The organism is Acinetobacter sp. KAM396 (assembly GCF_021602765.1).
GTDB lineage: Bacteria > Pseudomonadota > Gammaproteobacteria > Pseudomonadales > Moraxellaceae > Acinetobacter > Acinetobacter towneri_A.
The window spans coordinates 1-56,746 of record NZ_BPPH01000015.1 but is presented as its reverse complement, the minus strand read 5'-3'; the positions used below and the strand labels follow the sequence as shown (position 1 = coordinate 56,746).

Here is a 56,746-nt window from a genome sequence, read left to right as displayed (position 1 = left end):
CTTCATAATCTCTTAATGATCTTCTCGATGCTTCGTCAGCATCAAGCTAGGTCGGCTATATTACGCTTTATTTCTAAAGTGTCAACTGGTAATTTAAATTATTTTAAACTTAATTTCTAAAACTCAACCCAATCAATTTCAATCAAGTCATTGTTTTATCAGAAGTTTTAATCTGCATCACCGCCGATGGATGTGCATTATAGGTCAATTATTTTAACGTGCAACACTTTTTTCAAAAGAAATATATCGGGTGTTTATTTTATAAACCCAAAAACATATAACTAACTGTTTTATCTTATAAATTTATTTTAAGAAAAATCTACTTAATTTTTTAAAACACAAACCTCAAATATAACTCAATGTTTTATATATAATTATTCTTATAAAAAGCAAAAAGCAGAGCCGAAACCCTGCTTTTGGTTTAAATAAAGTTCAAATTAGAACTTCATACTAATACGCGCCCAATAGTTACGACCAATATTATTAAATTGCTGATCGGTTGGTAAACCTGTACCTGATGCACCCATTTTATTTAGATGCTCGGTATAAGTTTTATCCAATACGTTATCAATGCCCACAGATACATCAACACTTTTATTTAGGTTATAACTGCCGTTTAAAGATAGTACGCCAAAGCCACTGCTCTCCTTCACATCATAACCCACGATATTACCTTCACGTTCACTGATACGACTTTGACCATCCACCACACGTAATAATACGCCTAAAGTATATTTATCCTGAACATAGCGCAGGTTTAAACGCCCTTCCAAAGGTGAAATTTGTGGTAACGGCGTATTGTTTGTAGTGTTTTCACCCCACGCATACATAGCACTCACATCTGCCTGTAAGGCATCAGTAAATTGATAACCTATACCAACTTCTGCACCTGCAATGGTGGCATCTACATTTCGCGTTTCAGCTTTATTGTTTTCATTGTACTTGGTCAAGATAAAATCTTGAACCAAACCAACATAAGCCGATGCCCAAGAGCTGAATGCACCATGTTCATGTTGATAACCCAAATCAAGCTGAAGTGTTTTTTCAGTATCGATGCTCTTAAAGGTATTGTCACTACCATTACCTTTAACAGGGCTAAACAATTCCCAATAATCCGGCATACGCTCTACATAACCTAAACCGACATACGTTTTAGCATCATGGTGCGGATGTTGATTTTCCAAACGAATAAAACCGCTTGGTAAGGTTTCTTTACGTTGTTGAGCCGTTTGTACTGCGTCTACTTCGACCTGATCAACACGCACACCTGTAACTAACTTATTTTGATCGTTGAGTTGATAGCTCAACTCACCAAAACCACCATAAGATTGAAATTTCATATCTTTTAAGCTTGGCAAGGCATAATAAGCAATATTATTTTCAGTATCTGTCTTACGAATACTGTGTTCATTATTTTGGGTATCGATACCTGTAATAAACTGTAATTTATCCCACTCATGTGTCACAGCCATACGTGCATTTAATGTTTTACGCGTCACATTGGTTGCTGTTTCTTTAGGCATCATTTTGGTTGGCTTAAACTGGCGCAGACTATAGTTGTCCATCACGTGATCATTAAAGCTATAGTTCACCTGTGCTTCAATTTTCTTAATCACATCAGTAATATTTTTCTTTTCTACACGTAAACCTAAACTTTCGCGGTCAAATTCAGCACCGTCCATTGTACGGCCCGCATAAACCACTTCAGCATCACCACGACCACCTGTCAGTTCTAGCCAAGTGTTTTCATCGGGTGTCCAACCTAAAGCGACATCAGCATTCCAACGCTCCCAATCCGAAGGAACAGTTGTACCATTGCCATCTTTATAGCTATCAGCCACAGAACGGTTAGCATTTAAACGAATATATTTCTGCGCATCGCCCGCGGCTGCTTCAATATTATGATCCAAACGACCAAATGAACCCATCAAAACACTGGCTTGCCCACGATAGTTTTGACCTTTACCAAATTGTTCAGGCTTACGCTCAAACAATACCGTTGCTGCCGAACCCGTGTTGGCATATTGCACAGTTTGCGGGCCTTTAATCACGGTAATTTCATCAAAACTTTCTGGTGAAATATAAGAGGTTGGCGAGTCCATACGGCTAGGACATGCGCCCAAGTTTTCAGAACCATCGGTTAAAATTTTAATACGTGAACCAAACATGCCACGGAAGGTCATATCACCATTGGTACCTGCACCACTGTTCACTGCACTAAAACCGACAATACTTTGTAAATAATCTGCACCATCTGTGGCTGGAATAGGCTGAATAGGTTGTTTTGGATTGGCACGTACCACCAGACCGTTGGCATCATTACCCTGCTGTGCAGTCGCAACAATTGGGGCAAGACTGTGCGCATTGGCAGTCAAAACGGTTTGATCGGCAAACGTACTTGCTGAATAGCAGGCAACACAAACTGCAGCCGCAACAGGCTGTAATAAAAATTTAGGCTGAGCCATTTTATTTCTCACTTAAAGCATAAATACAGTTAGGGTCAAAATAGACCCAAAAAAATCTTGAATTTATGCAAAGTGAGGCGGGGCACGTCCTTGCGGAAGTAAAAAGAGTTGCTGAAGTGCAAACCAAACGTGTTGAAAACGTTTTTGGAATGCCAAAAGGCGCACTTGAATACGATCAAGCACTTCTTTCAGCTCTAATTCAGGTGGTAGGACTAAATTGCCATATACCGTACAGTACTGACATTGATGTGAAGCATCGTGATGATGATGTTCGTTTTGTATCGTATCTTGTTGATCTGTTTGTAGATGTGAGCTATGCACATCATGATCCACAGCAGCCATTGTTTTGTGTGGCAATAAAAGTGCACGCGTGATGGTTTCACAGACTGGGGCAATTTGGTATTGCTCAGGCAGCAAAGGCTGTAAAAATACAGCAATCTGTAAAAATACTGCGATAAATGAAAGCAGTAAACCACTACGCAACAATGAAAACATTTATCCTGAATTTGTGTGGCACAAGTATAACAAAGCCTAATCGAAATTGGCCGATTTTTGGGCTTTGGTCTTAAATTGTGCCTCAAGCCTTCTTGATTGGTCTACGTTTTAACGCTTAACCGCGACTTTTTCTTTCTGGCGCTGACGCACTATTTTTTCAACTTTTTCGCGGGCGCGCTGACGTTTGAGCGGCGATAAATAATCGACAAATAACTTGCCATTTAAGTGATCCATTTCATGTTGAATACAAACAGCGAGAAGTTCATCCGCTTCTAGCGTAAAGGATTGACCCTCAAGGTTAATCGCTTCAATTTTTACGCGTGACGGACGCTCAACTTTGTCGTATATTTGAGGCACTGACAAACACCCTTCTTCATACGGTTGGGTCTCTTCAGTCAATGGGGTAACTTTGGGGTTAATGAAGACCATGGGTTGATCTTTATTTTCAGATAAATCCATGACAATCAGCTGAATATGATGATCGACCTGCGTTGCAGCCAGACCAATTCCGGGTGCGGCATACATCGTTTCAAACATATCTGCAGCAAGCTGACGAATCTCGTCGGTGACTTCTTCGACTGGTTTTGCAATGGTACGCAGACGGGGATCCGGGAAACTTAAAATAGGTAATAAGGCCATGGGACATCCTCACTTATGCCATTGATCAAAAAACCGAATGAAGGAATGCTTCATCAAAAAAATGTGTGTAAGATCGTTATTATAACGCAACTACATACATAATTTTAGGAATTATGATAATGAAAAAGGTTTTGACAGACACATCCTCTTTTCGTGTCTTGGGGTTTAAAAAGCAAGTTTTAGCACTCGCAGTATGTCTCACAGTGGGACTTAGTGCGATCAGTGTGGCTGAAGCAGCACCTGCACGAAACATCAATCCGCCTGCCTTAAAAGCCAGCGCACCAAATGTGTATGTGGTAAAAAAAGGCGATACCTTATGGGATATTTCCAAAAAATTCCTGAACAATCCATTACGTTGGCCTGAAATTTGGGCAAGTAACCGTCACGTAAAAAATCCTCACTGGATTTTCCCGGGTGACCGTTTATTGATGTGTACCTATGAAGGTCGTCCAATTATTGGTAAAGATGAAGGCGATGGTTGTGAAGGTATTATCCGTCGTTATGCAGGCAAGAGCACCAATTTACAACCACAAATTCGAGTGGAATCTTTAAATAATACCATTCCTGTGATTCCACTTGACTATATCAAACACTGGTTAGAGCGCAGCAGCATTATTGCCGCAAATGCGTTACAAGGTACACCGTATATTTTAGGTACTTCTGATCAGCGTGTTTTAGCCGCTAAAGGTCAAAGTGTGTATGCACGTGGTGCAGGTCTGGAAGTAGGTCAACGCTACGGGGTATATCGTGAAGGTGAGCCGTACATGCTAATCGATGCCAATGGTCAAAAATTCAATGCAGGCATTGAGCTCACCCAAGTTGCTGCAGGGATTGCAGTACGTGGCGAAAATGACATCACCACACTTGAATTGACCGATACCTACAATGCCGAAGTGCGTCGTGGTGATCGTGTCTTACCAATTTATGACCCAATGTTGCCAACCCTGTTCTATCCAACGCATGCTGAAAATGTCAGCGCAGGTGGGCAAGTGCTACGCGTGATGGGCTCGATTGGTACCGCAGCAAAACACAGTGTTGTGGCGATTGATCGCGGTACATTACATGGCGTGCAATCTGGTTATGTCTTTAGCGTAACGCAAAAAGGCGAAGTGGTCACCGACCCGAAAACCAAAGAGCGTGTTCAGCTTCCAGGCGAACGCATTGGCAATATCATGGTCTTCAAGAGCTTTGACCACATTAGCTATGCATATGTCTTAGACAGCGAATTGCCTATTAAAGTCGGTGCTAGCCTACAAGCACCAAGCATGGACGACTAAAACGGTTTAAGATGGTGATGTTGAATTCATTCAGCCCACAGCAAATCAACTCCATTTTATTGTGGTATTTGGTTCAACATTCATTGTCCAGTTTTTCCAAACTCGTACAACATTATGGTTCCGTGGCTGCCGCAGTGCAGCCCGAACACCTCCTCACGTGGTCAGATGTGCGCATTCATGCCAACCATCTACAACGTGCCAAAGAATATCTTAGCCCTACAGGGCAACTCACCTTTGAACAATGTCTGAATCAACTACAACAGCAGTGCGATTTTGTATTAACTCTAGATGATGCTGATTATCCGAATCAGTTACACCCCTATGCCAATAAGCCACCCATTTTATTTGGACAAGGCAATGCACAGGCTTTGTTGCAAGCGCAAATTGCAATTGTCGGCAGTCGTAAAGCCAGCCCGCATGGCCGGCAAGTGGCTTATGATTTTGCTTATTATTTAAGTGAGCAAGGGTTCTTTATCAATAGCGGTTTGGCACAAGGTATTGATGAGGCCGCACATCAAGGTGCTTTGCAACATCAACGTACCATTGCAGTCATGGGCACAGGTTTGGACAGCACTTATCCAAGTGCACATCAAACCCTGCGCCAACAGATTGTGGAATGTGGTGGTGCCGTAATTACGGAGTTCTTACCGCAGACCAAACCCTTACAGCAACATTTTCCGCGACGTAACCGTATTGTCAGTGGACTCAGTTTAGGCGTGATTGTTGCTGAAGCCAGCTTAAATAGTGGCTCACTGATTACCGCAAAATTGGCAGCAGAGCAAGGTAAATTGATATTTGCCATTCCTGGACATATTTATAGTGAATTTCATCAAGGTTGCCATCAATTGATTCGTGAAGGTGCAATTTTAGTGGATCATCCTGAACAAGTAATTGAGGATTTAGCCCTACCCACCCAATGGCAATATCAACAAAACCAAATTGCGACAAACCCAGATCAGGTCACAGCAGTATCCACAGAAACAGAATCTCCTACACCACCAACAAAAGCAACGTTTCTAAGCACCACTACAAAAACAACCGATACAACCACACCGCACATTCCCGAGCATTTATTGACGCTGTATCAACAACTGGATTGGGTCGGACAAAGCATCGACTACTTGGCACAGCAACTAAATTTAGATATTGCCACACTCACCAGCGCATTAATGGAACTGGAACTCATGGGCTTCTGTTTACAACAATCAGGTTTATATCTGCGTTGTCGTCCCCACAAATAAGGTTCACAATAAGCGCCTATTTTCACGTTTCTGTTTAGGTAAAACTCCCATGATTACAACCTCTGTCACCGAAGCCGCTGCATGTCTACTACAAGGACAGGTACTGGCCTATCCTACAGAGGCCGTTTGGGGATTGGGATGTGATCCATATAATCAACAGGCATTTTTGGAAATTCTACGCCTGAAACAGCGCCCGATTGAAAAAGGTGTGATTTTGCTGGCAGGACATCTATCACAAGTGGAGCATTTGCTGCAGGATTTAACCCCAGAAATGCGAGATCGCGTGATTGCATCATGGACGAATACTCATCCTACAGATCGAGCGACCACTTGGTTATTACCCAGCACAGCCGCAATTCCAGAGTGGATTACAGGTCAACACCCCAAAGTGGCAGTGCGCGTAACCAATCATCCTTTATGTATGGCGCTATGCCATGCCTTTGATGGCTTTATTGTATCGACCAGTGCCAATCCTGCGGGACTGGACCCTGCACGCTCTTTGCAAGAAGCAACACAATATTTCCAACAACAATTGCACTACTTAAATGGTGATTTAGGTTTAAGCCAGCAACCCAGCCGTATTTTAGATGCAGAGACTGGGACAGTGATTCGCGCCTAGCTTTAGACAAATTTTAGATAAAAAAAAGCTCAACCATATAGGGATGGTTGAGCATAAAAAGGATGTGTATAAAAACACATCCAGAGGGTTTGAAAATCTTGCTGTTAATGATAACTCACTGATTATGAAAAACAGTAGGTCATTTCCAGTACGTGAATTATGGAGTATTTTAGTCGACTATACAAATAGATTTTTCCTATTAATCCAAGACAAATATTCGATGAAAGATTCATCTTTTTTTCTTAACAATTTAAATTATCTTACTATTTTTACAATTATTTTAGAAAAATTAAAAAAACTGTCATAATTCATAACGCTCAATACTGAATAAATTTTGAATAAAAGGTATTTTAAATATACCTTTAACTGACCAGTAAATAATCAATTAGCTCAACTTTTTGCTTGAATTTGTACACGTGTCTTCATTTGCGCCAACACAATCCCCGTTAAAATAATCAATCCACCGATACTGTGATAACTCCCCCACACTTCTGCCAACCAAAAATATGCAATAATGGCCGTAAAAACAGGCATCAAATTCATAAAAATACTGGTGCGATTGGGTCCTAAATATTGAACAGCTAACATCCATACCAAAGGCGCAATAATTGAAGGAAATATACCTGCATACAGCACACTTAAACCATTTTGACTATTTAAGTGATCTAAGCCGAACCATATAATAAATGGAAGATGATAAAGTAAGGTGAATATAATTTGCACATAAAGACTTAGCATGAGCGGCAATTTTAAATTCCATTTTTTTAAAAACACCCCATAAAAGGCGTAAAAAAATACCGCCAAAACCATGAGCATATCACCCGCATGCCCTGTCAGTTGACTGAGTTGACGTAAATCTCCTTGTGCAATTACATACAACAAGCCCAAAAATGAAATCATGCAGCCTAAAACAGCAAATCGTGTGGGAATCTCTTTTAAGATCAGCAACGAAACCAAGACCGTAAACATGGGAATAAATGCATTAATAATGCCCATATTAGTTGCAGTGGTGTAATTTGCTGCGGTATAGCTGAGACCTTGATACAGCACCAAACCAAATGCACTGAGCACTGCCAACTGTTTCAAATGGGGGCGAATCAACTCACGCTGCTGCCAAACTTTTGGCAATATCCATGGTGTCAAAATCAGAAAAGCAATCAACCAACGATAAAAACTGATACTGACGGGTGAAATATACGCTGCAACATAGCGCGTCACCGCAATATTTAACGACCAAATCAATACCGCAATCAATGGCAACAAAATTGCCCAAAATACGCCTTTATCTGATCGTATCATGTGTTCATCATCCTTGTTGTACCAAGCAGCATACCTGCTGTGAGACCTTATTCTATAACTGATTTGTGATGCAAAGTGCTAAAAAGCCCAGCGTCTATTTATGACACTTTTCTCTCAATTTATCCATCAATAAAACAAAATGCAGATACGAATGACATTTTTCTGCGCAATTTCACGGCTATACAGAACTTGGTCAATGCCGTAAATTTCTTTGCTTTAAAACTTGCTGTATCCAAAAATTACAGTTACAACAGTAGCGGTAAATACAAATTCTAGGAAGCAACTATGCGCACTTCAGTTTATGACATTGCAGTGAAGACCAATCAGGGTACGGAAACCACATTAAACCAGTATGCTGGAAAAGTGTTGTTGATCGTGAACGTGGCATCAAAATGTGGCTTGACTCCGCAATATGATGGCTTACAGCAACTCTACGCAGCAAAACAAGCACAAGGCTTAGAAATTTTAGCCTTTCCATCAAATGACTTCTTGGCACAAGAACCTGGCAGCGATGCAGAAATTCAAGAATTTTGCTCACTGAACTATCAGGTGAGTTTTCCATTGTTTGCCAAAATTCCAGTCGTGGGTGCAGAAAAGCATCCACTCTATACGGCTTTAACGCAAGCAATTCCTGAACGCATTGGTGAAGGCCCATGGTGGAAAGATTTGGTTGATTACGGCTTAACCCCAAATGAACCGCCTGAAGTGTTGTGGAACTTTGAAAAGTTTTTGGTGAATAAACAAGGTGAAGTTGTAGCGCGTTTTGCCCCAGATTTAACTGCAGATGACCCACGCATTGTAGAAGCAATTGAGGCTGAACTGGCTAAATGATTTTTTCATTCAGTATGTGAATACAGTTCATATAGTCTTTAAGTCCATAATAATTCAGCCCCCTTATCCTCTTGCGGAATATATTCCTCATCCTGAGCCATATATGGCGCAAGAGAAGGGACTATCCATGTCAATTCGACGCATGACTTATAATCATTTGTCATTTATAAAAGATGTTTAATACATAGCCATTTATTTAAAATTCACTATTTTTGATTTAGACAAAAATTAAGATTTGTTATCGGTTTGCAACAATCTGTTTTTTATTCATATTTTCGTTTTATATTCATTTTTATAGACTACCAAAATCAAATGAATATGAAAAATGTATCTTCGAAGACACTAGTTCCGTTTATGCTATTGAGTTCTGCCTTGCTACTCAGCGCCTGTGATCAAATGAACATGCCGCAAACACAAACAACAGACCAAGATGATTCCAGCACAAAATCTAATAGCACTGCAAACACAACCAATACCCCATTAAGCAGTGGCAATATGTTCTACATTGTGCGCGATGTTGCTGATCTACAGCTCAAAGCTGGTCAATATGTCGAACAACTGAATCAAACCAAGTCTGAGTTGCAAACCGCTGTAGATGCACAAGATCCACAACAATTACAGATTGCAGCGATTGAATTACAGCAGCAATTACAAGGCTTTAATCAAACACTAAGCAGCCTAGACTTAAAAACACAGGAAATTGATACCATCCGTCAAAATTTATTGACGGCTAATCAGCAAGTTTTGGCTTCGCCATTTTTAAATGGACAAGTCGATTTAAGCAAGGTGGACTTTAAAAAACTGGAACAGCAAATGGGAAATATTCAAGCTGAAATGCTAAAACTGGCGGGGATGATTTTACAAGGTGAGTCGAATCAGCCAACTGAAACCACCAATACAGCATCTTAAGCAAATATAAGGCTTCAATTCCAAACAACATAAAAAAAACCACCCTTTCGGGTGGTTTTTTCAATCTTAAACCAGCAATTACATTGCACGGTTTTTGATTTTGCGGATCGTTTCCAGCTGAGCAGCAGTTTCTGCAAGAGCAGCCAAAGCAGCAGCAGAGTCCAAATCGCTCTTTTGATTTGCTAGCAATTGTTCAGCGTGTTTACGCGCTTCAATAATTGCCGCTTCATCCAAGTTTTCTGCACGGACTGCTGTATCAGCAAGAACCGTAACAACATGCGGTTGAACTTCTAGAACACCACCAGATACAAAGATTAATTCTTCTGTACCGTTTTCCAAAATAACGCGGATCGCGCCAGGTTGGAGCAAAGTTACCAGCGGAGCGTGACCAGGCATAATACCTAACTCACCGCCAGCACCTTTAGCAATTAGCATAGTTACAGTGCCTGAGTACAAAGACTCTTGAACACTTACAACGTCACATTGCATAGTCGCCATGAGAATCTCCTAAATTAGGGAACTAATTAAAGTTTCTCAGCTTTAGCAATCACTTCGTCAATACCACCAACCATGTAGAACGCTTGTTCTGGGATGTGATCGTATTCACCAGCTAGAAGACCTTTAAAGCCACGAATCGTTTCTTTAAGCGGTACAAGTTTACCAGGAGCACCAGTAAACACTTCAGCTACGTGGAACGGTTGAGAGAAGAAACGTTGGATCTTACGTGCACGGTATACAGTAAGTTTGTCTTCTTCTGACAATTCGTCCATACCAAGAATTGCGATAATGTCTTTCAATTCTTTATAACGTTGAAGAACGTTTTGAACTGAACGAGCGATTTCGTAATGCTCAGTACCAACTACAAGTGGATCTAGCTGACGTGAAGTAGAGTCAAGTGGATCAATCGCAGGGTAAATACCTTGAGAAGCGATGTCACGGCTCAATACAACAGTTGCGTCCAAGTGAGCGAACGTAGTTGCAGGCGATGGATCTGTTAAGTCATCGGCAGGTACGTATACCGCTTGGATTGACGTAATAGAACCAGACTTAGTAGATGTAATACGTTCTTGAAGAACACCCATCTCTTCTGCAAGAGTCGGTTGGTAACCTACTGCAGATGGCATACGGCCTAGAAGTGCTGATACTTCAGTACCCGCTAGTGTATAACGATAGATGTTGTCGACGAACAATAGTACGTCACGGCCTTTACCGTTTTCGTCTTTTTGATCACGGAAGTACTCAGCCATAGTCAAACCAGTCAACGCTACGCGTAAACGGTTACCTGGTGGCTCGTTCATCTGACCGTAGACCATTGCTACTTTGTCAAGAACGTTAGAGTCTTTCATTTCGTGATAGAAGTCATTACCTTCACGAGTACGTTCACCAACACCAGCAAACACAGATAAACCTGAGTGAGCTTTAGCGATGTTGTTGATCAACTCCATCATGTTTACAGTTTTACCAACACCGGCACCACCGAACAGACCAACTTTACCACCTTTCGCGAACGGGCAAAGTAAGTCGATGACTTTAATACCAGTTTCTAGAAGGTCAGTAGAAGCCGCTTGTTCTGCATAAGAAGGCGCTTGACGGTGAATTGGTAAACGCTCTTCAGTCGCAACAGGACCAGCTTCGTCGATTGGGCGACCAAGAACGTCCATGATACGGCCAAGAGTCGCTGTACCTACTGGTACAGAGATCGGAGCGTTAGTGTTAGTTACGTTCAAACCACGCTTAAGGCCTTCAGTAGAACCCATTGCAATAGTACGAACTACGCCATCACCAAGTTGTTGCTGAACTTCTAAAGTAGTTTCAGTACCGTCAACTTGGAGAGCGTCATAGATCTTAGGAACGCTGTTACGTTCAAACTCGACGTCGATAACCGCGCCGATGATCTGAATGATACGACCGCTACTCATTGCTGTCTCCTCAATTCAAACTAATATATGTTAAACGGCAGCGGCACCACCAACGATCTCAGAAATTTCCTGAGTAATCGCGGCTTGACGCAGCTTGTTATAAATAAGTTGCAGGTTCTTGATCAATTCACCCGCATTATCAGTTGCAGCTTTCATTGCAACCATACGAGCAGACTGCTCACACGCGATGTTTTCGATCACACCTTGATACACCACAGACTCGATATAGCGAACCAACAAGCCATTTAAAAGCTCTTCAGCTTCAGGCTCGTAGATGTAGTCCCAACCGTATTGACGGTTAAGCGTCTTGTCTTCTTCAGCAGCTGCCAAAGGAACAAGCTGTTCGATCTTTTGGTTTTGAGTCATGGCGTTGACAAAGCCGTTAGAAACCAGATAAATACGATCTAATTCGCCTTTATCATAAGCGTCTAACATCACCTGTACAGAACCAGATAACTGTTCAAGACTTGGAGTGTCGCCCACTTGAGTGGTCGCACCAAGCACTTTACCGCCGTAGTTTTTAAAAAACGAAACCGCTTTTTGACCAATCAAAGCAAATTGAACTTCAATTGACTGCTCTTGTTGCTGTTGAACGTGTTTTACCACTTTCTTGAACAGGTTAATGTTCAAACCACCAGCAAGGCCACGATCTGAAGACACAATGATATAGCCAACGCGCTTAACAGGACGTTCAACCATATAACGGTGTTTATATTCAGGATTCGCTTGTACCAAATGAGCAATTACACGGTGCATATTTTCGGCATACGGACGGCCTTGAGCCATGCGCTCTTGCGCACGACGCATCTTAGAAGCTGCTACCATCTGCATCGCGCGAGTAATTTTCTGCGTGCTTTTGATACTAGCTACTTTGGCGCGAATTTCTTTTAAATTTGCCATACGCTTAACCTAGTATTCGAAAGCCCTTTCAGGCTTCCGAAGGTTGATTCCGTGAACCAAACCAACACCAATCTAGCAAGTTGCTAAATTAGTAAGTTTGAGTCGCTTTGAATTTTTCAATACCAGCTTTGAATTCAGCTTCGATATCTTTATCCCAAGCACCAGTCTCGTCAATTTTTTGCATTAACGCAGCGTGTTCTGAACGGAAGTAAGCAATTAACGCAGCGTCAAAGTCTACGATTTTTTTCACTTCTACGTCAGCCATGTAGCCTTCGTTAGATGCATAAACTGATACAGCTTGGTCAGCGATTGAGTATGGAGCATATTGTTTTTGCTTCATCAACTCAGTTACGCGTTGACCGTGTTCAAGCTGTTTACGAGTTGCTTCGTCAAGGTCAGAAGCGAACTGAGCAAACGCTGCCAATTCACGGTACTGTGCAAGTGCAGTACGGATACCACCAGACAATTTCTTGATGACTTTAGTCTGCGCAGAACCACCAACACGAGATACAGAGATACCCGCGTTCACAGCAGGACGAATACCCGCGTTGAACAATGATGTTTCAAGGAAGATCTGACCGTCAGTAATCGAAATTACGTTGGTTGGTACGAATGCAGATACGTCACCTGCTTGAGTTTCAATAATTGGCAATGCAGTTAATGAACCAGTTTGGCCTTTAACTTCACCGTTAGTGAATTTCTCAACGTAGTCAGCAGATACACGAGAAGCACGTTCAAGTAGACGTGAATGTAGATAGAATACGTCACCTGGATAAGCTTCACGACCTGGTGGACGACGAAGAAGCAATGAAATTTGACGGTAAGCAACAGCTTGTTTAGACAAGTCATCATAGATGATCAGAGCGTCTTCACCGCGGTCACGGAAGTATTCACCCATTGTACAGCCAGAGTATGGAGCCAAGAACAGCATTGCTGCTGGATCAGCTGCGGCTGCTGCTACAACAGTTGTATACGCCATAGCCCCAGTTTCTTCTAGCTTACGTACTACGTTTGCGATAGTTGATTGTTTTTGACCAACTGCAACGTAGATACATTTAATGCCAGAGTTTTTCTGAGCGATGATCGCGTCGATCGCCATAGCTGTTTTACCAGTCTGACGGTCACCAATGATCAACTCACGTTGACCACGGCCTACTGGGATCATTGTATCTACTGATTTATAACCAGTTTGTACAGGTTGATCCACTGATTGACGCCAAATTACGCCTGGTGCTACTTTTTCAACAGCATCAGAAAGTTTTGCATCAATAGGGCCTTTACCATCAATCGGGTTACCCAAAGCGTCTACGACACGGCCAAGAAGTTCAGGACCAACCGGAACTTCTAATACACGACCTGTACAACGAGCTTTTTGACCTTCTTGAAGGCTTAAGTAGTTACCTAAAACAACGACGCCCACTGAATCCTGTTCTAGGTTCAGTGCCATACCAAATAAGCCGCCGTCGAATTCGATCATTTCACCGTACATTGCATCAGCAAGGCCGTGAATGCGCACAATACCGTCGGATACCATAACAATGGTACCTTCGTTTTTAGCGGTCGCGCTGGTGTCCAGATCGCCGATACGCTGTTTAATGAGCGCACTGATCTCGGATGGATTCAGTTGTTGCATTGCGCTATACCTCAATCTTTTATTAGTTCAGTCTTCGCAATTAAGCTAAAAGACGTGTCCGCATTTTTTCAAGCTTGTTAAGCGCAGAATCATCTATCACTTGGTCGCCTGCACGAATAACTACACCCGCAATTAACGCTGGGTTCACTTCTACAGAAACATTTACTGCTGCAGCGAAACGTTTTTCTAACGCTTGAGCAAGAATTTGTTCTTGTACAGAAGTCAATGGGAATGCCGATTCAATCACAACATCCACAGTATTGTTATTCTGTGATTTGAGCTGTTCGTATTCTGCTTGAATTTCAGGAAGTAAAGCCAAACGGTTATTTTCAGCAAGCAATGTCAAAAAGTTTGACACTGCTGCAGTTTGGTCTTCACCTAAAACTTTGGCAAAAATACTCACCTGCTCAGCAGGCGTAAGCTCAGGGCGATTTAAGTAAGCTGAAAATGCTTCGTCTTGCACCGCAGCACTGAGCAAGTTAAGTGCTGTTGACCAAGTGTCAGTTGCACCTTGCTCAGAAGCGTAAGCAAATGCTGCTTTAGCGTATGGGCGTGCCAACGTCAAGAGTTCAGCCATAATCTGCCTCTCTCTTAAAGTTTAGCAGCCAGCTGAGTCAGCATGGCATTGTGAGCTTCTGCGTCAACTTGCTGGCTAAGAATTTTCTCTGCACCAGTTACTGCAAGCGCAGCTACTTGTTGACGTAATTCTTCGCGAGCAGAATTGATTTCTGTATCAACAGCTTCTTTCGCTTGTTGACGGATACGCTCACCTTCAGCAGATGCTTGGGTACGCGCTTCTTCTACCAATTGTGCTGCCCGACGATTCGCTTGTTCGATCAATTGAGCCGCTTGTGCTTTAGCTGCATCTAATTCAGCTTTCACTTGAGCTTGCGCATCGGCAAGGTCAGCTTTGGCTTTTTCAGCTGCATTTAAGCCGTCAGCAATACGACGCTGACGCTCACTAATCGCATTGATTAGTGGTGGCCATACAAACTTCATGCAGAATGCGACGAAAATCGCAAATGCAATCGCTTGGCCAAACAATGTGAGGTTGATATTCATTGCAAATTCCTCAAATAGTGAATTTCGGAATTAAGCTGATTAACCTACAAATGGATTAGCGAAGATGAAGAACAAGCCAATACCAACACCGATCATAGGCACAGCATCAAGAAGACCCGCGATTAAGAACATACGAGTTTGAAGTTGTGGAGCCAATTCTGGTTGACGAGCAACAGCTTCAAGGAAGCGACCGCCTAAAAGACCAAAACCAATCGCAGTACCTAAAGCACCGAAAGCGATCAAGATAGCAGATGCAATTGCAACTAGACCTAAAGTGAGTTCCATGATAATTCCTCAGAGGTTAGGTTTTATACCAAATTAAGTTAAAAAATTGTGTGCCCAACCATCGGTTGACAGTTAGGCAGTACCATTAATGCTTTTCGCTTGCCATACTCATGTACACGATTGTCAACATCATGAAAATGAATGCTTGTAGCGTAATAATCAAAATGTGGAAAATCGCCCAAGGCACAGACAATGCCCACTGGATCCAGAACGGTAATAACGCGATAAGAATGAAGATTAACTCACCCGCATACATGTTACCGAATAGTCGTAGAGCCAATGAAACTGGTCGCGCCAAGAAAGTAGTCAATTCCAACAATAAGTTGAATGGAATTAAAAGCACTTTAGCAACTGGATTACTTGGGTTAAATGGGTTAAGTGCTAACTCACCAACGAAGCCGCCAATTCCTTTTTCACGAATACTATAGAAAATAATTAAGAAGAATACAGAAATAGACATACCTAAGGTAATGTTTGGATCTGTAGTCGGAACAATTTTAAAGTAAACCTGATGAGGATCTACACCCAGCATAGAAGCAATCGCCTGTTGAGCTACATAAGGAATAAAGTCAACAGGGATTAAGTCCATCAAGTTCATGAGGAAAATCCACACGAAAATAGTTAATGCTAGGGGTGCAATTAATCGAGACTTCCCGTGGAAGGTATCACGTACACTAGAATCCACAAACTCGATAATCACTTCAATTGCTGACTGGAATTTGCTAGGTACGCCCGCATTTGCAGCTTTCGCCACGATCCAGAACAACAAACAGAAGATCAGACCAAGTCCAATAGACCAACCCATTGAATCCAAGTGAATAGCAGTGAACCCCATCTGTTGAGCTTCTTCAGCAGACTCAGCCAACTTCCATGAACCGTCTGGCATTTTGCCATAGGTCATATTGGTCAAGTGATGCTTGATATACTCGGTCGAAGTAAGGGCATGTTCTTCAGCAGCCATAAATCACACCTGGTCAATGTAAAAAACTAATAGAATAAACGAACATCGCGTGCTGCTTGATATCTCGCCTATTCCTGAAAAACTTTTCAATTTTTGCTGCGTTTAGACTCGTTTTTGTAATCGTGACACCCAAAATGGCGCAACCCACGACATGCTTTGAACGAGCATAAAACCACAAAACAATGCCACCGGGGATAACGGCTGTACATTGCTTAAAATTAAAATGAATCCTACGATCACGATTGCAAACTTACCGAGCATTCCTCTATACATGTTCGAAAGAACCTGTCTGGACGCTCGTGCACCTGCTGCTCGAAACGACTGCCATGAAAAATAACAACTTGCCAACCAACAAACACTCGCACCAAGTGCAGCGCTTAAGGCAGCCGTTGAGTCTTTCAAGACCCACGCTATCAGGGCTGAAACTGGAATCATAAATGCTTGTAAGAAGACCAAAGCTTTAGCTAATCGTCGGTCAATCAAGCGACTAGTTCGGCTCATTTTTTTATCCACTCACAGCATTAATGCTTGACAAGTTCAACTGATGATCGTTTTTTATCGCAGGCATTATAGAGTTAGCCCCCTGAACATGCAATCGTTTCCCGACCTTAGTCGTGATTTTTTGCATGTTAGTCTCGGAATTGTCATATTTCAATTTTGCTTAAAAAATGCATCATTTTCGTGCATTTAATACACAAGCCTTGGTTTGCTTGGCCAATTGCTGCCACGCTTGCACAAAATCATCTGCGCCGCGCATGCTTTCATCGACCTTTTGAAACACAATTGGATTCAATTTCATATACTGATTTTTACTGGCATGTCCTTCAGCAAGGAGGCACATTTTTGGATTTGGACGGTGATCGTTCAAATATTTGATTTGAGCAACCGTAGGGGCAATATGCGGATCATTGGTCAATGAACCTGCAAATTCTAAATTTAAGGCACGTTCTAAATATTGATAGGCATCGTGATAAGCCCAATATGGCTGTGCTGCGGTTTGAGTCTGAAATTGACTTGCACTTTTGAACAAGCTCTGCGCGAAGGCACGTGCGTTGTTCCAGTATGCATCGCGATGTTCAGGCATTTGCTGAGAACGCAGTGCGGCAATAAAAAAACCTATACGCACTGCATTATTTGGGTCTAGCCAGACATGGCTGTCTATTGTATGTTTTAATGCTGAACCACGTTCTGAACGCTGTGGCAAAGTTTTCATAATGCCCGTATCTAATAAAGCACTTGCTTTAGGATTTTGATGTAATACACGTTCTAGCGGCGCTTCATGCGCTTTACCCAACCAAATAATTAAACCCGCATCTTGGATCATTTTTCGATGTGCAGGCGTGAGCGATACATCATGCCCTGTTTGATCTGCCAGTAATAAAGTGGGTGTTTCGATATTTTTTGTGACTTTTTGGGCAATCAGATAGATAGGATGTGTAGACACCACCAAAGCCTGCGCCATGCTGACAGTACTGCACAACACCAATAAACAGAAACTAAATAAACGAAACATTGCGACATATCACGAAAAATCGATAAATGTTATAGTATAACAAATTTATAAAAATACCTATGTATAATCGAAACTGATTACGCTTCATGCTAAGATTTACTGTCGTTTTTCTTTTAAAGTTCAACTGGGGTGGCTATGAGCTTATGTTCGCACGAGCATCACAATGCATTGCATGGCGTTCACGACCATCACAATGTTCATCAACGTCTTGTCGAAGCTGAAAGTTTATGCGCGGCAACAGGTGCTCGCTTAACACCGCTACGTAAAGAAGTACTGGAACTCATTCTCAAGGCATCTGCACCAATGGGTGCTTATGATTTATTGGCGAAAATTAAAAGTGAGTCTGATCGTCCTGCAGCACCGCCAACAGTGTACCGTACTTTGGATTTTTTACTGGAAAAAGGACTCATTCACCGTTTGACTTCTATCAATGCCTATATTCCTTGTTGTCATCCACGCGAAGGACACCAAGCGGCGTTTTTGATCTGTACGGAATGTAAAGTCGTTAAAGAAGCTTCAGCGCAAGGTTTATTAGAGCAACTCGATCAATTGGCAGCCTCTGACCGCTTTAGCCCGCATCACAGTATTATTGAGATTTCTGGAAAATGTCAGCAGTGCAACAGCAAATAACCACTGCACCACTCATCGCCTTGCACAATATTCAGGTGCGAATAGATGAGCGCGATATTTTAAAAAATGTCAATTTTGAATTGCATGCAGGTGAAATTGTCACACTCATTGGTCCGAATGGCGCAGGAAAATCGACTTTAATTAAAGTCTTGCTTGGTATTGTCAAACCGAATGCAGGCAAGCTAGTAAATGCTCGCAAGCTGACCTTTTCTTATGTACCGCAAAAGTTTAATCCTTCTCACAGCTTGCCTTTAAGAGTGAAAGATTTACTGGCTTTAGAAAAATGCCCAGACGCAATTAAAGCAGAAATTATCCGCGATACTGGGATTGCCAAACTGCAAGATTCGAAAGTACAACAACTGTCTGGTGGTGAGCGACAGCGGGTTTTACTGGCACGTGCTTTATTGCGTCAACCCGATGTTTTGGTACTGGATGAGCCGATGCAAGGACTGGATATTCAGTCCGAAGCTGAACTGTATGACTATGTGCGCAACTTACCGCGCAAATATGGCTGTGCGGTGTTGATGGTGTCGCATGATTTGCAATGGGTCATGCAAGGCACGCACCGAGTGGTCTGTTTAAACAAACATATTTGCTGCAGCGGTTTGCCCGAGAATGTACAACAACATCCTGAATATCAAGCTATTTTTGGAACCAATCGGGTGTTTTATCAACATCACCATGAACACTGTGCACATGGAGATCATGCCGAGCCTTGTCAGCATGATTCACGTCCTCATATTCACCCTGAACCGGAAGCTTAACCCATGATGGATTGGCTACAATTGCTGTTACCTGCATGGATCATGGGCAGTTTGTTGGTATTTTTGACAGCCCCACTGGGCTGTTTAATGCTGTGGCGACGCATGTCCTTTTTTGCCGATACGATGGCACATGGTACGTTATTGGGTGTGGCAATTGCAGGCGCGTTAAGTTTACCTCTGTGGATGGGCGTGACATTCTTGGCATTATTATTGGTGGGTGTTTTGTGGATTTTACATGATCCACGGTTGCCGAATGATGCATTATTGGCGCTCTGCTCTGCGACCTTGCTCTGTTCAGGTTTGCTCTTTATTCAACATATTCCGAGTTTGCGTCCTGAGTTGCTGAGCTATTTATTTGGCGATTTACTCACCATTTCATGGGCAGATTTACCTGTATTTGCCCTAGTGATTATTGTTGCTTTAGCGGTGCTGTATAAATTTTGGCAGACACAAATTCAAATTGCAATTGACCCTGATATTGCGGTCAGTGAAGGCGTGAATGCCCAATGGCAACGCCTGATTTTTATGTTGTTGTTGGCATTATTTACGGTATTGGCTTTACGTGCAGTCGGCTCTTTATTGATGGGCGCTTTATTGGTGATTCCTGCTTTAACCGCACGTTTATTGGCACACTCACCAAAACAGATGGTGATTTGGGCATTTGTGATGGCGCAGATTGGGGTAACCGTCGGTTTATGGTCAAGTGCAGGTTTAAACATTTCAACAGGCTTGAGTATTGTGATGACGATGGCAGTGATTTTTGCTGTGATTTTTAGCATTCAAAAAGTCAGAAAGATGGCTTAAGCCAATGAGCTAAATGGATGCCATGCGATTGCATGGTTTTTGGATATATACCATTATTCCGATTAATACATTAGCATCAATCTTTGTAAATAATTTTTTGGGTAATAATATTCAAAGAGCTGCCTTTCAGCAGCCGTCAGCTTAGTTTTGAACAGCACAAATACTGACTATAAATAAACAAGTCATCACGTATGCCAAACTCGGATCAAAATAAACCACCAATGTATCAAACATTGGAGTAAACCCAAGAATTAAACCCGCTGAGCTTGCTTTCTTCAGTTGTGACATATTATCACTCCTTAAAAAACTGTTGCGGGTCTCTTGATGAGTTAGGTACGCAACGCTCAGACTATTGCTACTTAATTTCGTTTTAAAACCAGTTGCGATGGGTAAGTAGCAATCCTAACTGGCCAATAACCATTCTAGTTATCAATAACAATTATTTCAATTACTTACTTTATCACTGATGCACCAAACTTAACAAAAATGCAGCACCCGCAAATAAGGTCGCAAAAGTACGATTCATGACTTTTTGCTGCTTCGGTGATCTTAACAAACGTAAAACTTTTGCAGCCAAGCCCGTATAGCCCGCCATCACAATCAAATCAATACTGATCATAGTTGCTGCCATAATCAGATACTGAATCCATTGCGGTTTCGACAAATCTAAAAACTGTGGCAAAACTGCCAATAAAAACACAATCGCTTTTGGATTGCTCATGTTGACCAGAAAGCCGTACATCACCAGTTTTCCAGCAGATTTTCGCGTCAGCTCATGCTGAATTTCAATCGACTGTGCAGGCGCTGCCCATTGCAAATACGCCAAATATAACAAATATGCCACACCAAACCATTTCACAATTAGAAATGCCCAAGGCGTTGTCGCAAATAATACCCCTGCCCCTGCGGCTACAATCGCGATTTGCAATAATAAAGCGAGTTGTAGACCAATCGCATTCCAATACCCATGTCGAAAACCATAATTCAAACCACTCGACATAGATGCTATTGCACCTGCGCCAGGTGAAACACTAATCACCCAACAGGCCAACATAAACGCTATCCAAACTTGATAAGACATATATCGCCGCTTTTCACAAGACAGCGCATTATATGATATTTCACTTAATCTCATGACTAAAAAACGTGGAATAAAAATCGGGTTGAGGCTATTAAGCCTGCATACAATCAGGCACAATAACGTCAAATTTATTGAAAACAACAAATTTTCAGGAGCTATACATGACTGCCCAATCAGTAATTTTGCCACTACCTTCAGATCATGCTCGCTTTCTAGTGTTACGTTTAAAAGATTTAAGCATTACTGAGTTAAAAGAAAAATTGGCTGACTTGTTTAGCACACGGGATCGTTTGATTACCCAACATCCACATGCCCAAATTAAAACTGGCGTCGCTTTTGGTCCTGAACTGTGGGCACAACTCTATGAGCAATCTCCAGATGGTTTTAAACAATTACAACCGATTCAAGGGGCGTACCCAATGCCTGTCGTGCCTGCCGATGTGATTATTCATCTCGCGAGTGCCCGTTCAGATATTTGCTTTGCGCTCAGTCAGGCCTTTTTTGAGGGCATTCAAGACAAAATTGAAGTCTTGGATGAACGGGTCTGTTTCCGTTATTTTGATGGACGCGACATGACGGGATTTATTGATGGTACCGAAAACCCACAATTTCCAGATGATCGTGCCGAAGTTGCACTTTTAGGTGAAGATGCAGGCGTGTTTGCCGATGGTTCTTTTATTTTTGCACAGCGCTATTGCCACGATTTAGAAAAATGGAAAAAGCTCAAAGTCGATGCCCAAGAGCATGTGATTGGACGCACCAAACTTGAATCGATTGAATTAGACGAAGATGTACAACCTGAAAATTCGCACGTGTCACGTACAGTCGTTGAAGATGATGCAGGCGATGAAATGGAAATTTTGCGCCACTCTTTACCGTATGGTGATGGCAAGGGCGATCAGGGTTTATTCTTTATTGCCTATACCAAAGATTTGAGCATTATTGATGCCATGTTAGAACGTATGTTTGGTACTTCAGGTGATGGCATCCATGACCGTTTATTGCACTTTGTGACTGCCATGGATGGCGCATATTACTTTGCCCCAAGTGAGGAGCTACTAGAAGAAGTCTTAGAAGACTGATCTGTCATCAGTATGGAGTCGTATAATATCAGCGACTTCATACTATTTGCCTGTGTTTCACAAGCCTATCTATAAAAGCTGTTTCAGCAATATAATTTTTCAAATAAATAAGCCTCTACCTAAAATTTATCCTACATCATATTGGTCTTCATATAACCAAGCACTGATTCATTCGGGAAGTATTAACATTTGGTTCGATCCCGCTACGCATGAATATGCGCCATCAAAAGACAAATAAGGATGAAATCAAACCTTCACTAACGCACTCTCCAATGCTGCTTAATGATTTAATCCTTATTGGGGTCTGTCTTTACCTGTGCTCACTGGATTTGTAAAAAGTCTGCTTAAATTTTTGCGAATTAAATAGGACATCGCCAGATTACAGCATGCTTTGTAGAAGACAAAAGTATATTGATATTGCAATCAGCTACCCAAAAAGTAGCGATGGGCTGCATATACGCAAGGACTTTACAGGCTTAAAGTTTCTAGGTAAGGGAGAATGGAAACGCATGCCACATGGAAAGATACAAAGAGCTGCTCGCTAGAGCGAAATAAATGACTTCGCACAGTTAATCATACGAAGCAATTCTTCTCAGGTAGGACCCTATGGAAAATGGACAGGGTATCATCGGCGCACTTAGTTGAAACAAAGATACATTGTATCAAATACTTAGGAGATAATCTCAGTGCAAGGCATTATGATAGCGAACTCAATGAGATGTATGCAAATGTAACAGTCCTCAACAGATGTACGCAGTTAAGTCGAGCACTTACCTAGTAACACCTTAAATTGGGCTGAATTCGGGGTGCTTTGCCTTTCCAATCTTTGTGCACCCAAGCCAATACAGCAAAGAGTGAACTTTGCATGGTTATGCTCGTTGCTATTTTTATCGTGGCGCTATCTAACTTGGCAATTATCTAGAGCGTAAAATGAATAAAGCAATAAATGGAATTTGCATTTACCAGCTTGTTAAGCAGTGATTTTGATGATCCTCTCTCTAACTATTGATGATAAATCAACAAACATGACACATTACGTTACTCTGCAATAAAGACAATCTTTAACCACTATGCTACAACTGAGTTGTAACGTCAAAAAAGGGGATGTGAAGAAATTTATTGTTTTTTATCAAACTTTTTTTATTTTACTTGGTCATCTCTGCTTTCTACATAAAAGGGTCATCATTAAGTTTTAGCATAATAAAAGCATGCAAATGCCTTACATATATAACTGCTATTCGGGAGCGAACATGAATAACAGCCAAAATTATGTCAAACAAATTAAAAATGCTAAACGTGGAGGATACACGCCTACCATCGCCAAAGACATCAACAAACATAAGATTCAAAAAGCCATTCGCCTAATTGAACAATGGAGAACGCTCGCAAATGAACTTAAACCACAAATGCAACTGGATATGGCCTTTACCTTAGAGGAATGTGCACAAGATTTAGACCGCATCTTAAGAAGTAAATAATCGCTTTTTCACACTTTACTTCAAGTTATTTTCTTCCTTGAGCCCACTCGCTGGGCTCATTTCCTAAACCTTCTGTGTAATTTCCTCATTTGTAATATGCAAAACACTGCATATAAACTCTGCAAAAACGCTATGCCTTGCATTAAACGGTTACTTTTTGGCTTGCGCACAGGTAAAAATTCTGTAAAATTCTTTACACAACGCCGGCATAGCTCAGTTGGTAGAGCAACTGACTTGTAATCAGTAGGTCCACAGTTCGAATCCGTGTGCCGGCACCATATTCAACCTCATAAGTTTCTAATTTATGAGGTTTTTTGTTTATATACGTATATTTTATCTCACTCATTCTGCCCGAATAGCCAAAATTATTCAGGACATCGATCTATCTGCAAAACTTAAACCGCAATACAGGATTGTGATTTTTAGCTTGTAAAATGTATTTTATAATTGACTTTGTTGCATAAAATATTGATTTTTAAATTTTTATATAAATTTAAGTTAAAATAAATATAATTAATCATAGTGTTAGTTGTTTGTACAACAAATCCGTCCACAATTATAAAAAGTCACGATCATATTCTTTTTTGATGACAAAGCCGTGGCTTATGTCAGAGATCAATTGACTTTTGGCGCAAAAATTTTACTAAAGCAGTTTCGTGTGGTAGCTGAGATTTAAAACCAATCATAGAAACCCAAACACCGAAAACTTCATCATCTATCAGCCGATTACGATTGATTAAGATTTTTCCGCACTCACCTGAACATATTTAATCCAGCCATCTGTATAGAGCTTGGCACATAAACGTGCGGTCATAGCAATTTTAAACCAGTCTACATCTCGCCTTTGCACTCGATGCCTGAGATGCTGATTCACATAATCAGCAAAACCTGCTAGCACCTGGGCCGATAAATCTTCCACTTGAATCTGTTTAAATTCAAACTGTGCTAAGACTGCCCGAAGCTGACTTTCAGACATTAGATCTTTAAAATTGACATCGGCAGATTTTAATAAGGCACGATATTGCAGCTGTTTGAATACATGCGTTGGCGCTTGCTCTGCCCAAATTAAATAATGAAAGCCCATGCGTCCATTTGAATTCAAAACTGCACTCACCTGACTTAAAAAGGAATTCAAATGACTGTGATATGCCGCATCGATACAAAACACCACATCAAAACGGGGTTGTGGAAAAAGTGCTTGTAAATTTAAAAATGAAGCAGCGTGAATTTTAATATTTGAATTTAAATGTTGTCGAATCCACTGCACATGATGATCTTGTAGCTCAATAGCCTCAAGCTGTTGTACTTGATAGTGTTCTAACCAGTATTTAAGACTAGCACCTTGCCCACAGCCTAAATCCAACACAGCGTCTTTTGAATTTAAACGGACTGCTGCGGCCAAATGCGCGGCTAAATTTTGACATGCAGCAGGATAATCATATCCCACTGCATCTGACCAATAACCTAGATTGCTCCACGGCAACGCAGAATCATCTCCCAAATATGCCGCATGAATGGCATATTTATGTTTTGGAAAGTGCGAGCGTATCACCTGTTGCCATTTCATGCTGACTCAGTCTAATTCAGTAAAGATGAATAGACTTAATAACCTAATTGTGGCGCAACCTCAACTTGTGGTTTTAAATCAATAAACGGTAATGGCGCACCAAAAATTTCTGCAATATGCATGGCTGAGGTCACTGCAGATTCTAAAATAGGCAAACCATCACACGACCATGAACCACAGAAGAACACTTTACGATTGTCTTGATGATGCCGTTGCTGCAACTCTTTGTTTAATGCCACTGTCTTTGAATCCACTACAGCGCGGGTTAAAGTCACCGTTGAAATGATCTTTTTCGGATCAATTGGTGTGACTGGACGCCATGTTTGGAACACTGGAGATTTGCCGACCAACGTTGGTTCAATCGAGTTAAGCCATACCGTAAATTGCTGACGGGTAAATTTACGATCCATCATATAACTTAAAACTGACCAGTCTTTACGTTTTGGCGGCATCACCGTTTGATCGGTGTGAATCACCAAATCACCCTGCTCGAATTTGAATTGTTTAAGCAATTCAATATCTTCAGAAAATTGTTGATTATCTAAGAAGTCTTGAACTTTCGTGGTTGGCGTTGCAATTACCACACGGTCAAATGTTTGCGACTGACCTGCAGAATTTTCAACAACCACACCATCTTCTTTTTGATGAACGCGAGTGATCGCTGCACCACTTTCAATATTAATGCCTTCAATCAACTTATCAACCAATGCGGGCGTGCCACCTTGTAAACGCAATAACGCATCACCATCAGTTAATTGACGTAAAAACACCAATAATGGTTTTGCTGGCCATTCGCCAATGGTCTTAGGGTCACAAGTACAAATGGTGTAAAGCACTGGCATCACTGCACCATGCCAAAACACTTCTTCAATCTCGTTGCGATTGATAAATTCCGCAAGGGTGATGTCTTGGTTCTTGGATTTAAAAAATTTAGCAATAGCTGTTTTTAACTGCAACATGCCTTTCACTAAACGCCAGCCGTATTGCTGAATTCCTTTACGGTTGTTAATGATGGGAAAATTACCAATACGAGTACGACTTGTGGTCAACCAAGTTTCGGTACGATCTTCAAATAACCAACTGCACGCCATATAAGTACGCACAGGATAAGTTTTAATGCCTAAATGTGTGGCCAAGCTGAGGGTGTTTTTCCACAAATGTGGATTCATGACCCGTAACGGCGCATCAATTAAACCATCTTCAAATTCGATGCTATGACTGTCCATTCCACGACCAGGCAGCGCCTCAAAAATTGTAATGTTATGCCCTGCATCTTTAAGAATTCTTGCGGTAGCCAGTCCAGCCATACCACTACCGATCACTGCGATATCCAAACCGATCATCCATCTTTTTACATACTTTATGAAATTATGAACCATGCCTAAGGAAAATGAGCTATTAAAAACTACCAGATTGAGTACTTTTCACAGAGAAACAACACAAAGAGTATTGGCAATATGATTACATTTTCTAACAATCAGAAGATGTTTAAATAAGCCTTAGAATTTATTCATATTATTTCTTTAATTCCATAAATAGTTTTCTAAACCATATAGATAAATTAACCATTTTTATAATTTTCGTTTTACAAATAAATCTCTAAACGCTATGATAGTAGGCACATAATTAATAACTAAATCACAGATAATTATCATAAAGAATATGATCAATCCGCTAAAACTAGAAATTTGACAGCGCCAAAATAACAAAAGCCTCTGTCGGAACATCGACATGAGGCTTTTTTTTGGCTAAGATTTTTTAAAACTTAACCCGCTTGATGTTGAACGGGAATTTCACCGAACTTACCTTGATTAAAATCTTCAAAAGCTTGAATGATTTCCTGCTTGGTATTCATGACAAATGGACCATAGCCTTAAATAGGTTCATTTAGTGGCTTGCCTGTCAGCACTAAAAATTGCGTATCTTGCAGTGCTTCAAGCTGAATTAACGCATCGCCATCTTGAGCAAACAAGACCACTGAATGATCTTGCACAAGCTGACTGCCATTGACCCGCACTTCACCCGCCAACACCACCAATAAAGTGTTGTGGTCTACAGGTATATGCAGCGATTGGGCCTGTGCAGCTTTCAGTTGCCCATCCCAAACATTAACAGGGCTAAAGGTGCGAGCAGGTCCAGATTGCTCGGCGTACTGACCTGCAATAATGCGTAAATGCCCCGCCTGATTTTCAAACTCAATTTTCGGAATATCTTGAGATTCAATGGCTTGATAGCGTGGTGTCGTCATTTTATCTGCGGCAGGCAAATTGACCCAAAGCTGTACCATTTCAAACAATCCGCCTTGTGCTGCATAGTCTTTGGAATGAAACTCCTCATGCACCACACCTGCACCTGCTGTCATCCACTGCACATCACCTGTTTTGATGGTGCCACCACCGCCTGCCGAATCTTTATGCGTCACTTCGCCTTGATAGGCAATCGTCACCGTTTCAAAACCACGGTGTGGATGTGAACCCACACCATGCTGTGCCGTAGTTGCATCAAAATGATACGGCGCTGCATAATCCAAAAGTAAAAATGGACTGATCGCCTGACCTAAACGGTCATAAGAAAATAGATTTTTAACGGGAAAGCCATCGCCTACCCAATGCATGTTTTGGTTGCGATATAAACCGATTATTTTTTTCATGTGTTACACCTATTGCTAGGAGAATAGATATTTTAATCTTAATCGTTCGTCACACCCCAACCTAGTGCAAATTTGGCATACAGCATTGCAAGAATAGAATACTCGTGCCGAAACTGAGGCTATACATGCTCAAACAAATTATGGGCATAAAAAATCCAGAAACAAAGTTCTGGATTTTAAAATTGAGTGTGATGATTCGATTAGATTTTACCGACCAAATCAATAGATGGTGCTAGGGTTGCATCGCCTTCTTTCCACTTGGCAGGGCAAACTTCGCCAGGATGTGCATGCACATATTGCGCTGCTTTTACTTTACGCAACAGCTCTTGAGCATCACGACCAATACCGCCTGCATTAATTTCTACAATCTGGATTTTCCCTTCAGGGTCAATCACGAATGTACCACGATCTGCCAAACCTTCTGCTTCAATCAGCACTTCAAAGTTTTTAGCCAAGGTCCAAGTTGGGTCGCCAATCATTGGATATTGAATTTTTTTGATTTCTTCTGAAGTGTCGTGCCACGCTTTATGGGTAAAATGCGTGTCTGTAGAAACTGAGTAAATTTCCACACCCATTTTTTGGAATTCAGCATATTGATCGGCTAAATCTGCAAGTTCAGTTGGGCACACAAAAGTGAAATCTGCAGGGTAGAAAAACACCACTGACCATTTGCCAATAAAGTCTTGATCAGATACTTCAATAAATTGACCATTGTGGTAAGCGGTTGCGTTAAATGCTTTGACTTGGGTATTGATTAAACTCATGGATAATTCCTCATTTCATTTCAGGGATTGCTTATCTTGTGTAGTTAGAATACGAAAAACCAATGAATCGGTAAAACAGTGTTTTTTTATAAAAATAATCGGATTTATGAATTAATAATCCTATCATAGTTTGAAATTTAATCGAGAAAATAGATATTTGCTGTATATCTGCATAAAAAACCCTTTGTCGAAACAAAGGGTTTGGAGGATGATTTACCGTTTTAACTTAAGTTAGAACGGCAAATCATCATCTAAATCTGCTGGTGCAGTTGCAGGCGCAGCTTGTGGCTTCGGTGCAAAACCACTCGGGTTATTGTTGGCATAGCCGCCACCCTGATTTTGGTTAAAACCACCTTGATTTTGATTCGCATAACCTGTGGCTGGAGCTTGGTTATTGTTAAAACGTGGTTGAGCAAACCCACCATCTTGCTGGTCAGATTGTCCACGGTTCGAAGAATCGAGCATTTGCATTTGATCACCACGAATTTCAGTGGTGTAACGCTCTTGACCGTTTTGATCGGTCCACTGACGTGTACGCAATGAACCTTCAATATATACTTTAGAACCTTTGCGTAAATATTGCTGCGCAATCTCGCCTAAACGGTTATGTAAAACAATGCGATGCCACTCTGTTTGCTCTTTACGCTCACCTGTATTTTTGTCTGTCCAGACATCACTGGTTGCGATAGAAAATTGAGTGAGAGACCCCCCATTTGGGAAAGTTTTTGTTTCAGGATCACGACCTAAAGTACCCACTAAAATGACTTTATTTACACCACGCATTAGATGTTTTCTTCCTATTTGTTTCTATTATTTACTTTATAAGAGTTATGCTTAAATGGCTACCTCTTTCCCAAACAAGTGCGTTAATTGTTGTCGCGCAGCATCATCAATATGCTGTTTATCAACCTTTACATACGCCACTTGTTGGTCAGACATCACCACGACCTCTTCAATACCACGAATTGCCAATAACTGAGAAGTCCATTCATCTGTTTCTCTATTCTCAGGCAAGCGCAACACCAAAGACGAAAGATAGCGCGGCTGCGCCAATCCAAAACTAACAAGCAGCCAAATTATAGCAATCGCAGTCAAAATACTCCAACCCATTGCGGTGTGGTTGAGCATCAACAATTGCCCACCAATCATCCCACCAAAAAATGCTCCCAAAAACTGACTGCTCGCATTCACACCCATCGCGGTGGCTTTAGATTGAATTGGTGCAGCCTTTGACAACCACGAAGGTAATAACGCTTCCATAACGTTAAAAGCAATAAAGAATAAACCCAAACCCAATAAAAGGATGTACTTCGATTCAAACCCAAAAATCAGCACCAACAGACCTAAAATAATACCTGCAATTGCAGTCAGGAAAATGCCACGCATTTTGCGATATTTTTCTGCCAAAACAATGCTTGGAAATGCTACGAACAGACTGACCAACAACAATGGCAAATACACCCAACCATGATGCTGCAAAGGAATATCGGCAAATTGGATTAATTGCGAAGGCACATAAATAAACATGGCAGTAAGTAATAAATGTAGGGTAAATACCGATACATGCAGGCGGTTTAAATCGCCCATTTTCAGGACCTGCTTTAACTGAGTGATATAGCCTTGCTGAAAATTACGATGATGACGCGTGACTTTAGGCACCAATAACAGCATGAGAATTGCTGCTAGTCCCATTACTGTAGTCACCCAAAACAGCCCTGAAATACCAACTAGACCTGTCAGCCACGGTCCTAAACTAAAGGCCACCACAAAGGACATACCGATACTCATACCCATCACCGCCATGGCTTTCATGCGGTTTTCTTCACGGGTCACATCGGCTAATAATGCCATCACCACAGCAGATACCGCACCACCACCTGCAATGGCACGTCCAATAATCACGCCATAAATGGTGTCGGACATGGCTGCAATTGCACCGCCTAAAGCAAACAGCAATAAGCCCAAAACCACCAATGGCTTACGGCTATAACGGTCTGCAATCAAGCTAAATGGAATTTGCAAAATGGCTTGGGTAAGTCCATAAACACCAACGGCGAGACCAATGAGTGCAGGAGTTGCGTATTGATATGACTGCCCTACCACTGAAAATACAGGAATAATCATGAACAGACCCAACATGCGCAATGCAAAAATACTGCTTAAAGCAAAGGTCGAGCGGCGTTCTAAGGCATTCATCATATCAACCGACTAAAACTAAATAATTTTGAATTTGCAGATATCCTACAACATTCAGCTTAAGGATGCTGATTTTTCCAGATGTTTATTCCCCCAAGCTTTCGATTTCAATAAAAAGGGCGCAACGCTGTGCACCCCAATTTGCATTTTATACGGTCTTCGTCACTGTATTATTCTATGATTTCGCAACAATATAGTAACGGACATCAGCATAGCCTTAACCCGCTTTTGCCTGACGTTTTTTAAATTGAATAGACGCAATCACCGCCCAAACAATAAAGGCAACACCAATTAAACCTGTCACCACTTCTGGCACATGCAAGCCTGTACCGCTGGCAATCATAATAAAGGCCAACGCACCAATCGCATAGTGCGCACCGTGTTCAAGGTAAATATAAGCATCCAACGTGCCTTTTTCGACCAAATAAATCGTCATCGAACGCACGAAAATTGCACCAATCGCCAAGCCTAACATGATGATCACCACGTCAGAGGTGATTGCAAATGCACCAATGACACCATCAAAACTGAACGAGGCATCTAGCACTTCTAGATATAAAAATCCGCCAATACCTGCTTTCACCACGCCTGTCGGTACGCCATTTTCGTCATGACGCACAGCATTGCCCTGTTCATCGACCTCTGGTTCACCGCCCAGCATGTGACTCAGCACTTGTACGCCAATATAAATCACGATGCCCCAAATACCCGCCATCGTCACCACAAGGCGCTTATCTTCCACCACATTGGCCGCCATGATTAACAAAGTCACTAAGGCCAAAAATACCGACATGGCAGGCACGCTTGCCAGATTGCTCAAACGACGCTCAAACCATCTAAACCAGTGCGTGTCTTTTTCATCATCCAAGAAAAAGTTTAGGAAAACCATCAACAAGAATGCGCCACCAAAAGCAGCAATTTCAGGGTGATGTGCCATCAGTTTAGCCGAATATTGCTTCGGATCATTCAATGCCAGTTGCACCACTTCCATCATGCCCATATCGGCAGTGACCGCCACAATGACCACAGGGAAAATTAAACGCATACCAAAAACTGCAATGATAATCCCCACGGTTAAAAACAGCATTTTCCAGAAATGATCCCAACCGCGCAGCACTGACGCATTCACCACCGCGTTATCAAACGACAACGACACTTCCATAATCGCCAAAATTGCGGTAATGGTTAGTGCGGTAAGCATGGTTTGCACACCTGCTTCTGGGCCATGGGTATAGCCCCAGTATGCAGATAGCGCAAGACACACAATCGAAAATACGATTGAGAAACCAAAATGTTTCATCATGAGAAACGACCTATCACTATATTTTGATCTGAACTTTTCATCTGCCGAATCTGTACCATCAACGCAAAGTACAGTTTTGATTAAGCTTTAACAGATACAAAAATTCTGAAAGTTGAATTGCCCGAGTTTTAAATCGGATAAAAACTGAGAATGTAAAATTTTATGTTGCAATTATGACGCTTTTTTCTCAACTTCGGCAAAATTCTTCGTATGATTTTTGGTTTCCCGATCAGATACAGCGACAACCGTACTTTCCGTTCCCAAACTGCTATAGTGAAATGCAACGACATATAGGAATTTAGGATGCGCTTTTCTCAAGATGCTTGGCAACGTAACCTTGCCCTTTATCACAAGACGCTCGCGTTACCGTTTAATCAGGAATTGGCTCAAGGCACCTTGAGTAAAGCTGCCTTTGCGCATTATGTGATTCAAGATTCACATTACTTAATTGCCTACGGGCGCGCGCTGGCCGTCTGTGCAGCCAAAGCTTTTGATACAGATGATATTATTCAGTTCGCAGATGCCGCCAAAATTGCAATTGTGGTGGAACGTACCTTACATGACAGCTTTATGCAGGAGTTTGATATTTCCAAACAGGAATTTGAAAACACTCCGCTGACTCTTGCCTGCCATCATTACACCTCTTATTTAGTCGCAACCGCATGGTCAGAAAGCTATCCTGTGGTATTGGCATCACTACTGCCATGTTTCTGGATTTATGCCGAAGTTGGTAAAGATATCGTCAATAATTCTGCACCGAATAATCCGTATCAGGCATGGGTCGATACCTATTCAGGCGAGGAGTTCCACACTGCAGTCAATAATGTGATTCAAACCATTGACCGTGTTGCTGCGCGCTGTGATGCCGACACCCTTGAAAAAATGCACCACGCTTACACCAAAGCCGCAGAACTGGAATGGTTATTTTGGGATAGTGCCTACCATCAACGTCAGTGGCCAGGTTTAGATCAAGCTTAACTGCCGCCCTCACACACTGTATGGCGATCACTCCATACAGTGCGACAAGCCATGACCGATAAAGCATGAAAAATAACACTTGAACAATTTTCATGCGCTATCATATATAGGTTTTTCATTTGCAAAATATCGAGAAGTTTTTATGAGCCAAAGTCATATCCGTATTCGAGGTGCACGTACCCATAACCTAAAAAACGTGAACCTTGATATTCCACGCGATAAATTTGTGGTAATTACGGGTTTATCTGGTTCAGGAAAATCTTCACTGGCATTTGATACCCTCTATGCCGAAGGGCAACGTCGTTATGTCGAATCTCTTTCTGCCTACGCACGCCAGTTTTTATCGCAAATGGAAAAACCCGAAGTCGATTCAATTGAAGGTCTAAGCCCTGCAATTGCTATTGAACAAAAGTCGACCAGTCATAACCCGCGTTCAACCGTGGGGACCATTACCGAAATTTACGACTATTTGCGTTTACTGTATGCACGTGTTGGTACACCGTACTGCCCTGAACATGATTTACCGATGGTCGCGCAAACCGTTTCAGAAATGGTCGATGCTGTAAAAGCACTAGAAGAAGGCACTGCCTTAATGCTCCTCGCGCCAGTAATTCGTGAGCGTAAAGGCGAATATGTGCATCTGTTTGAGCAACTACAAAGTCAGGGTTTTGTACGCGCCCGAGTGGATGGCGAAGTCATGGACATTGACCCACCGCCTGAACTCGACAAAAAGAAAAAACATACCATTGAAGTGGTGGTAGACCGTTTTAAAGTCCGAGATGATTTGGGCAACCGTATTGCCGAAAGCTTTGAAACCGCACTGCGTTTGGGTGGGGATTTAGCCATTTTATCGTGGATGAATGCGGAACAACCTGATCGTATTTTTTCAGCCAAGCACTCTTGCCCACAGTGTGACCGTGCCGTAGCAGAACTTGAACCACGCCTGTTCTCATTTAACAATCCTTTTGGCGCTTGTCCAACGTGTGATGGTTTGGGGACACGTAGCCATTTCAGTGCGGAAAAACTCATTCCAAACCCTGAACTGTCGATTAGTCAGGGCGCTATTCGCGGCTGGGACAGACAGCGTCCGTATTATTACAGCATGCTAGAAAAAGTCGCGGCACATTATGAACTGTCACTCGACACGGCATGGAATCAGCTCGACAGCGCGACCCAAAAGAAATTTCTGTACGGCACTGGCAAAGACAAAATAGACCTGAGCTATACCGATGAACGTGGACGTCACCATAAACGTGTGATTGCGTTTGAAGGTGTGTTGCCACATTTAGAACGTCGGTACCGTGAAACCGAAAGTAATTATGTGCGTGATGATTTGGCGCAGTATTTATCTAATGCTGCCTGTGATGCCTGCGGTGGCTCACGCTTAAATGAAATTTCCCGTAACGTTCGCGTGAAAGACAAAACCATTGCCCAAATCACCCAAATGTCGATTGGCGATGCCGAAGACTACTATCAAGACTTAAATCTTGAAGGCGCCAAAGGTGAAGTCGCGGAAAAAATCTTTAAAGAAATTCGTGAACGCTTACATTTTCTAGTGTCGGTAGGTTTGAATTATTTGAGTCTGTCACGCTCTGCCGAAACTCTTTCGGGCGGTGAAGCACAGCGTATCCGCTTGGCATCTCAAATTGGTGCAGGGCTTATGGGCGTAATGTATGTGCTAGATGAACCTTCAATTGGCTTGCACCAACGTGACAATGACCGCCTGTTAGAAACCCTAATTCGCTTACGTGACTTGGGTAACACGGTGTTGGTGGTAGAACATGATGAAGATGCAATTCGAGCTGCCGACCATATTATTGATATTGGCCCAGGTGCAGGTGTGCATGGTGGACATATTATTGCCGAAGGTACCTATGCAGAACTGGCCGAACATGCAGACTCCCTAACAGGGCAGTATTTATCAGGCAAATTAAAAATTGAAGTGCCGAAAACGCGCACCCAACCGCCACATCCCGAACAACAAATTAAGCTAATGGGCGCAGCAGGACACAATCTAAAAAAAGTGGATCTCACTTTGCCTTTAGGCGTGATGACTTGTGTCACAGGCGTGTCGGGTTCAGGAAAATCCACCTTAATTAACCGCACTTTATTGCCTTTGGCTGCAACTCAATTAAATGGTGCCACCACCTTAAACGCAGAAAAATTCGACTCGATTGATGGTCTACAATATTTAGATAAAGTTGTGGATATTGACCAAAGCCCAATTGGGCGAACGCCACGCTCGAACCCTGCGACCTATACAGGCTTGTTCACTCCAATTCGTGAACTGTTTGCGCAAACCCCTGAAGCCAAAGCACGTGGGTATGCAGCAGGTCGCTTCTCCTTTAACGTCAAAGGGGGACGCTGCGAGGCGTGTGAGGGCGATGGTATGATTAAAGTTGCCATGCACTTCTTGCCAGATATGTATGTGCCTTGCGATGCCTGTCATGGTAAACGCTATAACCGTGAAACTTTGGAAGTCAGTTATAAAGGTCGCAATATTTCTGATGTGTTGGAAATGACCGTTGAAGATGCCATGCATTTTTTTGATGCCATTCCTGTGATTCATCGTCGTTTGGAAACCTTAAATCAGGTGGGCTTGGGTTATATTCGCCTTGGACAATCTGCCACGACGTTATCTGGTGGAGAAGCACAGCGCGTGAAACTTGCGCGTGAACTGGCCAAGCGAGATACAGGCAAAACCTTGTATGTACTGGATGAGCCGACCACTGGTTTGCATTTCCATGACATTGCCAAATTGCTCGATATCTTGCATGAGCTACGCAATAAGGGTAATACCATTGTGGTGATTGAACACAATCTAGATGTGATTAAAACTGCAGACTGGATTGTCGATTTAGGTCCTGAAGGCGGTGCAGGCGGTGGACAAATCATTGCCGAAGGCACACCTGAAACTGTCGCAAAATCTAAAGTTTCGCACACGGCAAAATTCTTAAAACCAATGCTGAAAGGCTAAAATAGATGATTGCAGTTTTTGGCTCATTCAAATTTGAACCCATATTCAGCGTAAGGTTGCGCTGAATCTTTCAAGCGAGGCTTTTTTCATTTCGGAAATACCAGAAAGCCTGTGATTGTGACTTAGTCACCAGCAACAGCATTGCGCCCAAGTGCTTTGGCTCTAAATAAATGTTTATCGGCCTTTTTGAACAAGCTACTCCATGATACAGCACCCACCGCCACGCCCGCACTGACTGATATTTGAATATAATCATTTAGTTCTGGAATAAAAAATTCCTGATTCACAATATGACAGCGCAATTTATCTGCCAAATGTAGCGCCTCAGTGAATTCTATTTGCTCAATCAAAACCAAAAACTCATCGCCACCATAACGCACCACCAAGTCTGAAGCACGGACATGCGCCTTGAGCGTATCGGCAATACATTTTATAGCTTGGTCACCCACCACATGCCCGTAGGTATCGTTAATATGCTTGAATTTATCCACATCCAAAATAATCAGACCAGTTTTGGTCAATTTTTCAGGTCGATGTTCCAAATATTTGATGTATTCTTCAAGTGCCAAACGGTTGGAAACACCCGTTAAAACATCGGTATTGGCAATATTACGCAGCTGAAATTCTAAAATATCACGTTGCTCTAGGCGTTGTTTTAGTTTTTGAATGGCCTCCAAAAGTGTTACTTTGTCTGGATTTTGCGTACCATGAGCTTCATGATCATAAGCTGCCAAGCGCAAAATTTGGTTGCGTGCCTGAATTAAAGGAATAAATACCTTCGAACGCGCATAGACCATGGTAAAAATAGCAGCCATCAAAGAAATTAATGCGACCACCAAAGTTAAAACAAGTTTTTGCTGCGCTTTGATATAATCTTTTTTAGCTAAGTTCAAACTATAATCTAACAAGTAATTTTGTAAGTCGACCACGGTGCTAAATTTATTCACCATAACTTCGGTCAATTGTGTGCCTGTCAAAGAATAAGCTTCATCCTGTAAGCTCTGCTCCATCAGCTGCTTTACGATTGGAATCCCATGATCTAAAAACTCAGTCTTTAAGCGATGATGTAAAGCTGTATATTCAGGCACTTTATGTGCTTCAGGCAAAATCGTATGCACCAAGTCCCATAAATGATAAGCTTGACGCTGGTTTTGTAAGGAGTTAGCTAAGTTTTCCGCGGGAATTTTTTCACCAAAAGTGATGGCAGCCATAATATTCGATGCGACTCGCCCAGCTTGATCACGCAATTCCGATAAAATAAAAATCACACTATAATAAGTTGATGCACTCGAATCTTTGCCCACAGAATCTAGCATCACATGCTTCAATACATACTGAGAACTATCCCAAGCAGCAAACATTTTCTGAATCGCATGATCCAATTGAGCTGAACTGCGAGAAGACTGAGGAGTTGCAGCATAAGCATCTACCGCATCACGTCCCTCTTTTAACGAAGATTTTAATTGAAGTGACAAATGCTGCGCATGCGGAATAAAACCCTTGCTTTTGAGTAGTTGAGTAGTTTCTTCGATTTGCTGATCAACATTAGCCCGATAGCGTTTTAATTCTTCAATATATTCTGCTCTTTTCTCGGGCGTACTCGACATGACTTGATTGGCTGGCGCACGCTCACGTGAAATATTATTGGTCAGCTCAGCTACATTACGCAAAACAGAAACTTCGATTAAAGCTCGCTCAGCTCTTTTATAACTTTGATAACTATTCACAATTGAAGGAACAGAAATAAAAAGTAATGACACGATAATAATGATCATCGAAATGCACAATCGCTGACTGATATGTTCTGAGCGCAACTTCATCATCATGCTAAGTTTCACCTACGTCATTATTACTGTGCAAAATCGTGAACTTGATCACCAAATCGGCGCCTATATTACATGAATACCCCTTAAAATACTTACCAAAAAGATAATTAATTCAGTTAGATTTTAGTTTAAACGGCAAATATGGCAGCTAAATTGGGCTAATATTTCAGACCTGTCTGACTCGATCAGCTCACTCAAGAAAACTTCCAAGCGCATACCCATGAGCCATTTGCTTAAAACGACAAATACAAAATAATGGTTCAACATGCAAAAAATATTTTACAGATGCAACATTTAGGTGCATAATGCACCTCATTAGGGCGAATTTAGTTTTTACTCAGCAGAAAACTAAATTTACCCGCATATTTGGCGCAAAATCCCAGTTTTTGAAAGAAAACTGGGATTTTTTTATGGGGTTTAATTTTTTACACAGATATATTGCACTGTATTGGTGCGGTAATAAAATGACACTGCTTTTTTAGTTGCAAAAAAAACCCAACCTTGGGGAAAGTTGGGCAGATAAAACGAAACATTTATGGAGAATTAGATCATACTACGAGATCAAGCAAGCTCAAGATTTGAAAGATAAATTACGAGATAAGTTACATAATTTTCAAACCTGACTTGAGTAGTAGGTCTTCATGCTGCAATTATGAAATAAATCACAGTTATTGTAAAGCTTAGCTAACTAGTCTGATTTATTTTTATACAAATATTAAAATTTAATGTGACTAAACTCACATTAATTCAAATATTCCACTCAAATTCAGTCTAAACAAGCCTTCTTTATTGCTTGTTTTTTACCCAAATATCATGATTTCACCCTAAAACAGGTGAATTTTTCCGTTATTCTTCACATTCCAAGAATTATTATTAAAGATAATTTCAATAAAACTGATCGATTAATCCAATTAATGCTTTGCTTATTATTTCTACTTTTGTTGCAAAAACGAACATATCGACTTGTTATCCATACAGTTTTTAGGTTGACAGCAAAAATTTTATTTGAATATTTTTTAAACAACAAAGTCAATTGGACTTAATTCTTAAATAAAGTCCTTTTAGTTCATTGACTTAATAATTTGTTACACTAAAATGATCAATGTTTCATCCATTTTTAACAAAACTGGTAACTATCATGAAAAAACTCGGTTTAGCCACTGCATTATTATTAGCCATGACCGGTGCTCAAGCGTACCAATTCGAAGTTCAAGGTCAATCTGAATACATCGACAATACAGTAAATGATAAGAATTTCACTGGCGCTGTTCAAGGTACTTACTACTTCAAAAATGTTGATGCGACTAAAGGTCCATTGGCTGAAGCTGCGTTCTTAAACCAAGCTTCTAACTTCTCTTTAGCATACAACTATGGTGAATACGATGTAGATGCTGTAGATGAAGATTTCGTATCTCATGTTTATGGTGCTAAAGCTGAAGCGTATGTACCAACTAAGCTTGTACCTGTTTATGCAAGTGCAGCATATAGCCATACAATTAATGACAGCAAAAATAACCTTAAATCTGATGACCAAGGTGACCGTTATGCTTTAGAACTTGGTGCAGTAGTAGCGCCTAACTTCTTGGTTGCTGTAGGTTATACAAGCGTTGCCGATCAATATTCTTTAGATGCTTTCAATATCCTTGCTAATGGTGTTGCTAAAGCAGCGCTTGAGTCAGACACAATCGATCAAGACCAAGACGCAATCACTGCACGTACAAAATATGTAGGCGCAATTGACGGCACCAATATGGCTGTTGGTTTTGAAGCAGGTCTTGTATATGGTGAAGATACTATGTACAACTTAAAAACTGATCTTTACTTAACACCAGCACTTAGCGTGGGTGCTTCTTATGCAGAAACAAGTGCTAATACTGATGTCGATTCTGCTTGGGGCGCGAACGTAAACTACTTCATCACTCCTGCAGTTGCTGTAGGTGCTAGCTATGTAAATGCGAATGCTGTTGGTGTAGCTCGTGACACTCAAACTGTTGGTGTAAACGCTAAATTCCGTTTCTAATTTCACATTAGATACTGAGGTTAAAAAAGACGCTCATCTGAGCGTCTTTTTTTATGCCTGAAATATTTCATGAAAAAATTGAACTGCTATTTCACTCAGATGAATCATCATGGTGATGATGCGGTAAGTGGCGAATGTATTGCAATGCGATTAAACGTGACACGATCAATGCCAAATACATCACGCCACAGAACATTTGCAACATGGCAATCACCCGTGCTTCTGGGCTGATCGGTATAAGATCAGATAAGCCTGTCGCAGACTGCAAACTAAAACTCAGAAACAGCAAGTCTAGCCAGCTTTGCATGCCTATAACATTTGGATTCTGAAAACTCTGTGGAATCAATATCTGGCAAATGCTATATAAAAAGGCAAATCCCCAAGCAATTAAAGTAAAGACTGCTGCCGCAGCAAACAACTCATCTTTGGTTAAATAGCGATCATGAAACATATAGCGCAATAAACCATAAGCAGCACTAAAATATGCAGCCGCTTCGCAGGCATGACTCAGTACCAATACCAGCGGATGCCGCACCCCCAATAAAATCAATACTGAAAAAAATAGTGCAGCATATACAAAACTTAGTCCCAGCACACTCAGCATAGGAGTCTGACGAATAACTTTAGCAATCAATAACAAGACCAGTACGCCGACCATCCATGTTATGACTTTATAGGGCATGTTGTGCTGTGAAAAGAGTGAAAGTAGCAAAATCACAAACTGCAAAAACAACAGCCATGCCGAAGGCAAGACCTGAAACCTTTTCCAGACATTGTCTAATATGTACATATATCTGCTGCCTATTCTTTTTATATTGCATCCAACATAGCAGCTTATTTAGTCATGTAATGCAATCACTCTGTATCAAAATTGCATATCTCAATAACCGTATCCATAAATACTCAAAATATTTATCGGCATGCTTACCCAAGCCAACAGGCAGACATAAAAAAAGTCCCATGACTGGGACTTTTTTTTGGGGTGTTTCAGACCTTAGTGGTCAGATGCACCTGAGATACCAATACCAGTTTGTGAGCGTACGAACTGTGCATCGAATGCTTTACGTTCAGCTTGTGCTTGCGCAGAGTTGTCAGTGATAGAGAACAACCAGCAGCAGAAGAATGAAAGTGGCATTGCAAAGATCGCAGGACCATTGAATGGATTGATTGGTGTGTCAGAAATTTGCAGCGTATCTACCCAAACTGCTTTAGACAATACAATCAAGGTGACTGCTGAAACTAAGCCTGCTACCCCACCAATCACTGCACCGCGAGTCGTTAAGCCTTTCCAGTACATAGACAATACAAGTACTGGGAAGTTTGCACATGCTGCTACAGAGAATGCTAAACCGACCATAAACGCAACGTTTTGTTTCTCGAAAAGAATACCCAAGATCATTGCGAAGATAGCTAAGCCTAAAGTTGCAATTTTAGACATGCGAAGTTCAGATTCAGGAGTCGTTTGACCTTTCTTGAATACGTTAGCATACAAGTCGTGAGAGATTGCTGAAGCACCAGACAATGTCAAACCAGCTACAACCGCAAGAATTGTTGCGAATGCTACCGCTGAAATGAAGCCCATGAACAAGTCACCGCCAACTGCGTCAGACAAGTGCACCGCAGCCATGTTGTTACCACCAACAAGTTCTAACTTGCCAGTCACTGCCATTTTCGCAACATCAAGGAATTGTGGGTTGTTTGATACATAAAGGATCGCACCAAAACCAATGATGAAGGTTAATAAGTAGAAGTAACCAATGAAACCTGTTGCTACAACTACTGATTTACGTGCTTCTTTCGCGTCTTTTACTGTGAAGAAACGCATCAAGATATGTGGTAAACCTGCAGTACCGAACATTAACGCAAGACCAAGTGAGATTGCATCAATTGGGTTAGACGCTAAATTACCAGGACCCATAATGTTTGCAGCATCTGCCAAGCTCAAGTCATGTACTTTAGAGAATACTTGGATCGATTGCTCGAACATGTTAGTGAAACTGAAGCCCACACCTTTCATTACCATGAAGGCCATGAAAGTTGCACCTGAAAGTAACATCACCGCTTTGATGATCTGTACCCAAGTTGTTGCCAACATACCACCGAACATTACGTAAGCCATCATGAGTAGACCCACGATTACTACCGCAAGGTTGTAGTTCAAACCAAAGAGTAGTTTGATTAACTGGCCCGCACCTACCATCTGTGCAATCAGATAGAACGCAACCACAACAAGTGAACTGAATGCTGCAAGGGTACGTACCGGCTTTTCAGCTAGACGGAACGATACCACGTCAGAAAGGTTATATTTACCTAAGTTACGTAAACGTTCAGCAATCAAGAACAATACAATTGGCCAGCCCACCATGAAGCCCAGTGAATATAGCAAGCCATCAAAGCCTGACATAAACACCATTGCGGAAATACCGAGGAACGATGCTGCTGACATATAGTCACCTGCAATCGCTAGACCATTTTGGAAACCAGAAATACCACCGCCTGCGGTATAGAAGTCCTTAGTGCTCGTAGTTTGCTTCGCTGCCCATTTAGTAATGAACAAAGTTGCGCCAACGAAAATCAAGAACATAATAATTGCTGGCCAGTTGGTTGGCTGCTGTTCTGCTGCACCTAAATCTGGTCCTGCAAATGCCATACCTGACATTAATACAGTAGACGCAGCCAGTGCTTTCAATGAATTCCATTTCATCTTAGTGCGGTCCTTTCTCATGTGTAATTGCTTCAACTTCACGCATCGCTTCTTCATTCAATTGGTCAAGTTTGCTATTCGCAATTGATGCGTAAACCGCACATAAAATGAAAGATAAAACGATAATGCCCAGACCCAGTGGAATACCCCAAGTCGTCACACCGCCAGAAATTGAACTCAATAAAAATTCTTTGTTATAGCCCACTAAAAGCATAAAACCTACGTACACAAACAACATGATTGCTGTTAATGTCCAGCTTAGGTTACTTTTTCTGCGAACCATTTCTTTGAATTTTGGGTTTTGTAGAATACGATCTACTTGTACCTCATCCATAACCTGCTCCTTAAAGCGCCCTGCCTTAGGCGCAAATTTTTAATTCGAATTATTTCGAACTTAAAATTAACAATGTTGAGCCTCATTTGCAATTTAGACTTTGGTCGCTAAAAAAATGATCAACCTCATCGCAAAGGCTATGGAATAGGCTATCATAGCCCTATTGTCGATACTTTTAAGGCATCATGAACAGCTGGCTCATTATGGGGGTTTTAGCCCTCTATATCGCATTACTTTTTATTTGTGCTTTCTATGGGGAAAAACATGCCAGTCGTTTAAGCTCACGTGGGCGCATGCTCATGTTCAGCTTAACTTTAGGGGTGTATTGTTCATCATGGACTTTTTATGGCGCAACGGGCGCAGCCGTTCGTGAAGGGATCATTTTTTTACCAATTTATTTAGGACCATTACTGTTTGTCGCTGTTGGTTATGATATTTGGCGACGTTTAGGTCGCGTACGACAACACCACGCCATTTCATCTATTGCTGACTTTGTTGCCGCACGTTATGGGAAAAGTGGACCTCTGGCATCACTGGTCACAATTTTGGCAGTGATTGCAATTATTCCTTATTTGGCTCTGCAATTACGTGCAATTGCGCTTAGTGCCGCAGTGATTTTGGATCAAAGCAATAATGTCGAAAGTACCACCAATGCGGTGTTATTCCTCACAGGTTTATTGGCTATTTTAGCGATGCTATTTGGTACCCGACAAATTGCCAATACCGAACAACACGGCGGCTTAATGCTCGCGGTTGCCTTTGAATCCTTTGTTAAATTATTTGCCCTGCTTGCTGTGGCTTTCTTCTTTATATTTGAAGCCCCCGACAATATTCACCAAATTGCCAACGATGTCTCTATTACCTTTCATGAAGTGCAGCTGTTTGGGGTGCCTGAAACCTTCTGGGTTCAAACCTTATTGGCGGCCTTAGCAATAATTTGTTTGCCGCGTCAGTTTCACGTTGCTGTGGTCGAACTGCGCGATGAAAAACATATTCGAGGTGCGCGTCGTTGGTTTGCCGTTTATCTGATTTTAACCACCATTGCGATTGTTCCCATTGCCAGTTGGGCTTTGCATGCAGCTCCGCAATATTTAGCCATCCCCGATGTGGCGGTATTGTCTTTACCACTTAGCTATAACCAGGACTGGCTGACGCTGTTAGCGTTCTTAGGGGGATTCTCGGCCTCGACAGGCATGCTGTTGGTATCTTCGGTAGCACTGTCAATCATGTTGAGTAATGATCTGATCATGCCTGCCTTGTGGCGCATGGGCATTTTTTCACGCCATGACAAGCGTTTGCCTTTGGTGTTGAAAGTCACCCGACGCATTTGTATTTTAGCGGTGATGCTGCTTGGCTTCCTGTTCTTCAATTTCTTTAACGATATTGATCAGCTTTCTGTGTTTGGCTTGTTGGCCTTTAGTGCAGTGGCGCAATTCTCCCCTGCCCTGATTGGGGGGTTATATTGGCGTGGTGGCAGTAAACAGGGCGTTTATGCAGGCTTAATTGTTGGTTTTGCGATGTGGGCCTATACCCTGCTACTTCCGACTATTTTACGCAGCCTGCCAAGTCAGTTCAGCGAGTTTACCCGTGAGTTTTTATTGCTTGGGCCTTTGGGCATCAACTGGTTACGCCCTGAATCCTTGCTTGGCTTTGAATCTTTTGCACCGCTCACACACGGGGTCGTTTGGGCGCTCGGTTTAAATATATTGTTATACATTTGGGTGTCACGTATTTTTCGCCCAAGTGTGGCAGAACAAATTCAGGCCGAAAGTTTCTTTTATTATGAGACCAAACCTTTGCCAACTCAGAACATGAGTAATGAGGTCAGCTATTCACATCAGGATGTGGCACGTTTAAAAGTAGGCGATTTAATCACACTTGCAAAACGCATTACAGGCGAATCTCCAGCCCGACAAGCCTTTGAGCAGTTTAGTCAGCAAAATAATGTGGTGCTGAATGAAAACGCAAACGCCAATGGCATGTGGTGGCGTTTTACCGAACAATATTTGGCAGGTACTATTGGTGCAGCATCTGCGCGTACCTTACTCACCACCGCCATGGTCAATAATGGACTCGCTTTAGGGCAAGTTGCGAACATTCTTGACCAAGCCTCGCAATGGCAACGCTTTAACCAAAACCTAATCATGACCATGATCGACCACATGACCCAAGGCGTGAGTGTGGTCGATGAAAATATGTGTTTGGTGGCATGGAATAATCAATACCTTAAATTATTTGATTATCCTAAAGATATTGTCTACGTCGGTTGCCCAATTGCCGACTTGATTCGCTATAACGCAGAACGGGGTGAATGTGGCCCGGGCTCGATTGAAGAACACGTGCGTAAGCGTATTCACTGGATGAAACTGGGCAGCGCACATGAATTTGAACGCATTCGTAAAGATGGTCGTGTGATTCAAATGCGTGGTAATCCAATTGAAGGCGGTGGTTTCGTGACCACCTTTGCCGATATTACCTCCTTCCGTGAAACCGAAGCGGTACTTGAAGCACGGGTGCAGGATCGTACCCAACAATTGGCCGATGCCTTGTCCGAACAACAATTGGCTCGTGAACAAGCCGACAAAGCCAATATGTCCAAAAGCCGGTTTATTGCCGCTGCCAGTCATGACTTATTACAGCCGATGCATGCGGCACGCTTGTTCAGCACGGCTTTAGAACAAAGCATTCAGTCTGATGAAGACCGGAAAACCTTACAGCAACTGGATCGTGCCTTGCATGGTGCAGAAAGTATGATTTCGGCCTTGCTGGATATTGCCCGTTTGGAAGGCGGCACGATTCAGCCGAAACGTCAGGCTTATCCATTACATGACTTACTGAGTGATTTAAGCCTGCAATTTAAATCTATTGCGGCACAACGTGGCATTGAATTTCGTGTGCATGATGTACCGTTCTGGATTGACACTGACCCGCAATGGATTCGTCGTATTATTCAAAACTTTGTCAGCAATGCGCTGCGCTATACCGCCAAAGGGCGTGTGGTGGTTGGGGTATTACGCTCTGCAGAACAACTACAACATATTCGGATTGGGGTGTGGGATACAGGTCCAGGTATTGCCGAAGAACAACGTATTAAACTGTTTCAGGAATTTGAGCGTTGTGGACATACTTCACCTTGGGGTGAGCAAGGTCTAGGTCTTGGATTGGCGATTGTGCATCGCATGACCCGTTTATTGAACTACCCTGTGCATGTCTATTCAGAATTGGGCAAAGGCTCATGCTTTATGATTGAAGTGCCGATTGTCGAAGCACCAAAAGTGGTGGCGGCACCTGTGCAAGTGGTGCCATTGAAATCCAAAGCCTATAAAATTTTATGTTTAGACAATGATGAAACCATTTTGGAAGGCATGGCGACTCTACTGAGTAAATGGGGCTATCATGTATTTAAAGCCACCGAACCTGAACAAGCAATTGAGTTGATTCAACGTGAGCATATTCAAGTTTGGTTAATCGATCAGCACTTAAATGACGATAAAATCGGTTTGGATTTCATTTTGGAACATCGTCAGGCTGATGTTCCTGTGGCGTTAATTACAGCAGACTCTGATCCAGAGTTACCTCAGCGTTTAAAAGACCTCAATATCATCCTGCTGAAAAAACCGTTAAAACCAGCATCACTGCGCTCTTGGTTATCGGGTCTGAAAATTTCAGCCACTTGATTCAGCTATCTGGCTTTGGTTAATTTTGGCGTTCATCTCTCAGAGATAAAGCTGCGATGAGCGCACTGACCTAGTTACATTTTCTGGTTTGGTTACATTTAGCAGTCTGATGACAAGACTTCACTTTACAGAGCGAAATATAGGTACAGTGAAAATCCAACACATGTGCTGTGAATATTGACAGTAATTGGCCTGATCCAGCACATCAATTGACCAAAGCTTTCAAAAACACTCGGTTCTGACTCGATACAATTCACATTAAATATCATGATCAGATTCACTATGGCAAAGCCTTACGAAGTTGTAAGCAAATACACCCAAACTTGCTTACAAATTTTTTAATTGAGGATTTTATAAAGGCTTTTCCAAGCAAACTCGCTCTTATTAGACTTTAGTCTTATACATCCATTGATGATCTGCGCGCATAACTAAGTACAAGAAATGATCAGCGCGTTTATCTCCAAACCACATCCAAATAAAATGCTCGCCCCATCAGCGTTGATCGACCTATTTTCACGTTTTAGGAAGAATCTCATGAATACCGTGAACCCTCAACAGCAGCTTGCAGAACAAACACAGCAACTCCATCGTCAATATGGCGTGAATACGATTTTGCCCGAAATTCATTGGAATCGTCTGTTTCAAAACAGCAAGCTCCAAGCTCCCCACCTACAAGCATTGAATACCATGTATCAAACCGCAGTGCCCTTAGCCCTGCAAGTCTTTGAGGAACTCAATTTTGATGTGTTTCGTCCTGCCGCATATCAACCACAAGGTTTAGGTCTGTTTGACAAGCTTGCAGCACAAGAGCAGCCATTACTGGATGTTTTGGAACAAGAAGCGCAAGGCTTGGATCAAAGCACGCGCCAACATATTTGGAGTATGTTATTACGTGGTGGTGCAGTATTGGTCTTTAAAGCATGGTTAGGCAAAGTCAAAACAGATGAAGTACAACTCGATACAGCTCAATTTGATGAATTGTCCGATTTACTGTTCATTAAAACCTCACCTTTTGAATTGGCAGAACGCTTAAAGGTCGATGCGCATGCACCCACTGAACATATTTTTCTGCTGTATGGCAATGACGTATATTTAGACCGTTTTAACAGTCTTGAAACCGCAGCCTTATTTGTCGATTTAGGTGTGTATGACGCTGCATTTTTAAGCCTGAGAGATGACCACGTTGCGAAATACCTGATTAGACAAGGCTATGTCAGTGAGCAACAAATTGATGAGTTGCAATGTGCCTTAAATCCTTTGAATTGTGCCGATCTAAATCCAAAGCAGAACTATATTGCTTAGGCTCAGTTGAGGATTCAAATTCCAAGTGATCACATCACCAACACCTTTTCAAATAAAAACAAGGCGTGCAATTGGCACGCCTTGTTTTCTTTGATTAACAATACCACTAGATTTTTGCTTAAAACGTCACACGCTTATAATCACGATATTCAGGCTTCCAGAAATTCGCTTCAATTGCCTGTTGTAAAGCTTCGTCATCTAACACAGGTGCGACGCCTGCATCCATTGCAGCTTTTGCCACCTTAAAAGCAATAAACTTAGAAACTTGCTGAATTTCATTTAAATCTGGCAACAAATCTGCATTCGGGTCTTTCAACAATGGCGAACAATCTGCCAAAGCATTACTTGATGCAATGAGCATGCTATCAGTCACCCGCGTTGCACCTGCAGCAATCACGCCTAAACCAATGCCCGGGAAAATATAAGAGTTATTGCACTGCGAAATATTATAAATTTTGCCCTGATAATTCACTGGCTCAAATGGACTGCCTGTGGCAATCAGTGCCTTACCTTCCGTCCATTCCAAAATATCGGCAGGAAACGCTTCGACTTGTGAGGTTGGATTCGAAAGTGGCAATACAATTGGACGCTCGCAGTTGGCGGCCAAAGCTTGAATGATCTCTTGAGTAAATAAACCCGGTTGCCCAGACACGCCAATCAACACGGTTGGTTTAGCATGCTGAATCACATCCAATAATGAAATAATGCCTTCTGCATTGCCCCAACCTGTGACACGTTCCGTGCTTTGTGCCAGTTTGCTTTGGAAGTCGAGTAAGTTCGGCTGATTATCGGTAAACAAGCCATAACGGTCTACCATAAATATGCGAGCGCGCGCTTCAGCATCGCTTAGACCTTCGACCACCATTTGCGCCACAATTTGCTCGGCAATACCACAACCTGCCGAACCTGCGCCCAAAAAGGCAATGGTTTGATCTTTCAATTGTTTGCCTGCAGCCCGTGATGCTGCAATTAAACTGCCCACAGAAACTGCTGCCGTACCCTGAATATCATCATTAAAACAGCAAATTTGATCACGATATTTGTTTAATAACGGCATGGCATTTTTCTGAGCAAAATCTTCAAATTGAATTAAAGCCTTTGGCCAGCGACGTTTCACCGCATCAAGCACTTGATCAACAAATTGATAATATTCCTCACCATTGATACGCGGCTGATTCCAGCCCATATAAATTGGGTCATTCAGCAATTGTGGGTTATTGGTACCAACATCGAGGGTAATGGGCAAGGTATAGGCAGGGCTAATACCTCCACAAGCGGTATATAAAGACAGTTTCCCAATTGGAATGCCCATGCCACCAATGCCCTGATCACCTAGACCTAAAATACGCTCTCCATCAGTAATCACAATCACTTTGACATTCTTTTTATTGATGTTTTGCACAATATCGTCAATGTGGGCGCGGTCAGGGTACGAAATAAAAATACCACGATGACGGCGATAAATATCGGAAAAACGCTGACATGCCTCACCCACCGTTGGGGTATAAATAATCGGCATCATCTCACTCAAATGCTGCTCGATTAAGTGATAAAACAGGGTTTCATTGGTGTCTTGAATATTGCGTAAATAAATATGTTTGTTGATGGCATCACTAAAAGCACAATATTGCTGATAAGAACGCTGGGTTTGCTCTTCAATATTTTCAATTACATGCGGAATTAAACCATGCAGGTTAAAACGAGTACGTTCTTCTTCAGAAAATGCAGAACCTTTGTTTAATAAAGGCAGTTCTAAAAGGCTGTTGCCCGCATAGGGAATATATAAAGGACGTTTTTGCTGCAGATTTGCGGTTGTCATTGTTCATCTCATTCTAATCAGTTGCGAATGGCGCATGGATTGAGATACGCCATCAGACATCTGACTAGCTTAGCCCCTTTTGCAGCAAAGGGGGCATTTAGAAGTTTGATAGCCAAATCTGAATGATTTTTATTTCTGATAACCGTATATTTTTGAGTGCTACGCTCTTTGAATCAACCTAAACAGAGAACAATACAATCACGATTATTTCGGTGGCTGTAAAGCTGACATATCTACAATCAGGCTAGCGAATTTACGTACCATTGGCAAAACAAACAGCACCACTGGAAAAGCAAAGGCCCAAGAAATCATCCAGTTATTGAACCAGAGTGCAAAAAAACCATCAATCCAGCCTAAATTACGAATCATATTGATGAATGAAATGATGCCACTCATCAAACACGATAAAAAGAAAGGAATCACCACGGTGGCCCATTTCATAGGTAACTTGGGTACATTGCCAAAAATCATTGCACGTTGTTTCATGGCATCGCCTTTTGACTGACGTTATTGGCAGATACTATGCCATGAATTGCTTAGAGAAAGGATGATTTTTCAGGCAATGTATTGCTTTAGATCCACCCACCGCAAAATTCGATAAAGCATACAATTGCATTCCCCTAAAGCCCCTGAAATTTGCTATATTTAGCGTTTTTCTGCACATCTATTTTTCGAATCAATATGAATACGGCAATACAAGCAGCGCTCGAGCATGCAGTGCAATCCCTTCAAGCTGAAGGTGTACTCCCATCTGACTGGAACAATACGAGTAACTTAACCCGTACCAAAGACCGCAGCCACGGCGATTTCGCATCGAATATTGCCATGATTGCCTCTAAAGCTGCGGGTATGAAGCCGCGCGATTTAGCCGAAAAAATTCTTGCTGCTCTGCCTGAAGTGGCAGATATCAGCAAAGCAGAAATTGCAGGACCAGGTTTTATTAACTTCTTTTTAAATGCCGATCAACGTTTTAGCGTTTTAGATCAAATTCAAGCACAACAACAAAATTTTGGTCGCAGCCAAATCAATGCGCAAAAAAGGATTCAGGTCGAATTCGTTTCTGCCAACCCAACTTCAAGCCTACACGTAGGACATGGTCGTGGTGCAGCTTATGGTATGACCGTTGCCAACTTACTTGAGGCCACAGGTGCCAAAGTTGAGCGTGAATACTATGTCAACGACGCAGGCCGTCAAATGGATATTTTGGCGACTTCGACTTATTTACGTTATTTGGAACTGGCTGGACAAACTCTGGTTTTCCCGAAAAATGCGTACCAAGGTGACTATGTCAAAGACATTGCACAAAGCATTTTAAAACAAGATGGTGAACGCCACGTTCGCCCTGTTGCAGATGTATATCACAATGTACCTGAAGATGTGCAATATGCGGCAGAACTCGATGCCGATGGCAACAAAGTGGTGCTATCGGGCGATAAAGAAAAACACATTGATGGTTTGATCTTCAATTCGCAAAACCTTTTGGGCAATGACTATCGCGTATTCCACCAAGCGGCCTTGAACGCCATTTTGGCCGACATTAAAGATGACTTGGGCGAGTTTGGCGTGACCTTTAACCAATGGTTTAGTGAAGCATCATTGACTGAAAAAATTGATGAAGCCCTACAAACCCTAGATCAACGTGGTTATCTGTACGAACAAGACGGCAATATCTGGTTTAAATCAACTGAATTTGGCGATGAAAAAGACCGCGTAGTGAAACGCCGTAATGGTCAAACCACTTACTTTGCTTCAGACATTGCTTATCACCTAAATAAATTACAACGTGGCTATACGGACCTAATTGATATCTGGGGTTCAGATCACCACGGTTATATTTCACGTGTAAAAGCGGCGATTGATGCGCTCGGCTATGATTCGAAAAAACTCACCGTGCTGTTGGTGCAGTTTGTGAGCCTATGGCGTGGCGGTGAAATGGTGCAAATGTCATCTCGCTCGGGTCAATACGTGACCTTACGCGACTTGCGTAAAGAAGTTGGTAACGATGCTGCGCGTTTCTATTATGTGATGCGTAAATCTGAACAACATATTGACTTTGACCTAGACTTAGCTGTTTCGCAAAGTAAAGACAATGCGGTGTACTACATTCAATATGCACATGCGCGTATTTGTCGTATGCTCGAAAAAGCGGCGGCATTACAGCTCAATTTTGATGCTGCCGAGGCACGTCAATTTGCTGCAAAACTTGAGCTAGATGCTGAAACTGAAATTTTAGCCAAACTGGCAGCCTACCCTGAAATTTTAGTGCGTGCTGCCAACAGCCACGAACCGCATCAGGTAGGTAACTACTTGAAAGAATTAGCTGCCTTGTTCCATGGTTGGTACAACGAGCATAAAGTGCTGAATGATGATACAGCTTTGACTCAGGCGCGTTTATTGCTTTCAGTTAACGTGCAACAAGTCTTGCGCAATGGCTTAGAGTTATTGGGCGTTTCTGCACCTGAAACGATGTAATTCACTGAGCAACGCGTTGAGGGTCGTAAGACTGAAAATTGATGTTTGAGATCGTGATCTCAACACTGATGTGTTTCTCGCTTTGCAATGCTTGAACTTTGCAAAGCGATTCTTTATCTTGATCGTATGTTGCTTAAATTTATTCAGGCAACATACAAAATAAAGTGACCCAAAATAAGTTTCTGGTATTGATGACAATAAAGAGGTTTCCTCGTGTTTGGAAAAACGCAACGCGGTGTATCTGAGCGCCCCAATAAGCCCAAAAAACCACTGATTCCTGCGTGGTTAGGCACGCTCGTGGTCGTTTTAGTACTGTTGTGTTTTGCTGTGGGTTTAATGCTTTGGAGACCTTGGGCACCTGTGCAACCTAAGGGTCAAATCAGTTCAGAGCATTATCAAGAAGATACCAACAAAGACTATCGTTTTTACGATTTGCTACCACAGCAACAGGTCACGCCTATTCCTGAGCAAGCGGTTCCTGAAACACAGCAACAAAATAGCGTAGTTATTGTTGAAGCACCTGCTGCGATAGAAGCAACAGCTGCCAGTGAAGCCGATGTTGGTTTAACCGAAATGCCTGCTCCTGTGGTCAAAGCCAGCTATATTTTGCAAGTTCGCAGCTACACCGACCCAGATGCTGCCGATGCACGTCGTGCTGAAATTATTTTGAATGGTTTATCTGCTGATGTAGTGAAAAGTACCGACGGCGGCGAAACATGGTATCGTGTGATTTCAGGGCCTTATGACTCAGCAGAAGCGGCAGTGATTGCCCAGCAGACTCTGCAGCATAGTGGCATTGATTCGATTGTAGTGAAACGCTAAGCCTGGTGAGGTTATCAATAGATTAAAATCACTTAAAAAAGATGCCACGGCATCTTTTTTAAAGGATACAAAATCTTATACGCATAAGAAACATCGCGAGTGTTGTTACAATAATTGCTGCTCACGTTCGCGTGCAGATTGAAATGCAGGACGCTGTTCTACACGTTGCAAATAAGCTGCAATCTGTGGATAACGGTGCCCTGTACGACTTTGCAGTGCCTGAAGAGGGAAGCTCATTTGAATATCAGCAAAAGAAAAATCGCCTGCAAAATAATCATGTTCGGACAGATAAGCTTCCAAATAGGCAATATGATCTTTTAAACGAGGTTGAATAAATCCTGCTTTAATACCTGCACTAATTTTGTTTGCTACTGGTCGAACTAACCATGGCACTTGCTGTGGCACTTTGGTCAATACCAACTGCATTACTAACAATGGCATTAATGAACCTTCGGCATAATGCATCCAGTATTGATAGGCTTGCTGTGCAGAAGTCTGCTGCGGTTGAAACTGCGCTTGCAAATCATAATGCTGCTGCAAGTATTCCAAAATTACTGCAGATTCTGCAATGGTCTGCTCTGCATCAGTTAAAATTGGCGCTTTACCCAATGGGTGAATCAGCTTCAATTCATTGGGCGCACTAAAATTGGGCTGACGGTGATAAAACTTGATATCATAGTCTAAGCCCAGCTCTTCAAGGGCCCATAAAATGCGGAAAGAGCGGGATTGATCAAGGTGGTGTAAAGTAATCATAAAACGTCCTATTTTGTTTTATTGCCTATGTTTTTGAGTGATTGTACGCTTATATTTGAATCAACATTATAAAAAAAGATCTGTCCTAGAGGGCTATTTGTAAGAGATGGATTCAACCTATGTTTAACCAAACTCAGTACGAGTCTCCATACTGCGTAAATGAGCCTCAACTTGAAATTTGCTAACATCTAATCTCTTATGCTGTGATTACATACGCAAGGTAATCATAGTGCAGGTGAGTAGAGCTCTACAAAGCAAATCATAGCAGCGGGACCTATATCAGGATCACCCAAAGACTCAGGCCCATCCACAATAAATTGATGCTGTCCGCTTTACAGTAGTTGACTTTGCTAGGCTGTCTCTAAACTGTGTAGCTGTACTTTTCCAATCTTTGTCAGCTGCTTTCCCTCTTTCAAACTACTTTACTAAAATTTATCCACTGGAGCGTAAAACCTCGTGGTTCAGCACGAGGATATAAGCGACTGGAGTAAACCATATTAACGACACGAAATGTCTTTTTAAATACTTGTACTATAGTCACTATTAAGAAAAATATTGTTAAAATAATTGGATGAAGACACTCAAATTACGCATAAAAGACAAACATTGCAAGGTGCTAAATCAGTTAGCATCTGAAGTAAATTTTGTCTGGAATTATGTCAATGATTTGTGTTTTAAACATCTTCAAAGAAAACAACAATTCTTTTCAGCATACGATATTGCAAAATACACCAAAGGCACATCGAAAGAATGCAACTTGCACAGTCAAACTATTCAGGCAGTGACAGAAGAATTGGTCACAAGACGCAAGCAATTCAAAAAAGCAAAACTAAAATGGCGTGTCAGTAATAAAAAATCAGCTAGACGTTCATTAGGTTGGATACCGTTTAAAAAGGTTGCAATCAAATATGCTGATGGCTATGTTCAATATGGTAAACATCAATTTAAACTATGGGATAGTTACGGATTAAGTAAATACAATATCAAAACAGGCTCATTCGTAGAAGATAGTCGTGGACGTTGGTATGTTTGTCTTGTTATAGATTCACCAAAGCAAGCTAAGCCAACGTCAAGCAAAGCCATAGGTATTGATCTAGGTTTAAAAGATATTGCTACCTGTTCTGATGGTACAGTCATTTCAAATCCTAAGTTCTATCGCAAGTACGAACAGAAATTAGCTGCTGCTCAACGAGCAAAAAATAAAAAGCGTGTACGTGCATTACACGCTAAGATTGCAAACTGTCGTAAAGATCATTTGCATAAGGCAAGCACTATGCTTGTCAAAGACAATGCACTGATTGTTGTAGGTGACTTGAGTGCAAAAAAACTTGTAAAAACCAAGATGGCAAAGTCTGTTTTGGATACAGGGTTTTCTGCGCTAAAAACCATGCTCAAGTATAAATGCGAGAACGCAGGGGTATGGTATGAAGAGGTCAATGAAGCCTATACCACCCAGACTTGCTCGTGCTGTGGCTCACGCTATAGTAGTCCGAAAGGTAGAGCAGGACTTGGAATAAGAGAATGGCAGTGTGTGGAGTGCGGTACGCTCCATGATCGGGATGTAAATTCCGCACTGAATATTCTTGCGCTCGGACATGAGCGTCTAGCAGTAGGAATCTCCGTCCTTTAGGTCGGGGAGTATGTCAACTCGATGCGCGAATTCTTGCCGGAAAAGTCGGTGCTTCTAAACGTGGTCCGTCATAATCTGGAATTGAACCAAAACGCGGATCTTGATTGACCCACTGCTCCCGAGCCAGTTCTAATTCTTCATGGGTTCTTCCGACCAAATTCCACCATAACAAAATGGGCGATTCAAACGGCAAACCACCTAAAAGTAATAGCCGTGCACCTGCATGCACATGCAATTCAATTTCAGTCAGCCCAGGTTCAAGCAGTAACATATTTTCATCGGTCAGTTCATGCCCATGCAATGTTGCTGTTCCCGCTAACATCATCAAACCATATTCAAATTTAGGATTGAGTGCTAAACGGGTTTTACTCGATGTGCTTGCACTAATATCCACCCCGAGCAAGTCACTATGCACGCGTACAGGTGATGTCGTCTTTAAAAATTCACCCACCAAAATGGTAAATTCCAAACCATCTTGGTGTACCACAGGCAAGTCAGGGTAGTGGTCAAAGCGCGGTGCCATATTGCGCTGATCATCAGGTAATGCAATCCACAACTGAGCGGTATGCATAAGGGTTTCAGTTTCAGGCGCAATTTCGGTATGCGAAATGCCATAACCTGCTGTCATTAAATTGACCTGTTTCGGACGAATCAACTGCTTGGTGCCCAAACTATCGGTGTGTATGATTGTGCCTTCAATCATCCAAGTAAAGGTTTGCAAACCAATATGTGGATGTGGGCCAACATCTAAACCTTCACCTTTCGGAAAACTCACAGGGCCTGCATGATCCAGAAAACACCATGCGCCAATCATGCGTTTATGTCGACTCGGTAGGGCACGTTTGATTAAAGTCCCCTGTCCAATTTCAGCATTACGCAGCGGAAATTCCTGTATAAATTGCTTTACGTACTTGTCGCAATCGTCTGAATTGGAGAGCTCGGTATAGTTGCTATAGAGGTGGTCCCACTTGTTTGAACAACTAAAAGCGTATTTATAAGTGATATTCCGCTCTAGTTAAGCCACCTTGTTTTGTTGGGGTAGCTGATCATAGTAAAACTCATTTG

48 protein-coding genes, 1 tRNA gene and 2 pseudogenes are annotated in these 56,746 nt (G+C 41.9%); 20 read left to right on the top strand and 31 right to left on the bottom strand.

Going from position 1 to position 56,746, the window contains the following annotated elements:
• Nucleotides 1-437 precede the first annotated feature (437 nt).
• From L6C30_RS09200 to def, 3 genes are all read right to left on the bottom strand, one after another.
• Nucleotides 438-2,465, bottom strand: coding sequence for a TonB-dependent copper receptor (locus L6C30_RS09200; protein WP_236162907.1), 2,028 nt, complete (start codon nt 2,463-2,465; stop codon nt 438-440).
• Between the two features lie 63 nt (nt 2,466-2,528).
• Entirely contained in the window at nt 2,529-2,960 is a 432-nt protein-coding gene (locus tag L6C30_RS09195) for a DUF2946 family protein (RefSeq protein WP_019837183.1), read from the bottom strand.
• 108 nt (nt 2,961-3,068) lie between these two features.
• Nucleotides 3,069-3,599, bottom strand: coding sequence for a peptide deformylase (gene def / locus L6C30_RS09190; protein ID WP_019837182.1), 531 nt, complete (start codon nt 3,597-3,599; stop codon nt 3,069-3,071).
• 119 nt (nt 3,600-3,718) lie between these two features.
• On the opposite strand from def, the gene L6C30_RS09185 reads away from it, so the two are divergent.
• Genes L6C30_RS09185 through L6C30_RS09175 form a run of 3 tightly spaced genes read left to right on the top strand, consistent with a single transcriptional unit; the run spans nt 3,719 to nt 6,736 of the window.
• Nucleotides 3,719-4,876 (top strand): LysM peptidoglycan-binding domain-containing protein, encoded by a 1,158-nt coding sequence (locus L6C30_RS09185; RefSeq protein WP_019837181.1) that lies wholly within the window; start codon nt 3,719-3,721, stop codon nt 4,874-4,876.
• A gap of 17 nt (nt 4,877-4,893) precedes the next feature.
• Nucleotides 4,894-6,117 carry a DNA-processing protein DprA gene (gene dprA / locus L6C30_RS09180; RefSeq protein WP_236162908.1) on the top strand — a complete coding sequence of 408 codons (1,224 nt, stop codon included), beginning with the start codon at nt 4,894-4,896 and terminating at the stop codon, nt 6,115-6,117.
• Nucleotides 6,118-6,166: 49 nt separating this feature from the next.
• The gene (locus L6C30_RS09175) at nt 6,167-6,736 is read left to right on the top strand and encodes an L-threonylcarbamoyladenylate synthase (RefSeq protein WP_019837179.1); all 570 of its coding nucleotides are present in this window, start codon (nt 6,167-6,169) and stop codon (nt 6,734-6,736) included.
• A gap of 390 nt (nt 6,737-7,126) precedes the next feature.
• Here the strand turns inward: L6C30_RS09175 and L6C30_RS09170 are convergent, their stop codons facing one another.
• Entirely contained in the window at nt 7,127-8,035 is a 909-nt protein-coding gene (locus L6C30_RS09170; RefSeq protein ID WP_019837177.1) for a DMT family transporter, read from the bottom strand.
• A gap of 285 nt (nt 8,036-8,320) precedes the next feature.
• Between L6C30_RS09170 and L6C30_RS09165 the strand changes: the two genes are divergently transcribed.
• Together L6C30_RS09165 and L6C30_RS09160 are read left to right on the top strand one after the other, a co-directional pair.
• A complete protein-coding gene (locus L6C30_RS09165) occupies nt 8,321-8,866 on the top strand; it encodes a glutathione peroxidase (RefSeq protein WP_236162909.1) in 546 nt (181 codons plus the stop codon).
• 318 nt (nt 8,867-9,184) lie between these two features.
• Nucleotides 9,185-9,775, top strand: coding sequence for a hypothetical protein (locus L6C30_RS09160; RefSeq protein ID WP_026438115.1), 591 nt, complete (start codon nt 9,185-9,187; stop codon nt 9,773-9,775).
• A 78-nt stretch (nt 9,776-9,853) separates the two neighbouring features.
• Here L6C30_RS09160 and L6C30_RS09155 read toward each other — a convergent pair whose 3' ends face one another.
• The 10 genes from L6C30_RS09155 to L6C30_RS09110 form a co-directional block, all read right to left on the bottom strand.
• Nucleotides 9,854-10,273 (bottom strand): F0F1 ATP synthase subunit epsilon, encoded by a 420-nt coding sequence (locus tag L6C30_RS09155; protein ID WP_236162910.1) that lies wholly within the window; start codon nt 10,271-10,273, stop codon nt 9,854-9,856.
• 26 nt (nt 10,274-10,299) lie between these two features.
• A complete protein-coding gene (atpD, locus tag L6C30_RS09150) occupies nt 10,300-11,694 on the bottom strand; it encodes a F0F1 ATP synthase subunit beta (RefSeq protein WP_004780710.1) in 1,395 nt (464 codons plus the stop codon).
• Between the two features lie 30 nt (nt 11,695-11,724).
• Complete coding sequence (gene atpG, locus L6C30_RS09145) at nt 11,725-12,594, bottom strand: F0F1 ATP synthase subunit gamma (RefSeq protein ID WP_004780708.1); 870 nt, start codon at nt 12,592-12,594, stop codon at nt 11,725-11,727.
• Between the two features lie 88 nt (nt 12,595-12,682).
• Entirely contained in the window at nt 12,683-14,227 is a 1,545-nt protein-coding gene (gene atpA, locus L6C30_RS09140) for a F0F1 ATP synthase subunit alpha (RefSeq protein ID WP_236162911.1), read from the bottom strand.
• Between the two features lie 40 nt (nt 14,228-14,267).
• Nucleotides 14,268-14,804 carry a F0F1 ATP synthase subunit delta gene (locus L6C30_RS09135; protein ID WP_019837171.1) on the bottom strand — a complete coding sequence of 179 codons (537 nt, stop codon included), beginning with the start codon at nt 14,802-14,804 and terminating at the stop codon, nt 14,268-14,270.
• A gap of 14 nt (nt 14,805-14,818) precedes the next feature.
• On the bottom strand, nt 14,819-15,289 hold the full coding sequence (locus L6C30_RS09130) for a F0F1 ATP synthase subunit B (protein WP_004970142.1): 471 nt from the start codon (nt 15,287-15,289) through the stop codon (nt 14,819-14,821).
• Between the two features lie 39 nt (nt 15,290-15,328).
• The gene (atpE, locus tag L6C30_RS09125; RefSeq protein ID WP_000424060.1) at nt 15,329-15,574 is read right to left on the bottom strand and encodes a F0F1 ATP synthase subunit C; all 246 of its coding nucleotides are present in this window, start codon (nt 15,572-15,574) and stop codon (nt 15,329-15,331) included.
• Nucleotides 15,575-15,659: 85 nt separating this feature from the next.
• Complete coding sequence (gene atpB / locus L6C30_RS09120; protein WP_019837170.1) at nt 15,660-16,535, bottom strand: F0F1 ATP synthase subunit A; 876 nt, start codon at nt 16,533-16,535, stop codon at nt 15,660-15,662.
• 102 nt (nt 16,536-16,637) lie between these two features.
• Nucleotides 16,638-17,036 carry an ATP synthase subunit I gene (locus tag L6C30_RS09115; protein WP_004970147.1) on the bottom strand — a complete coding sequence of 133 codons (399 nt, stop codon included), beginning with the start codon at nt 17,034-17,036 and terminating at the stop codon, nt 16,638-16,640.
• Nucleotides 17,037-17,208: 172 nt separating this feature from the next.
• Nucleotides 17,209-18,048, bottom strand: a complete 840-nt coding sequence (locus tag L6C30_RS09110; protein WP_026438114.1) for a metal ABC transporter solute-binding protein, Zn/Mn family — start codon at nt 18,046-18,048, stop codon at nt 17,209-17,211.
• Nucleotides 18,049-18,183: 135 nt separating this feature from the next.
• On the opposite strand from L6C30_RS09110, the gene L6C30_RS09105 reads away from it, so the two are divergent.
• The 3 genes from L6C30_RS09105 to znuB are packed head-to-tail and all read left to right on the top strand — an operon-like array spanning nt 18,184 to nt 20,246.
• On the top strand, nt 18,184-18,678 hold the full coding sequence (locus L6C30_RS09105; protein WP_019837168.1) for a transcriptional repressor: 495 nt from the start codon (nt 18,184-18,186) through the stop codon (nt 18,676-18,678).
• Complete coding sequence (znuC, locus tag L6C30_RS09100) at nt 18,654-19,442, top strand: zinc ABC transporter ATP-binding protein ZnuC (RefSeq protein ID WP_019837167.1); 789 nt, start codon at nt 18,654-18,656, stop codon at nt 19,440-19,442. The genes L6C30_RS09105 and znuC overlap by 25 nt, the downstream gene beginning before the upstream one ends.
• Nucleotides 19,443-19,445: 3 nt before the next feature.
• Nucleotides 19,446-20,246: a zinc ABC transporter permease subunit ZnuB gene (gene znuB / locus L6C30_RS09095; RefSeq protein WP_026438113.1), complete on the top strand. Its 801-nt coding sequence runs from the start codon at nt 19,446-19,448 to the stop codon at nt 20,244-20,246.
• Between the two features lie 141 nt (nt 20,247-20,387).
• On the opposite strand, the gene L6C30_RS09090 is transcribed toward znuB, so the two are convergent.
• Nucleotides 20,388-20,534, bottom strand: a complete 147-nt coding sequence (locus L6C30_RS09090) for a hypothetical protein (protein WP_019837164.1) — start codon at nt 20,532-20,534, stop codon at nt 20,388-20,390.
• 172 nt (nt 20,535-20,706) lie between these two features.
• On the bottom strand, nt 20,707-21,327 hold the full coding sequence (locus L6C30_RS09085; RefSeq protein ID WP_236162912.1) for a LysE family transporter: 621 nt from the start codon (nt 21,325-21,327) through the stop codon (nt 20,707-20,709).
• Nucleotides 21,328-21,488: 161 nt separating this feature from the next.
• Between L6C30_RS09085 and L6C30_RS09080 the strand changes: the two genes are divergently transcribed.
• The 4 genes and pseudogenes from L6C30_RS09080 to L6C30_RS09065 all read left to right on the top strand — a co-directional run bounded on the left by L6C30_RS09080 (nt 21,489) and on the right by L6C30_RS09065 (nt 24,165).
• Complete coding sequence (locus L6C30_RS09080) at nt 21,489-22,409, top strand: Dyp-type peroxidase (RefSeq protein WP_180009305.1); 921 nt, start codon at nt 21,489-21,491, stop codon at nt 22,407-22,409.
• 103 nt (nt 22,410-22,512) lie between these two features.
• Nucleotides 22,513-23,187: pseudogene (locus L6C30_RS09075) on the top strand (transposase).
• Nucleotides 23,188-23,659: 472 nt separating this feature from the next.
• Nucleotides 23,660-23,887 (top strand): hypothetical protein, encoded by a 228-nt coding sequence (locus L6C30_RS09070; protein ID WP_026438111.1) that lies wholly within the window; start codon nt 23,660-23,662, stop codon nt 23,885-23,887.
• 202 nt (nt 23,888-24,089) lie between these two features.
• Nucleotides 24,090-24,165, top strand: a tRNA-Thr gene (locus L6C30_RS09065).
• A gap of 458 nt (nt 24,166-24,623) precedes the next feature.
• On the opposite strand, the gene L6C30_RS09060 is transcribed toward L6C30_RS09065, so the two are convergent.
• The 7 genes and pseudogenes from L6C30_RS09060 to L6C30_RS09030 form a co-directional block, all read right to left on the bottom strand.
• A complete protein-coding gene (locus L6C30_RS09060; protein WP_070155047.1) occupies nt 24,624-25,454 on the bottom strand; it encodes a cyclopropane-fatty-acyl-phospholipid synthase family protein in 831 nt (276 codons plus the stop codon).
• 35 nt (nt 25,455-25,489) lie between these two features.
• Nucleotides 25,490-26,797, bottom strand: coding sequence for an FAD-dependent oxidoreductase (locus tag L6C30_RS09055; RefSeq protein ID WP_230243779.1), 1,308 nt, complete (start codon nt 26,795-26,797; stop codon nt 25,490-25,492).
• A gap of 422 nt (nt 26,798-27,219) precedes the next feature.
• Nucleotides 27,220-28,104 (bottom strand): annotated as a pseudogene (locus L6C30_RS09050) (pirin family protein).
• 200 nt (nt 28,105-28,304) lie between these two features.
• Nucleotides 28,305-28,868, bottom strand: coding sequence for an alkyl hydroperoxide reductase subunit C (gene ahpC, locus L6C30_RS09045; protein WP_236162913.1), 564 nt, complete (start codon nt 28,866-28,868; stop codon nt 28,305-28,307).
• 231 nt (nt 28,869-29,099) lie between these two features.
• Nucleotides 29,100-29,651 carry a single-stranded DNA-binding protein gene (gene ssb / locus L6C30_RS09040; RefSeq protein ID WP_004970192.1) on the bottom strand — a complete coding sequence of 184 codons (552 nt, stop codon included), beginning with the start codon at nt 29,649-29,651 and terminating at the stop codon, nt 29,100-29,102.
• Nucleotides 29,652-29,702: 51 nt separating this feature from the next.
• A complete protein-coding gene (locus L6C30_RS09035) occupies nt 29,703-31,067 on the bottom strand; it encodes an MFS transporter (RefSeq protein WP_236162914.1) in 1,365 nt (454 codons plus the stop codon).
• Between the two features lie 214 nt (nt 31,068-31,281).
• Entirely contained in the window at nt 31,282-32,367 is a 1,086-nt protein-coding gene (locus L6C30_RS09030) for a DUF475 domain-containing protein (RefSeq protein WP_004970195.1), read from the bottom strand.
• 303 nt (nt 32,368-32,670) lie between these two features.
• Here L6C30_RS09030 and tenA point away from each other — a divergent pair, with 303 nt between their 5' ends.
• Nucleotides 32,671-33,345, top strand: coding sequence for a thiaminase II (gene tenA / locus L6C30_RS09025; protein ID WP_070155037.1), 675 nt, complete (start codon nt 32,671-32,673; stop codon nt 33,343-33,345).
• Between the two features lie 142 nt (nt 33,346-33,487).
• Complete coding sequence (gene uvrA / locus L6C30_RS09020; RefSeq protein ID WP_019837152.1) at nt 33,488-36,322, top strand: excinuclease ABC subunit UvrA; 2,835 nt, start codon at nt 33,488-33,490, stop codon at nt 36,320-36,322.
• Between the two features lie 122 nt (nt 36,323-36,444).
• On the opposite strand, the gene L6C30_RS09015 is transcribed toward uvrA, so the two are convergent.
• On the bottom strand, nt 36,445-38,148 hold the full coding sequence (locus tag L6C30_RS09015) for a GGDEF domain-containing protein (RefSeq protein WP_236162915.1): 1,704 nt from the start codon (nt 38,146-38,148) through the stop codon (nt 36,445-36,447).
• A gap of 1,102 nt (nt 38,149-39,250) precedes the next feature.
• Here L6C30_RS09015 and omp33-36 point away from each other — a divergent pair.
• The gene (gene omp33-36 / locus L6C30_RS09010) at nt 39,251-40,168 is read left to right on the top strand and encodes a porin Omp33-36 (RefSeq protein ID WP_074964465.1); all 918 of its coding nucleotides are present in this window, start codon (nt 39,251-39,253) and stop codon (nt 40,166-40,168) included.
• Nucleotides 40,169-40,259: 91 nt separating this feature from the next.
• Here omp33-36 and L6C30_RS09005 read toward each other — a convergent pair whose 3' ends face one another.
• From L6C30_RS09005 to L6C30_RS08995, 3 genes are all read right to left on the bottom strand, one after another.
• Nucleotides 40,260-40,958: an ion channel gene (locus L6C30_RS09005; protein WP_019837148.1), complete on the bottom strand. Its 699-nt coding sequence runs from the start codon at nt 40,956-40,958 to the stop codon at nt 40,260-40,262.
• 204 nt (nt 40,959-41,162) lie between these two features.
• Nucleotides 41,163-42,872, bottom strand: coding sequence for a cation acetate symporter (locus L6C30_RS09000; protein WP_019837147.1), 1,710 nt, complete (start codon nt 42,870-42,872; stop codon nt 41,163-41,165).
• A 1-nt stretch (nt 42,873) separates the two neighbouring features.
• Nucleotides 42,874-43,206 (bottom strand): DUF485 domain-containing protein, encoded by a 333-nt coding sequence (locus L6C30_RS08995; RefSeq protein WP_019837146.1) that lies wholly within the window; start codon nt 43,204-43,206, stop codon nt 42,874-42,876.
• A 185-nt stretch (nt 43,207-43,391) separates the two neighbouring features.
• Here L6C30_RS08995 and L6C30_RS08990 point away from each other — a divergent pair, with 185 nt between their 5' ends.
• Nucleotides 43,392-46,883 carry a PAS domain-containing hybrid sensor histidine kinase/response regulator gene (locus L6C30_RS08990; protein ID WP_236162916.1) on the top strand — a complete coding sequence of 1,164 codons (3,492 nt, stop codon included), beginning with the start codon at nt 43,392-43,394 and terminating at the stop codon, nt 46,881-46,883.
• A 534-nt stretch (nt 46,884-47,417) separates the two neighbouring features.
• Nucleotides 47,418-48,185, top strand: a complete 768-nt coding sequence (locus L6C30_RS08985; RefSeq protein WP_236162917.1) for a hypothetical protein — start codon at nt 47,418-47,420, stop codon at nt 48,183-48,185.
• A gap of 118 nt (nt 48,186-48,303) precedes the next feature.
• Here the strand turns inward: L6C30_RS08985 and L6C30_RS08980 are convergent, their stop codons facing one another.
• Nucleotides 48,304-50,004, bottom strand: coding sequence for an NAD-dependent malic enzyme (locus L6C30_RS08980; RefSeq protein WP_236162918.1), 1,701 nt, complete (start codon nt 50,002-50,004; stop codon nt 48,304-48,306).
• A 204-nt stretch (nt 50,005-50,208) separates the two neighbouring features.
• Nucleotides 50,209-50,490, bottom strand: a complete 282-nt coding sequence (locus L6C30_RS08975; protein WP_236162919.1) for a DUF2798 domain-containing protein — start codon at nt 50,488-50,490, stop codon at nt 50,209-50,211.
• A gap of 195 nt (nt 50,491-50,685) precedes the next feature.
• Between L6C30_RS08975 and argS the strand changes: the two genes are divergently transcribed.
• Entirely contained in the window at nt 50,686-52,476 is a 1,791-nt protein-coding gene (gene argS, locus L6C30_RS08970; RefSeq protein WP_019837141.1) for an arginine--tRNA ligase, read from the top strand.
• Between the two features lie 213 nt (nt 52,477-52,689).
• The gene (locus L6C30_RS08965) at nt 52,690-53,298 is read left to right on the top strand and encodes an SPOR domain-containing protein (protein ID WP_236162920.1); all 609 of its coding nucleotides are present in this window, start codon (nt 52,690-52,692) and stop codon (nt 53,296-53,298) included.
• Between the two features lie 105 nt (nt 53,299-53,403).
• On the opposite strand, the gene L6C30_RS08960 is transcribed toward L6C30_RS08965, so the two are convergent.
• Nucleotides 53,404-54,051 carry a glutathione S-transferase gene (locus L6C30_RS08960; protein WP_236162921.1) on the bottom strand — a complete coding sequence of 216 codons (648 nt, stop codon included), beginning with the start codon at nt 54,049-54,051 and terminating at the stop codon, nt 53,404-53,406.
• Nucleotides 54,052-54,622: 571 nt separating this feature from the next.
• On the opposite strand from L6C30_RS08960, the gene L6C30_RS08955 reads away from it, so the two are divergent.
• The gene (locus L6C30_RS08955) at nt 54,623-55,681 is read left to right on the top strand and encodes an RNA-guided endonuclease TnpB family protein (protein WP_070155028.1); all 1,059 of its coding nucleotides are present in this window, start codon (nt 54,623-54,625) and stop codon (nt 55,679-55,681) included.
• Between the two features lie 13 nt (nt 55,682-55,694).
• On the opposite strand, the gene L6C30_RS08950 is transcribed toward L6C30_RS08955, so the two are convergent.
• Entirely contained in the window at nt 55,695-56,684 is a 990-nt protein-coding gene (locus L6C30_RS08950; RefSeq protein ID WP_236163393.1) for a pirin family protein, read from the bottom strand.
• Nucleotides 56,685-56,746: the final 62 nt, after the last annotated feature.

What these genes read in the sequence shown, in the direction of transcription:
- atpA (WP_236162911.1), bottom strand. Translation starts at nt 14,227, where the DNA reads ATGCAACAACTGAATCCATCCGAGATCAGTGCGCTCATTAAACAGCGT.
- L6C30_RS08975 (WP_236162919.1), bottom strand. Translation starts at nt 50,490, where the DNA reads ATGAAACAACGTGCAATGATTTTTGGCAATGTACCCAAGTTACCTATG.
- L6C30_RS09165 (WP_236162909.1), top strand. Translation starts at nt 8,321, where the DNA reads ATGCGCACTTCAGTTTATGACATTGCAGTGAAGACCAATCAGGGTACG.
- L6C30_RS09015 (WP_236162915.1), bottom strand. Translation starts at nt 38,148, where the DNA reads ATGATGATGAAGTTGCGCTCAGAACATATCAGTCAGCGATTGTGCATT.
- L6C30_RS08960 (WP_236162921.1), bottom strand. Translation starts at nt 54,051, where the DNA reads ATGATTACTTTACACCACCTTGATCAATCCCGCTCTTTCCGCATTTTA.
- dprA (WP_236162908.1), top strand. Translation starts at nt 4,894, where the DNA reads ATGTTGAATTCATTCAGCCCACAGCAAATCAACTCCATTTTATTGTGG.
- uvrA (WP_019837152.1), top strand. Translation starts at nt 33,488, where the DNA reads ATGAGCCAAAGTCATATCCGTATTCGAGGTGCACGTACCCATAACCTA.
- L6C30_RS09185 (WP_019837181.1), top strand. Translation starts at nt 3,719, where the DNA reads ATGAAAAAGGTTTTGACAGACACATCCTCTTTTCGTGTCTTGGGGTTT.
- L6C30_RS08985 (WP_236162917.1), top strand. Translation starts at nt 47,418, where the DNA reads ATGAATACCGTGAACCCTCAACAGCAGCTTGCAGAACAAACACAGCAA.
- L6C30_RS09005 (WP_019837148.1), bottom strand. Translation starts at nt 40,958, where the DNA reads ATGTACATATTAGACAATGTCTGGAAAAGGTTTCAGGTCTTGCCTTCG.
- L6C30_RS09105 (WP_019837168.1), top strand. Translation starts at nt 18,184, where the DNA reads ATGAGCTTATGTTCGCACGAGCATCACAATGCATTGCATGGCGTTCAC.
- atpB (WP_019837170.1), bottom strand. Translation starts at nt 16,535, where the DNA reads ATGGCTGCTGAAGAACATGCCCTTACTTCGACCGAGTATATCAAGCAT.
- argS (WP_019837141.1), top strand. Translation starts at nt 50,686, where the DNA reads ATGAATACGGCAATACAAGCAGCGCTCGAGCATGCAGTGCAATCCCTT.
- L6C30_RS08955 (WP_070155028.1), top strand. Translation starts at nt 54,623, where the DNA reads ATGAAGACACTCAAATTACGCATAAAAGACAAACATTGCAAGGTGCTA.
- atpD (WP_004780710.1), bottom strand. Translation starts at nt 11,694, where the DNA reads ATGAGTAGCGGTCGTATCATTCAGATCATCGGCGCGGTTATCGACGTC.
- L6C30_RS08990 (WP_236162916.1), top strand. Translation starts at nt 43,392, where the DNA reads ATGAACAGCTGGCTCATTATGGGGGTTTTAGCCCTCTATATCGCATTA.
- L6C30_RS09115 (WP_004970147.1), bottom strand. Translation starts at nt 17,036, where the DNA reads ATGAGCCGAACTAGTCGCTTGATTGACCGACGATTAGCTAAAGCTTTG.
- atpE (WP_000424060.1), bottom strand. Translation starts at nt 15,574, where the DNA reads ATGGAACTCACTTTAGGTCTAGTTGCAATTGCATCTGCTATCTTGATC.
- znuB (WP_026438113.1), top strand. Translation starts at nt 19,446, where the DNA reads ATGATGGATTGGCTACAATTGCTGTTACCTGCATGGATCATGGGCAGT.
- omp33-36 (WP_074964465.1), top strand. Translation starts at nt 39,251, where the DNA reads ATGTTTCATCCATTTTTAACAAAACTGGTAACTATCATGAAAAAACTC.
- L6C30_RS09090 (WP_019837164.1), bottom strand. Translation starts at nt 20,534, where the DNA reads ATGTCACAACTGAAGAAAGCAAGCTCAGCGGGTTTAATTCTTGGGTTT.
- L6C30_RS09110 (WP_026438114.1), bottom strand. Translation starts at nt 18,048, where the DNA reads ATGTTTCGTTTATTTAGTTTCTGTTTATTGGTGTTGTGCAGTACTGTC.
- atpG (WP_004780708.1), bottom strand. Translation starts at nt 12,594, where the DNA reads ATGGCAAATTTAAAAGAAATTCGCGCCAAAGTAGCTAGTATCAAAAGC.
- L6C30_RS09035 (WP_236162914.1), bottom strand. Translation starts at nt 31,067, where the DNA reads ATGATGAATGCCTTAGAACGCCGCTCGACCTTTGCTTTAAGCAGTATT.
- tenA (WP_070155037.1), top strand. Translation starts at nt 32,671, where the DNA reads ATGCGCTTTTCTCAAGATGCTTGGCAACGTAACCTTGCCCTTTATCAC.
- L6C30_RS09060 (WP_070155047.1), bottom strand. Translation starts at nt 25,454, where the DNA reads ATGAAATGGCAACAGGTGATACGCTCGCACTTTCCAAAACATAAATAT.
- L6C30_RS09170 (WP_019837177.1), bottom strand. Translation starts at nt 8,035, where the DNA reads ATGATACGATCAGATAAAGGCGTATTTTGGGCAATTTTGTTGCCATTG.
- L6C30_RS09030 (WP_004970195.1), bottom strand. Translation starts at nt 32,367, where the DNA reads ATGATGAAACATTTTGGTTTCTCAATCGTATTTTCGATTGTGTGTCTT.
- def (WP_019837182.1), bottom strand. Translation starts at nt 3,599, where the DNA reads ATGGCCTTATTACCTATTTTAAGTTTCCCGGATCCCCGTCTGCGTACC.
- L6C30_RS09135 (WP_019837171.1), bottom strand. Translation starts at nt 14,804, where the DNA reads ATGGCTGAACTCTTGACGTTGGCACGCCCATACGCTAAAGCAGCATTT.
- ahpC (WP_236162913.1), bottom strand. Translation starts at nt 28,868, where the DNA reads ATGAGTTTAATCAATACCCAAGTCAAAGCATTTAACGCAACCGCTTAC.
- L6C30_RS08995 (WP_019837146.1), bottom strand. Translation starts at nt 43,206, where the DNA reads ATGGATGAGGTACAAGTAGATCGTATTCTACAAAACCCAAAATTCAAA.
- L6C30_RS09085 (WP_236162912.1), bottom strand. Translation starts at nt 21,327, where the DNA reads ATGTCTTATCAAGTTTGGATAGCGTTTATGTTGGCCTGTTGGGTGATT.
- ssb (WP_004970192.1), bottom strand. Translation starts at nt 29,651, where the DNA reads ATGCGTGGTGTAAATAAAGTCATTTTAGTGGGTACTTTAGGTCGTGAT.
- L6C30_RS09160 (WP_026438115.1), top strand. Translation starts at nt 9,185, where the DNA reads ATGAAAAATGTATCTTCGAAGACACTAGTTCCGTTTATGCTATTGAGT.
- znuC (WP_019837167.1), top strand. Translation starts at nt 18,654, where the DNA reads ATGTCAGCAGTGCAACAGCAAATAACCACTGCACCACTCATCGCCTTG.
- L6C30_RS08980 (WP_236162918.1), bottom strand. Translation starts at nt 50,004, where the DNA reads ATGACAACCGCAAATCTGCAGCAAAAACGTCCTTTATATATTCCCTAT.
- L6C30_RS09155 (WP_236162910.1), bottom strand. Translation starts at nt 10,273, where the DNA reads ATGGCGACTATGCAATGTGACGTTGTAAGTGTTCAAGAGTCTTTGTAC.
- L6C30_RS09000 (WP_019837147.1), bottom strand. Translation starts at nt 42,872, where the DNA reads ATGAAATGGAATTCATTGAAAGCACTGGCTGCGTCTACTGTATTAATG.
- L6C30_RS09070 (WP_026438111.1), top strand. Translation starts at nt 23,660, where the DNA reads ATGAATAACAGCCAAAATTATGTCAAACAAATTAAAAATGCTAAACGT.
- L6C30_RS09055 (WP_230243779.1), bottom strand. Translation starts at nt 26,797, where the DNA reads ATGATCGGTTTGGATATCGCAGTGATCGGTAGTGGTATGGCTGGACTG.
- L6C30_RS09175 (WP_019837179.1), top strand. Translation starts at nt 6,167, where the DNA reads ATGATTACAACCTCTGTCACCGAAGCCGCTGCATGTCTACTACAAGGA.
- L6C30_RS09130 (WP_004970142.1), bottom strand. Translation starts at nt 15,289, where the DNA reads ATGAATATCAACCTCACATTGTTTGGCCAAGCGATTGCATTTGCGATT.
- L6C30_RS09080 (WP_180009305.1), top strand. Translation starts at nt 21,489, where the DNA reads ATGACTGCCCAATCAGTAATTTTGCCACTACCTTCAGATCATGCTCGC.
- L6C30_RS09200 (WP_236162907.1), bottom strand. Translation starts at nt 2,465, where the DNA reads ATGGCTCAGCCTAAATTTTTATTACAGCCTGTTGCGGCTGCAGTTTGT.
- L6C30_RS09195 (WP_019837183.1), bottom strand. Translation starts at nt 2,960, where the DNA reads ATGTTTTCATTGTTGCGTAGTGGTTTACTGCTTTCATTTATCGCAGTA.